This window comes from Methylococcus mesophilus (assembly GCF_026247885.1).
Lineage (GTDB): Bacteria > Pseudomonadota > Gammaproteobacteria > Methylococcales > Methylococcaceae > Methylococcus > Methylococcus mesophilus.
Window position 1 is genome coordinate 2840644 of sequence record NZ_CP110921.1, and the last position, 52849, is coordinate 2893492.

64 protein-coding genes, 2 tRNA genes, 2 pseudogenes and 1 other annotated feature (2 of these 69 running past the window's edge) are annotated in these 52849 nt (G+C 61.7%); of the genes and pseudogenes, 36 read left to right on the forward strand and 32 right to left on the reverse strand.

Annotation, left to right across the window (positions count from 1 at the left end; genetic code table 11):
- Both OOT43_RS13425 and OOT43_RS13430 read left to right on the forward strand, forming a co-directional pair.
- Nucleotides 1-404, forward strand: the end of a protein-coding gene (locus tag OOT43_RS13425) for a hypothetical protein (protein WP_266021087.1). It extends 631 nt beyond the left edge of the window; 404 of the gene's 1035 nt are visible here — the last part of the coding sequence; its start codon lies beyond the left edge, outside the window; its stop codon occupies nt 402-404.
- A 65-nt stretch (nt 405-469) separates the two neighbouring features.
- The gene (locus OOT43_RS13430) at nt 470-1831 is read left to right on the forward strand and encodes a hypothetical protein (RefSeq protein ID WP_266021088.1); all 1362 of its coding nucleotides are present in this window, start codon (nt 470-472) and stop codon (nt 1829-1831) included.
- 21 nt (nt 1832-1852) lie between these two features.
- Here OOT43_RS13430 and yrfG read toward each other — a convergent pair whose 3' ends face one another.
- Entirely contained in the window at nt 1853-2530 is a 678-nt protein-coding gene (gene yrfG, locus OOT43_RS13435; protein WP_266021089.1) for a GMP/IMP nucleotidase, read from the reverse strand.
- Between the two features lie 65 nt (nt 2531-2595).
- On the opposite strand from yrfG, the gene cysQ reads away from it, so the two are divergent.
- Nucleotides 2596-3414, forward strand: a complete 819-nt coding sequence (gene cysQ, locus OOT43_RS13440; RefSeq protein WP_266021090.1) for a 3'(2'),5'-bisphosphate nucleotidase CysQ — start codon at nt 2596-2598, stop codon at nt 3412-3414.
- Here the strand turns inward: cysQ and OOT43_RS13445 are convergent.
- Both OOT43_RS13445 and OOT43_RS13450 read right to left on the reverse strand, forming a co-directional pair.
- The gene (locus OOT43_RS13445; RefSeq protein WP_266021091.1) at nt 3411-4475 is read right to left on the reverse strand and encodes an MJ1255/VC2487 family glycosyltransferase; all 1065 of its coding nucleotides are present in this window, start codon (nt 4473-4475) and stop codon (nt 3411-3413) included. The two genes, cysQ and OOT43_RS13445, sit on opposite strands and share 4 nt — an antisense overlap.
- A complete protein-coding gene (locus OOT43_RS13450; RefSeq protein ID WP_266021092.1) occupies nt 4472-4999 on the reverse strand; it encodes a phosphatase PAP2 family protein in 528 nt (175 codons plus the stop codon). The genes OOT43_RS13445 and OOT43_RS13450 overlap by 4 nt, the downstream gene beginning before the upstream one ends.
- A gap of 81 nt (nt 5000-5080) precedes the next feature.
- Here OOT43_RS13450 and OOT43_RS13455 point away from each other — a divergent pair, with 81 nt between their 5' ends.
- Nucleotides 5081-5836 carry a pteridine reductase gene (locus OOT43_RS13455; RefSeq protein WP_266024918.1) on the forward strand — a complete coding sequence of 252 codons (756 nt, stop codon included), beginning with the start codon at nt 5081-5083 and terminating at the stop codon, nt 5834-5836.
- On the opposite strand, the gene folK is transcribed toward OOT43_RS13455, so the two are convergent.
- Together folK and folB are read right to left on the reverse strand one after the other, a co-directional pair.
- On the reverse strand, nt 5833-6327 hold the full coding sequence (gene folK / locus OOT43_RS13460; RefSeq protein ID WP_266021093.1) for a 2-amino-4-hydroxy-6-hydroxymethyldihydropteridine diphosphokinase: 495 nt from the start codon (nt 6325-6327) through the stop codon (nt 5833-5835). The two genes, OOT43_RS13455 and folK, sit on opposite strands and share 4 nt — an antisense overlap.
- Complete coding sequence (folB, locus tag OOT43_RS13465; protein ID WP_266021094.1) at nt 6320-6685, reverse strand: dihydroneopterin aldolase; 366 nt, start codon at nt 6683-6685, stop codon at nt 6320-6322. Before folB ends, folK begins: the two co-directional genes overlap by 8 nt.
- A gap of 78 nt (nt 6686-6763) precedes the next feature.
- Here folB and plsY point away from each other — a divergent pair, with 78 nt between their 5' ends.
- Entirely contained in the window at nt 6764-7360 is a 597-nt protein-coding gene (plsY, locus tag OOT43_RS13470) for a glycerol-3-phosphate 1-O-acyltransferase PlsY (protein ID WP_266021095.1), read from the forward strand.
- Here plsY and tsaD read toward each other — a convergent pair.
- The gene (gene tsaD, locus OOT43_RS13475; protein ID WP_266021096.1) at nt 7347-8360 is read right to left on the reverse strand and encodes a tRNA (adenosine(37)-N6)-threonylcarbamoyltransferase complex transferase subunit TsaD; all 1014 of its coding nucleotides are present in this window, start codon (nt 8358-8360) and stop codon (nt 7347-7349) included. The two genes, plsY and tsaD, sit on opposite strands and share 14 nt — an antisense overlap.
- A 109-nt stretch (nt 8361-8469) precedes the next feature.
- Between tsaD and rpsU the strand changes: the two genes are divergently transcribed.
- The 5 genes from rpsU to OOT43_RS13500 all read left to right on the forward strand — a co-directional run bounded on the left by rpsU (nt 8470) and on the right by OOT43_RS13500 (nt 12927).
- Complete coding sequence (gene rpsU, locus OOT43_RS13480) at nt 8470-8703, forward strand: 30S ribosomal protein S21 (RefSeq protein WP_010962181.1); 234 nt, start codon at nt 8470-8472, stop codon at nt 8701-8703.
- A gap of 21 nt (nt 8704-8724) precedes the next feature.
- A complete protein-coding gene (locus tag OOT43_RS13485; RefSeq protein ID WP_266021097.1) occupies nt 8725-9183 on the forward strand; it encodes a GatB/YqeY domain-containing protein in 459 nt (152 codons plus the stop codon).
- Nucleotides 9184-9241: 58 nt separating this feature from the next.
- Complete coding sequence (gene dnaG, locus OOT43_RS13490; RefSeq protein ID WP_266021098.1) at nt 9242-10957, forward strand: DNA primase; 1716 nt, start codon at nt 9242-9244, stop codon at nt 10955-10957.
- A gap of 78 nt (nt 10958-11035) precedes the next feature.
- On the forward strand, nt 11036-12835 hold the full coding sequence (gene rpoD / locus OOT43_RS13495) for an RNA polymerase sigma factor RpoD (protein WP_266021099.1): 1800 nt from the start codon (nt 11036-11038) through the stop codon (nt 12833-12835).
- Nucleotides 12836-12850: 15 nt separating this feature from the next.
- Nucleotides 12851-12927: transfer RNA gene (locus tag OOT43_RS13500), tRNA-Ile, on the forward strand.
- 133 nt (nt 12928-13060) lie between these two features.
- Here the strand turns inward: OOT43_RS13500 and OOT43_RS13505 are convergent.
- Nucleotides 13061-13771 (reverse strand): DUF4410 domain-containing protein, encoded by a 711-nt coding sequence (locus tag OOT43_RS13505; RefSeq protein WP_266021100.1) that lies wholly within the window; start codon nt 13769-13771, stop codon nt 13061-13063.
- 246 nt (nt 13772-14017) lie between these two features.
- On the reverse strand, nt 14018-14182 hold the full coding sequence (locus OOT43_RS13510; RefSeq protein WP_266021101.1) for a hypothetical protein: 165 nt from the start codon (nt 14180-14182) through the stop codon (nt 14018-14020).
- Nucleotides 14183-14310: 128 nt separating this feature from the next.
- On the opposite strand from OOT43_RS13510, the gene OOT43_RS20625 reads away from it, so the two are divergent.
- The 3 genes from OOT43_RS20625 (at nt 14311) to OOT43_RS20630 (ending at nt 15503) form a co-directional block, all read left to right on the forward strand.
- Nucleotides 14311-14496, forward strand: coding sequence for a helix-turn-helix domain-containing protein (locus OOT43_RS20625; RefSeq protein WP_394358014.1), 186 nt, complete (start codon nt 14311-14313; stop codon nt 14494-14496).
- 101 nt (nt 14497-14597) lie between these two features.
- A complete protein-coding gene (locus OOT43_RS13515) occupies nt 14598-15059 on the forward strand; it encodes a site-specific integrase (RefSeq protein ID WP_266021102.1) in 462 nt (153 codons plus the stop codon).
- Nucleotides 15060-15503: a tyrosine-type recombinase/integrase gene (locus OOT43_RS20630; protein ID WP_394358059.1), complete on the forward strand. Its 444-nt coding sequence runs from the start codon at nt 15060-15062 to the stop codon at nt 15501-15503.
- A gap of 23 nt (nt 15504-15526) precedes the next feature.
- On the opposite strand, the gene OOT43_RS13520 is transcribed toward OOT43_RS20630, so the two are convergent.
- The 3 genes from OOT43_RS13520 to OOT43_RS13530 all read right to left on the reverse strand — a co-directional run bounded on the left by OOT43_RS13520 (nt 15527) and on the right by OOT43_RS13530 (nt 17957).
- Nucleotides 15527-15603 (reverse strand) — tRNA-Pro (locus OOT43_RS13520).
- 22 nt (nt 15604-15625) lie between these two features.
- Nucleotides 15626-16648 (reverse strand): polyprenyl synthetase family protein, encoded by a 1023-nt coding sequence (locus OOT43_RS13525; protein ID WP_266024923.1) that lies wholly within the window; start codon nt 16646-16648, stop codon nt 15626-15628.
- 136 nt (nt 16649-16784) lie between these two features.
- Nucleotides 16785-17957: an aminotransferase-like domain-containing protein gene (locus tag OOT43_RS13530; RefSeq protein WP_266021103.1), complete on the reverse strand. Its 1173-nt coding sequence runs from the start codon at nt 17955-17957 to the stop codon at nt 16785-16787.
- Between the two features lie 452 nt (nt 17958-18409).
- Between OOT43_RS13530 and OOT43_RS13535 the strand changes: the two genes are divergently transcribed.
- Entirely contained in the window at nt 18410-18778 is a 369-nt protein-coding gene (locus tag OOT43_RS13535; RefSeq protein WP_266021104.1) for a hypothetical protein, read from the forward strand.
- A 108-nt stretch (nt 18779-18886) separates the two neighbouring features.
- On the opposite strand, the gene OOT43_RS13540 is transcribed toward OOT43_RS13535, so the two are convergent.
- Nucleotides 18887-19243, reverse strand: coding sequence for a hypothetical protein (locus OOT43_RS13540; RefSeq protein WP_266021105.1), 357 nt, complete (start codon nt 19241-19243; stop codon nt 18887-18889).
- A 131-nt stretch (nt 19244-19374) separates the two neighbouring features.
- Between OOT43_RS13540 and thiE the strand changes: the two genes are divergently transcribed.
- The 12 genes and pseudogenes from thiE (at nt 19375) to OOT43_RS13600 (ending at nt 33916) form a co-directional block, all read left to right on the forward strand.
- Entirely contained in the window at nt 19375-20037 is a 663-nt protein-coding gene (thiE, locus tag OOT43_RS13545) for a thiamine phosphate synthase (protein ID WP_266021106.1), read from the forward strand.
- Between the two features lie 94 nt (nt 20038-20131).
- The gene (gene aceE, locus OOT43_RS13550) at nt 20132-22819 is read left to right on the forward strand and encodes a pyruvate dehydrogenase (acetyl-transferring), homodimeric type (RefSeq protein WP_266021107.1); all 2688 of its coding nucleotides are present in this window, start codon (nt 20132-20134) and stop codon (nt 22817-22819) included.
- A gap of 15 nt (nt 22820-22834) precedes the next feature.
- Nucleotides 22835-24139 carry a dihydrolipoyllysine-residue acetyltransferase gene (aceF, locus tag OOT43_RS13555; protein ID WP_266021108.1) on the forward strand — a complete coding sequence of 435 codons (1305 nt, stop codon included), beginning with the start codon at nt 22835-22837 and terminating at the stop codon, nt 24137-24139.
- A 19-nt stretch (nt 24140-24158) separates the two neighbouring features.
- Nucleotides 24159-25580 (forward strand): dihydrolipoyl dehydrogenase, encoded by a 1422-nt coding sequence (lpdA, locus tag OOT43_RS13560; RefSeq protein WP_266021109.1) that lies wholly within the window; start codon nt 24159-24161, stop codon nt 25578-25580.
- A 147-nt stretch (nt 25581-25727) separates the two neighbouring features.
- Nucleotides 25728-26240 carry an EF-hand domain-containing protein gene (locus OOT43_RS13565; protein WP_266021110.1) on the forward strand — a complete coding sequence of 171 codons (513 nt, stop codon included), beginning with the start codon at nt 25728-25730 and terminating at the stop codon, nt 26238-26240.
- A 117-nt stretch (nt 26241-26357) separates the two neighbouring features.
- Entirely contained in the window at nt 26358-27827 is a 1470-nt protein-coding gene (locus OOT43_RS13570; RefSeq protein ID WP_266021111.1) for an ATP-binding protein, read from the forward strand.
- A gap of 17 nt (nt 27828-27844) precedes the next feature.
- A complete protein-coding gene (locus OOT43_RS13575) occupies nt 27845-28525 on the forward strand; it encodes a response regulator (RefSeq protein ID WP_266021112.1) in 681 nt (226 codons plus the stop codon).
- A 59-nt stretch (nt 28526-28584) separates the two neighbouring features.
- Nucleotides 28585-29100, forward strand: coding sequence for a hypothetical protein (locus OOT43_RS13580; protein ID WP_266021113.1), 516 nt, complete (start codon nt 28585-28587; stop codon nt 29098-29100).
- Nucleotides 29101-29310: 210 nt separating this feature from the next.
- Nucleotides 29311-29862: an SH3 domain-containing protein gene (locus OOT43_RS13585; protein WP_266021114.1), complete on the forward strand. Its 552-nt coding sequence runs from the start codon at nt 29311-29313 to the stop codon at nt 29860-29862.
- A 149-nt stretch (nt 29863-30011) separates the two neighbouring features.
- On the forward strand, nt 30012-31154 hold the full coding sequence (locus tag OOT43_RS13590) for a cation:proton antiporter (RefSeq protein WP_394358060.1): 1143 nt from the start codon (nt 30012-30014) through the stop codon (nt 31152-31154).
- 387 nt (nt 31155-31541) lie between these two features.
- Nucleotides 31542-32636, forward strand: a pseudogene (locus OOT43_RS13595) (IS3 family transposase).
- Nucleotides 31820-31936 (forward strand) — a sequence feature (AL1L pseudoknot). (Overlaps the previous pseudogene by 117 nt.)
- A 174-nt stretch (nt 32637-32810) precedes the next feature.
- Nucleotides 32811-33916, forward strand: a protein-coding gene (locus tag OOT43_RS13600; protein WP_394358008.1) for an IS3 family transposase whose coding sequence is annotated in 2 segments (ribosomal slippage) — nt 32811-33069 and nt 33069-33916 — 1107 coding nt in all. Because the reading frame shifts where the segments join, the coding sequence is not laid out codon by codon here.
- An 83-nt stretch (nt 33917-33999) separates the two neighbouring features.
- On the opposite strand, the gene OOT43_RS13605 is transcribed toward OOT43_RS13600, so the two are convergent.
- Nucleotides 34000-34575 (reverse strand): class I SAM-dependent methyltransferase, encoded by a 576-nt coding sequence (locus OOT43_RS13605; protein ID WP_266021116.1) that lies wholly within the window; start codon nt 34573-34575, stop codon nt 34000-34002.
- Nucleotides 34576-34908: 333 nt separating this feature from the next.
- On the opposite strand from OOT43_RS13605, the pseudogene OOT43_RS13610 reads away from it, so the two are divergent.
- From OOT43_RS13610 to OOT43_RS13625, 4 genes and pseudogenes are all read left to right on the forward strand, one after another.
- Nucleotides 34909-35196 (forward strand): annotated as a pseudogene (locus OOT43_RS13610) (response regulator); the annotation flags it as partial.
- A 121-nt stretch (nt 35197-35317) separates the two neighbouring features.
- A complete protein-coding gene (locus OOT43_RS13615) occupies nt 35318-35629 on the forward strand; it encodes a winged helix-turn-helix domain-containing protein (protein WP_266021117.1) in 312 nt (103 codons plus the stop codon).
- Between the two features lie 5 nt (nt 35630-35634).
- Nucleotides 35635-36177, forward strand: a complete 543-nt coding sequence (locus OOT43_RS13620; RefSeq protein ID WP_266021118.1) for a hypothetical protein — start codon at nt 35635-35637, stop codon at nt 36175-36177.
- The gene (locus OOT43_RS13625) at nt 36143-36358 is read left to right on the forward strand and encodes a hypothetical protein (protein ID WP_266021119.1); all 216 of its coding nucleotides are present in this window, start codon (nt 36143-36145) and stop codon (nt 36356-36358) included. Before OOT43_RS13620 ends, OOT43_RS13625 begins: the two co-directional genes overlap by 35 nt.
- A 169-nt stretch (nt 36359-36527) precedes the next feature.
- Here OOT43_RS13625 and OOT43_RS13630 read toward each other — a convergent pair whose 3' ends face one another.
- Both OOT43_RS13630 and OOT43_RS13635 read right to left on the reverse strand, forming a co-directional pair.
- Entirely contained in the window at nt 36528-37169 is a 642-nt protein-coding gene (locus tag OOT43_RS13630) for a Vat family streptogramin A O-acetyltransferase (RefSeq protein WP_394358061.1), read from the reverse strand.
- 150 nt (nt 37170-37319) lie between these two features.
- Nucleotides 37320-37949, reverse strand: coding sequence for a DUF2239 family protein (locus OOT43_RS13635; RefSeq protein WP_266021121.1), 630 nt, complete (start codon nt 37947-37949; stop codon nt 37320-37322).
- A 371-nt stretch (nt 37950-38320) separates the two neighbouring features.
- On the opposite strand from OOT43_RS13635, the gene OOT43_RS13640 reads away from it, so the two are divergent.
- Nucleotides 38321-38488, forward strand: a complete 168-nt coding sequence (locus OOT43_RS13640) for a hypothetical protein (RefSeq protein WP_266021122.1) — start codon at nt 38321-38323, stop codon at nt 38486-38488.
- A gap of 54 nt (nt 38489-38542) precedes the next feature.
- On the opposite strand, the gene OOT43_RS13645 is transcribed toward OOT43_RS13640, so the two are convergent.
- Nucleotides 38543-39295 carry a helix-turn-helix domain-containing protein gene (locus OOT43_RS13645; RefSeq protein WP_266021123.1) on the reverse strand — a complete coding sequence of 251 codons (753 nt, stop codon included), beginning with the start codon at nt 39293-39295 and terminating at the stop codon, nt 38543-38545.
- A 209-nt stretch (nt 39296-39504) separates the two neighbouring features.
- On the opposite strand from OOT43_RS13645, the gene OOT43_RS13650 reads away from it, so the two are divergent.
- Entirely contained in the window at nt 39505-40161 is a 657-nt protein-coding gene (locus OOT43_RS13650; RefSeq protein ID WP_266021124.1) for a pyridoxamine 5'-phosphate oxidase family protein, read from the forward strand.
- 160 nt (nt 40162-40321) lie between these two features.
- Here the strand turns inward: OOT43_RS13650 and OOT43_RS13655 are convergent, their stop codons facing one another.
- The 5 genes from OOT43_RS13655 to OOT43_RS13675 all read right to left on the reverse strand — a co-directional run bounded on the left by OOT43_RS13655 (nt 40322) and on the right by OOT43_RS13675 (nt 43205).
- The gene (locus OOT43_RS13655; RefSeq protein ID WP_266021125.1) at nt 40322-40834 is read right to left on the reverse strand and encodes a hypothetical protein; all 513 of its coding nucleotides are present in this window, start codon (nt 40832-40834) and stop codon (nt 40322-40324) included.
- Nucleotides 40835-40860: 26 nt separating this feature from the next.
- Complete coding sequence (locus OOT43_RS13660) at nt 40861-41253, reverse strand: YybH family protein (protein ID WP_266021126.1); 393 nt, start codon at nt 41251-41253, stop codon at nt 40861-40863.
- A 28-nt stretch (nt 41254-41281) separates the two neighbouring features.
- On the reverse strand, nt 41282-41698 hold the full coding sequence (locus OOT43_RS13665) for a VOC family protein (protein ID WP_266021127.1): 417 nt from the start codon (nt 41696-41698) through the stop codon (nt 41282-41284).
- 40 nt (nt 41699-41738) lie between these two features.
- Nucleotides 41739-42485 carry a haloalkane dehalogenase gene (locus tag OOT43_RS13670; protein ID WP_266021128.1) on the reverse strand — a complete coding sequence of 249 codons (747 nt, stop codon included), beginning with the start codon at nt 42483-42485 and terminating at the stop codon, nt 41739-41741.
- A gap of 264 nt (nt 42486-42749) precedes the next feature.
- Nucleotides 42750-43205, reverse strand: a complete 456-nt coding sequence (locus tag OOT43_RS13675) for a 2,4'-dihydroxyacetophenone dioxygenase family protein (protein WP_266021129.1) — start codon at nt 43203-43205, stop codon at nt 42750-42752.
- A gap of 89 nt (nt 43206-43294) precedes the next feature.
- Here OOT43_RS13675 and pdxR point away from each other — a divergent pair, with 89 nt between their 5' ends.
- Nucleotides 43295-44743 carry a MocR-like pyridoxine biosynthesis transcription factor PdxR gene (gene pdxR, locus OOT43_RS13680; RefSeq protein ID WP_266021130.1) on the forward strand — a complete coding sequence of 483 codons (1449 nt, stop codon included), beginning with the start codon at nt 43295-43297 and terminating at the stop codon, nt 44741-44743.
- A 76-nt stretch (nt 44744-44819) separates the two neighbouring features.
- Here the strand turns inward: pdxR and OOT43_RS13685 are convergent, their stop codons facing one another.
- From OOT43_RS13685 to OOT43_RS13705, 5 genes are read right to left on the reverse strand one after another with little or no spacing between them, the layout of a single operon-like run.
- Nucleotides 44820-45740, reverse strand: coding sequence for an EamA family transporter (locus tag OOT43_RS13685; RefSeq protein WP_266021131.1), 921 nt, complete (start codon nt 45738-45740; stop codon nt 44820-44822).
- Complete coding sequence (locus OOT43_RS13690; RefSeq protein WP_266021132.1) at nt 45737-45985, reverse strand: glutathione S-transferase family protein; 249 nt, start codon at nt 45983-45985, stop codon at nt 45737-45739. The genes OOT43_RS13685 and OOT43_RS13690 overlap by 4 nt, the downstream gene beginning before the upstream one ends.
- A 28-nt stretch (nt 45986-46013) precedes the next feature.
- On the reverse strand, nt 46014-46868 hold the full coding sequence (locus OOT43_RS13695; protein WP_317134076.1) for an aminotransferase-like domain-containing protein: 855 nt from the start codon (nt 46866-46868) through the stop codon (nt 46014-46016).
- 44 nt (nt 46869-46912) lie between these two features.
- A complete protein-coding gene (locus OOT43_RS13700) occupies nt 46913-47215 on the reverse strand; it encodes an aminotransferase-like domain-containing protein (protein WP_266021133.1) in 303 nt (100 codons plus the stop codon).
- A 2-nt stretch (nt 47216-47217) separates the two neighbouring features.
- The gene (locus tag OOT43_RS13705) at nt 47218-47811 is read right to left on the reverse strand and encodes a glutathione S-transferase family protein (RefSeq protein ID WP_266021134.1); all 594 of its coding nucleotides are present in this window, start codon (nt 47809-47811) and stop codon (nt 47218-47220) included.
- A gap of 454 nt (nt 47812-48265) precedes the next feature.
- Here OOT43_RS13705 and OOT43_RS13710 point away from each other — a divergent pair, with 454 nt between their 5' ends.
- Nucleotides 48266-48664: a TCP-1/cpn60 chaperonin family protein gene (locus OOT43_RS13710; protein ID WP_266021135.1), complete on the forward strand. Its 399-nt coding sequence runs from the start codon at nt 48266-48268 to the stop codon at nt 48662-48664.
- A gap of 102 nt (nt 48665-48766) precedes the next feature.
- Here OOT43_RS13710 and OOT43_RS13715 read toward each other — a convergent pair whose 3' ends face one another.
- The 6 genes from OOT43_RS13715 to OOT43_RS13740 all read right to left on the reverse strand — a co-directional run bounded on the left by OOT43_RS13715 (nt 48767) and on the right by OOT43_RS13740 (nt 51852).
- Entirely contained in the window at nt 48767-49144 is a 378-nt protein-coding gene (locus OOT43_RS13715; RefSeq protein ID WP_266021136.1) for a BP74-related protein, read from the reverse strand.
- 265 nt (nt 49145-49409) lie between these two features.
- A complete protein-coding gene (locus OOT43_RS13720; RefSeq protein ID WP_266021137.1) occupies nt 49410-49655 on the reverse strand; it encodes a hypothetical protein in 246 nt (81 codons plus the stop codon).
- A gap of 6 nt (nt 49656-49661) precedes the next feature.
- Nucleotides 49662-49997, reverse strand: coding sequence for a hypothetical protein (locus OOT43_RS13725; protein WP_266021138.1), 336 nt, complete (start codon nt 49995-49997; stop codon nt 49662-49664).
- Between the two features lie 73 nt (nt 49998-50070).
- Nucleotides 50071-51039 carry an alpha/beta fold hydrolase gene (locus tag OOT43_RS13730; protein ID WP_266021139.1) on the reverse strand — a complete coding sequence of 323 codons (969 nt, stop codon included), beginning with the start codon at nt 51037-51039 and terminating at the stop codon, nt 50071-50073.
- A gap of 130 nt (nt 51040-51169) precedes the next feature.
- Nucleotides 51170-51586 carry a hypothetical protein gene (locus OOT43_RS13735; protein ID WP_266021140.1) on the reverse strand — a complete coding sequence of 139 codons (417 nt, stop codon included), beginning with the start codon at nt 51584-51586 and terminating at the stop codon, nt 51170-51172.
- Nucleotides 51587-51594: 8 nt separating this feature from the next.
- Entirely contained in the window at nt 51595-51852 is a 258-nt protein-coding gene (locus OOT43_RS13740; protein WP_266021141.1) for a hypothetical protein, read from the reverse strand.
- A gap of 220 nt (nt 51853-52072) precedes the next feature.
- Between OOT43_RS13740 and OOT43_RS13745 the strand changes: the two genes are divergently transcribed.
- A complete protein-coding gene (locus OOT43_RS13745; protein WP_317133993.1) occupies nt 52073-52792 on the forward strand; it encodes a response regulator in 720 nt (239 codons plus the stop codon).
- On the forward strand, nt 52789-52849 hold the start of the coding sequence (locus tag OOT43_RS13750) for an ATP-binding protein (RefSeq protein ID WP_266021143.1). Its footprint extends 1355 nt past the window's final position; only the first 61 of its 1416 coding nucleotides appear in the window; it begins with the start codon at nt 52789-52791; its stop codon lies off the right edge, out of view. The genes OOT43_RS13745 and OOT43_RS13750 overlap by 4 nt, the downstream gene beginning before the upstream one ends.

A 52849-nucleotide genomic window follows, 5' to 3' on the forward strand; every position in this document is an offset into this window, starting at 1 on the left:
GCACGATGGGCGCCATGGTCGTCGTCATGATGATTCCCGACCATGTCCTGATCTTCATGCCCGTCTTCACCACGGCCAATCTGCTGATCCTGATCTGGTTCACCTATCTCTTCTACAAGGAGGGCGTGGCGGCGGGCAAATGCCAGCTTCGCGGACCGCTGACCCTGGCTCAGCTCAGTTCCTTCAGCCTGGTAACGATCGGCCTCCTGTCGGCGCTCATGGTGCTGGGGCCGAAGGGGCCGATGGTCTGGAAAGGGCACAAGCGCGCCACCGTGGGGGCCAACGCCGCCGAAAACCCGCTCCAGCCCAAGGAGATCGCAAAGGACGGTTCGTCCGCCGAGAAGCCTGAACTGGAAATGGCATGTGGAGCCATGATGATGGAAGGAGGCAGCAGTCAGAAATAGCCGGTCCCGCCCCGTTCGAATGCCGCCCTCCCGTAACTTCATGATGCTCAAAGAAGGATGATGCCATGGAAACGAAACGTGTCTTCAAGCTCAACTGCTGTTTTACCGCCGTACTAACGGCCGTCGCGACGATACCCGCCGTCGCAGCAGCCAAGAGCAATAGCACGCAGGCCCGCGTCCACACACTCGAAGATGAAAACGCCGAACTCCGGCGGCAGGTCGAAGAATTACAGGCGAAACTGCGCGATGCCCAGGAAAATACAGCGAAACAGGGCGTTGTTCCGGCGGCGGCCAATCCGTTTGCAGCGAAAGAAGTAGCCAGGACGGCGGCAGCCGGCGGAGCCAAGGACAAGGCTGCCGGTGAAATGGCCTGCGGTGCACAAATGGCGGGCGGTGGCAGCGGCATGAAAATGGAACCGGGATCGCAGTTCTACTTCAACCCCGTGTTCGGCGGCCTGGACATGTTCCACACCCATCCGAAGGGAATGTGGATGGCCAACGTCAAGTGGATGCATTCGCAGGACAACGGCCTCATGGCGGGCACCTCGCCGGTGAATCCGCAGAACGTCTACACCGGGACGAAGAACGGCGTGCCGTCGAAGTACCCTTACATGATGCCTGCTACCGGCCAGACCATGGACATGTTCATGTTCATGCCCATGTACGGCGTGACGGACGACCTGACGCTCATGGCCATGATCAACTACCAGTACATGTCGATGCCCATGGTGATGAACATGGGTATGAGGATGGGGTACATGACCGAGGGCATGGCGCCGATGGATTCGGGCGGACTGGGTGACACTCAGGTCGACGCGATCTACAAGATCGGCCACTGGGGTCAGCACAACCTGACCGGCACGATGGGGTTGAATATTCCAACCGGCAGTACTTCCCAGCAGACCGCCAACATGATGGGCGGAGATAACCAGCCGGCGCAGATCCTTTCGCCCTACGACATGCAGAACGGCCAGGGGACCGTGAACCTCATGCCGGCGCTGACTTACCAATGGCTATCGGACGACGCCCTGTGGAATCTCGGCGGCCAGGCTTCCGGCGTGTACCACATCGGCACCAACAACGGCTACAGCATGGGCGACAGCGTGACGCTGTCCGCCTGGGGACAGCGCGCCTTCGGCGATGCGACCACTTGGCTCCGGGCGAAATACATCAATACGGCCCAGATCTACGGCTCCAATCCCAACATGACCAAGTCGACCTATATGGGTAACGGAGCCTGGCTGATGCCCGATTATAACCCCCAGAATTACGGCGGCGACGTTCTCAACATGCTCGTCGGCGGCAGTTACCAGTATCACGGCTACAGCATCGGCCTCGAAGGCGGCATACCCGTGTACCAGGATCTGAACGGCATCCAGTTGCGCAATAGCTGGTATCTGAACGCCGGCTTTCAAGCCATGTTTTGATGCCGGAACGCATCCCTCCGTTCACGGCGGGTTTCCGGCAGCCGCCCCCACCGGCGCAAGCGCCCGGAAATCGTCTATCGCCGGAAACTCGGTGATATCCGCCGCCGCCCTCTTGCTGTCGGCCTTGCGCACAGCCACGAGATGCCGGGGCCCCGATTGCCGCGCCGAGCGCAACACCGGCAGGCTGTCGTCGACCAGCAGGGTGGCTTCGGGATCGTAGGGCTCGACCTCGTGCAGCCGCCGCCAGAACAGAGGGTCTTCTTTCGGCAGGCCGACGGAATGCGAGCTGATGATGGCGTCGAAGAACACGTTGAGGGCGGTTTTCTCGAGCTTGAGCCCCAGGCTCTTGGGATGGGCATTGGTCACCAGGACCAGCCGTAGCCCCGCCGACCGTACAGCCTCGAGAAACTCGGTCGCATGGGGCAGCACTGCGATCAATCCGGCGATTTCGGCTTTCATCGCCGGAATGTCCAGTCCCAGCGCCTGGCTCCAATAGTCCAGGCAGTACCACTCCAGCCGGCCTTCCATCGCCCTGAATTTTGGCATCAGCTCGGCTTTGGCTTCCGCCAGGCTCAGGCCATTGCGCTCTGCGTAGCGCCGGGGCACGAATTCGAGCCAGAAGTGATTATCGAAATTGAGATCCAGCAGCGTGCCGTCCATGTCGAGAAACACGCTGCGCATGCGTTTCCAGGGAATCATCGGTTACCATGTCCCGCTTGATTTGTCGAAAGCCCAGCCCCGTGAGTAGCCAAGGAAATCAGTCCATGCCCATGATGAAGGAGCCTTCCCGCCTGCTCGAATCCGTGGTCGCGCTGGCCAGGGAGGCCGGCCGGGCCATCCTTGCGATCTACGGCTCGGAGTTCGGCGTGGCGCAGAAATCGGACCAGTCGCCGCTGACGGCGGCGGACTTGGCGTCGCACGAGTTGATTGTAGCCGGACTCGGCCAGCTCAAGCCTAAGTTTCCGGTGCTCTCGGAGGAGTCCGCAGCCACCGCTTTCGAAGATCGGAAGAAGTGGATCTCGTTCTGGCTGGTCGACCCGTTGGATGGCACCAAGGAATTCGTGAAAAGAAACGGGGAGTTCACGGTAAATATCGCCCTGGTGCATGAACACACCCCGGTCCTGGGCGTAGTTCATGCCCCGGCGCTGGGACTGACGTATTTCGCCGCCGAAGGTTGCGGCGCCTTTCGCCAGCACGGCGAGGAGACGCCCCAGCGCATCCGGGCGCGGCCCAGGGCGCCGCTGGTCCCTGTTGTCGTCGGCAGCCGGTCGCACGTGAACGCCGAGATGGAGACTTACCTGAGCCGGCTGGGAGAATGCGAGTTGCGGCCCGTGGGCAGCTCGCTCAAGCTCTGTCTGGTGGCGGAGGGAGCCGCCGATCTGTATCCGCGGATCGGCCTGACTTCCGAATGGGATACGGCGGCGGCGCATTGCGTCGTGACCGAGGCCGGTGGCGCGGTGACCGATCTCAGGGGCGGCCCGCTCGTGTACAACGCGCGGGACGGCCTGTTGAATCCCTACTTCCTGGTCTACGGCGACAAGAGCCGTCCCTGGCTCGACTACGCGCAAGGAATCGAAGGCTAGGCGGCGTTCGCCCGGCGCTCGGGGGCGGAGCCGTAATCGTAGCGGACCTCGTCCCATACGCTGCGGACCCAGGCATGGTCGATATGCCGGTCTCCGCTTTTCAGCCAGCCGACGATGTGGGAAGCCACGTCGGGGTAGACGACCCGGACGGCGTGGCCGTTCTTGAGCCAATGCGTCACCGACGCCCGGTCCAGCTCCGGCATCACCGCACCGAGCTGCGTCTGCTCCAGCCCCAGGGCATTGGAAAGCTGTTCCATTTGCGCTCTCAGGGGCTTAACCAGCAGCTTCTTGCCCATTTGCAAAGCTTCGCTCGCGAGCTCGAAGCCGGCATTGCAGATCACGGAGCCGCAATCGCGCAGATCCTGCTGGAACCCGGCGCGGGACAGTTGCTTGATATGGATGTGCTCGGGCCGGTCCCGGCTTACCGCGGGGCTGTAGACGTGGAATTCGTAGTCGCGCAAGGGCTCCAGCAGCGCCACGATCTCGCGGATGTCCTCGAAAGGGAGGTAGACCAGAATCTTCTGTTCGAGCACGGTCTCCGGTTCCGGCGGCGTTTCGATGATCGGCGGCAGGATCGGCTGGTCGAAATGGTGCCAATGCAGGCCCAGCCCGACGCTGGCCGGGGCGAAATATTTGAGCACGGTACGCGCGAGAATGTCGTCCCCTGTCTTGGGGATGGGATAGCCGAACGCGTACTGATGGCCGATGCCGATGACTTCGCGCTTCTGCATCCTGGCCGCCCACGCCGTAACCGGCTCGAAATCGGTGATGATCAGGTCGTAATGGGAAAGATCCAGCGCCTTGACGTCGCGGACGAAGCGGAGGACGTCATTGTGAACCGAGGTCTTCAGGTAGGATACCCGCCCGGCCTTGGTCGAAAACGTCAGCCCCTTGCGCCACAGGTAGTCGCCGAAAACCTCCATTTCGAACAAATGATCCCAGGGGCGGCCGGTAAACAGATAGGTCACCTCGAACCCGGCCGCCTTGAGCGCGGGCGCCATGACCCGCGCCCGTGTGATGTGTCCGTTGCCCGTGGCCTGGACGCCGTAAAAGATTCTCACGTCAGAAAGACTCCCAAACTGAGGAAAGCGACGGTCGTGCCCATGGCCAGCCCGACGAGCACGTCGGTGGGAAAGTGGACGCCCAGGAAAATGCGTGACAATCCCACCGCGGCGGCCCAGCCGTATAATGCCGGCGACCAGGCGGGATGAGCGTTGGCGACGACCGTCGCCATCAGGAACGCGCCGGAGGTGTGCCCGGAAGGAAAGCTGAACCGGTCGGACGGAATGATGAAGCTGCGGTAATCCCGAATCGCTGCGGCAGGCCGGTCGCGGCGCAGGCCGTTCTTGACGATGAAATACAGCGGCCGCTCGACCGCGAATGCCAGCAGAGCGGATTTCAGCAAAGCCAGATTGAGGTCGTCGCCGCTGGCGAACCAGTACAGGCCGAGCAAAGCATAGAGAAAACCATCTCCGGTGCGCGAAATCCAACGGCTGCACTGCGCGCAGAGCTCAAGGTGCTTGCGGTTCATGAACCAGATGAACATGAATACGTCGCATCGGTGAATCGCGTGGATCAGTTTCATGGCAACGCTCCGGGGAAACGAACGCTTTACCCATGATAGAGGACGAGCATGACAGAAAGCGGTCGCGACGGTGACGATTCGATGAATGCGTCAGCCGATCCGGCGGAGGAGAAGGTGGCGCTGATCACGGGCGCGGCCCGAAGAGTCGGCGCGGCCATTGCCGCGCACCTGCACGATCAGGGTTACCGTGTCATCGTGCATTACCACAGCTCGGAACGGGATGCCTTGATGCTTTGCGAGGAGCTCAATCGCTGCCGAAACGATTCTGCCACGGCCATCGGAGCCAATCTGCTGGAACTCGGAGCCCTGGGCGCGCTGGTCGACGCCGCAGCCGGACGCTGGGGCCGGCTCGACGCCCTGGTCAACAACGCCTCAGCCTTCTATCCGACACCGATGGGATCGGTGACCGGACAGCAGTGGGACGAGTTGCTGGGCAGCAATCTACGCGCACCGTTTTTCCTGGCTCAGCACGCCATGCCCTGGCTGTCGGCCAGCCGCGGCTGCGTGGTGAACCTCGCGGACATCCATGCCGACAGGCCGCTCAAAAACCATCCGGCGTACGCCGTCGCCAAGGCGGGGCTGGTGGCGCTGACGAAGTCGCTCGCCAAAGAACTGGCGCCGGCCATACGCGTGAACGCTGTCGCGCCGGGCGCGATCCTGTGGCCCGAACAGGGCGCCGATACGGAAATGCAGGCCGAAATCCTGAACCGCATCCCGCTGGGAAGGCCAGGTACCCCGCTGGACATCGCAAAGGCCGTTGCCTATTTCCTGGACCAAGCTCCCTATGTCACGGGGCAGGTACTTGCAGTGGATGGAGGACGCAGCCTGTTCGGCTAGGAATGCCACGGCGGGCGAATACGCGCCTGCTGCAGACCGGTCTTCTCGTAACGCTCCCAAATCTCCCGAAAACTCAATCCCAGTACCGGATGGTTCAGATCCGGCGCGATTTCCGCCAGCGGTTCGAGCATGAAGGCATATTCGATCAGTTCCTTGCGCGGAAGCTTCAGTTTGCCTTCGCTGACGACCGCATCGCCGTAAAGCAGCAGGTCGAGGTCCAGGGTCCTGGCGCTGAACTTCTTGGATTCCCGCGTACGCCCATGATCCGCTTCGATCCGGGCCAGTTCGTTTGCGACCTCGGCGAGCGGCAGATCCGTTTCGAACCCGACCACCAGATTGTAGAAGGGGTCGCCTTCGAACCCCACGGCGGCCGTTTCGTAGACGCTGGAAACGCGCAGAGGCCCGAAAGAATCCCCCAGTGCCGCGAGCGCGGACGGAATATGCCGATCCCGGTCGACATTGCTGCCGACGCTGACGAAGACCTCAGGCATCGGCCGGCTTTGCCCCACGCTCGATCAGGACGCCGACATCGCTGGCGCCGCGGATGGCGCCGCGCTTGTTCAGGGTAATGCGCACCCACGGGATCGAGAATTCGTTCAGCAGAATGGCCGCGACCTTCTCAGCCAAGGTTTCCACCAGAAAGAACTGGCTGCCCTCGACGAATTCGATAAGGCGTTTCGACACTGCCTTGTAGTCGAGAGCATGCACGATGTCGTCGGTAGCTGCCGCCCTGCGGATATCGGTCGCCATTTCGAGATCGAACACCACGGTCTGTCTGATTTCCCGTTCCCAGTCGTAGATGCCTATGATCGTCTCGATCTGCAGGCCCCGCAGAAATATAATGTCCATTCCGGCCTCTGTCGGTCACGCGTTCAAGACGGCCATTCGTAACATAGAATTCAAATTCATGACAACTGCGGAGCGTTCATGCTGATCGAATGGCTGCTGATTCCCTTTGCCTATCTGCTCGGCTCGGTTTCGAGCGCCGTCATCGTCAGCCGCGCGCTGGGATTGCCCGATCCGCGCCAGGAAGGCTCGAAAAATCCCGGCGCCACCAACGTGCTGCGCCTGGGAGGCAAACAGGCCGCAATCCTGACCTTGCTGGGTGACGCCTCCAAGGGGCTGATTCCCTTGCTCATCGCCAAAAGCATGGCGGTTTCTCCGCCGTTGATCGCCGCGGTCGGTTTCGCGGCGTTCGTCGGGCATCTCTACCCGGTCTTTTTCCAGTTCAAGGGGGGGAAAGGCGTGGCAACCGCCCTGGGTGTGCTGCTGGGGTTCGCCTGGCCGGTGGGCGTCATGGCGCTTTTGACCTGGCTCGGCGTGGCCGCACTGTTCCGGTTCTCGTCCCTGTCCGCGCTGGCGGCGGCAGTCCTGGCCCCGGTTTACGTCTGGTTCTGGCTGGGCTCCGCCGAGCTGGTGGTCGCGACGATGTTCATGTCGACACTGCTCGTCTATCGCCACAAGGGCAATATCGAACGTCTGCTCAAAGCCGAAGAAACCCGGCTCGGCGCTAAGCGCCGGTGAGCGTATCCATCGGCCAGCGCGCCCTGGCTTCGATCGCGGACGCTTCGAACTGCCCCGCCAGCAGGCGCCGGCAACCGGCGAAGGCGATCATCGCCCCGTTGTCGGTGCAGAATTCCGGCCGCGGGAAGTAAACCCGGCAGCGCTCGCTTTCGGCCATCGCCTGGAGTTTCTTTCGCATGGTCCGGTTGGCGCTCACGCCCCCCGCCACCACCAGGCGCCCCAGCCCCGTTTCCCGCAGTGCCCTGCGGCATTTCAACACCAGCGTATCGACGACCGCTTCCTGAAATGCACAGGCTATGTCCGCCTTGTCCTGCGGCGTGCCCTCCAGGGCGGCAAGCGCGTTCAATGCGTGGGTCTTGAGACCGCTGAAACTGAAATCCAGGCCCGGCCTGTCCGTCATCGGACGGGGAAAGTGGAATCGCCCCGCATCTCCTTCCTCCGCCAGCCGGGCCAAAGCCGGCCCGCCCGGATAGCCCAGCCCCAGCAGCTTAGCGGTTTTGTCGAAAGCTTCTCCAGCCGCATCGTCCAGCGACTCGCCCAGCACCTGGTAGGACCCGACTCCGCGCACATCGACCAGGAGTGTGTGGCCGCCCGAGACGAGCAGGGCGACAAAGGGGAATTCAGGGGGCTCCGGCTCGAGCAGGGGAGCAAGCAGATGGCCTTCCATGTGATGGACCGCGACCGACGGAATGTTCCAGGCCCAGGCGAGGCTGCGCGCCACGGCGGCACCGACGAGGAGCGCCCCGATCAGACCCGGTCCCGCCGTGTAGGCGATCCCGCCGATCGCGGTCCGCTTAAGGCCTTCAGCATCGAGTACTTCCCGGATCAGCGGCAGGAGCTTGCGCAGATGATCGCGTGACGCGATCTCGGGCACCACGCCGCCGTATTCCGCATGCACGTCGACCTGGCTGTAAAGCCGGTGCGCCAGCAGCCCCTTGCTCGAGTCGTAAAGCGCGACGGCGGTTTCGTCGCAGGAAGTTTCGATGCCTAAGACCAACACGGCTCTTTTTGCGTTACCCGGTGGTCCGGGTATAATGCGCCATTTATTCACGAGGCGGCCGGACTCCGGCCATTTTTCCAAGAATCCATTTGAACTGTTGGGATGCTACATGCCGTCAATCAAGATCCGCGAGAACGAACCGTTTGAAATTGCCATCCGCCGCTTCAAGCGCGCCTGCGAAAAAGCCGGCGTCCTGTCGGAAGTGCGCCGCCGCGAATATTACGAAAAGCCCACCGAAGAACGCAAACGTAAGGCGGCAGCGGCCATCAAACGGCATTTGAAAAAGCTCTCGCGCGAACGGTTCGCCCTTCAGAATCTGCGCAAGGGCCGTCCCCAGCAGTAACCCGTCGGCTGGAGCGCGCCCATGGTTGAGCAAAACGCGAGCCTGAAAGAACGCCTGCAGGGCGACATGAAGGCGGCGCTCAAGGCGGGCGAGAAAGATCGCCTGAGCACGATCCGCCTGATCCTCGCCGCGGTCAAGCAAAAGGAAGTTGACGAGCGCATCATGCTCGACGATGCGCAAGTCGTGGTGGTGCTCGACAAAATGGTGAAGCAGCGGCGCGAATCCATCGCCCAGTACGAAGCCGCCGGACGCAACGATCTGGCGGGCATCGAGCAGGCAGAACTTGCGATCATCCAGGAATACCTTCCGCAGGCCCTGAGCGAAGAGGAGGTCGCGGCCATACTGCAGGCGGCCATCCAGGAATCCGGAGCGAAGAGCATCGGGGACATGGGAAAGGTCATGGCCCTGGCCAGACCGCGGCTGCAGGGGCGGACAGACATGTCCGCAGCCAGCGCACGAGTCAAATCACTGTTGACCTGAGTTCGCGCTTCCCGCCGATCGGGCAAGGACAAGCCGGTGGGAACCCACTTTCCCCCAAATGGCCGGCCGACTCCCTCGCGAATTCATTGACGACCTCATAGCGCGCATCGATATCGTCGATCTCATCGACGCGCGCGTTCCCTTGAAGAAGTCGGGCTCCAGCTTCATGGCCCGATGTCCCTTCCATTCCGAAAAGACTCCCAGCTTTTCCGTCAGCCGGGAAAAGCAGTTTTACCATTGCTTCGGGTGCGGCGCGCATGGCAACGCCGTCAGCTTTCTGATGGATTACGAGCACCAGAGCTTCCCGGAAGCCCTGGAAACACTGGCCGCTCTGGCGGGAATCGACCTGCCGAACGTCACATCCACCTCGGGAGCGAATCCGGCAGCGTCGCTCCAGCCGGTCTACGACATCCTGGAACGAGCGGCAGCCTTCTATACCCAGCAGCTCCGCGATCATCCCAGCGCGGAGCAGGCCAAAGCCTACCTGCTCAAACGCGGCTTGACTGGCGAGGTTGCCCGTCGATACCGGATCGGCTACGCCCCGCCTGGCTGGAATAGCCTCCCGACGGACTGGCCCAGAGCGCCTTTGATCCAGAGTGGTCTGGTCATCGAAAAAGACCGCTCCTGCTACGACCGCTTCCGCCAGCGCATCATGTTCCCTATCCGGGACCGGCGCGGCCGCGTCATCGGCTTTGGAGGTCGCACCTTGGGTGATGAAACTCCGAAATACCTGAACTCGCCGGAAACGGAGGCCTTCAAAAAAGGTAAGGAGCTTTACGGTCTGCATGAGCTGCTCGAATCCAATGCCAGGCCCCGGCGCATCCTTGTGGTCGAAGGGTATCTGGATGTCATAGCACTGGCTCAGCACGGAATCAACGACGCTGTCGCGACGCTGGGGACTTCCACATCGACCGACCATGTCCACCAACTGTTCCGCTTCACGAGGGAGATCGTTTTTTGTTTCGACGGCGATACCGCCGGCTATAAGGCAGCCTGGCGCGCCCTCGAAGCCAGTCTTCCGCTCCTGCTGGAGGGGCGGGAAATACGCTTCATGCACCTGCCGGCAGGCGAAGATCCGGATTCTCTGATCCGCAAGGAAGGGCGCGAGGCATTCGAGCGCCGCATCGGCCAAGCCTCCCCGTTCTCGGATTACCTGTTTCGAACCCTGCAAGCGGACCTGGATCTACGCAGCGTCGAAGGGCGCGCAGCGTTGCAGAAGCAGGCCCGCGAACTTCTGGACCGTCTGCCGGTCGGCGTATTCAAGGAGTTGATGGAGCAGCGGCTGAGCGATCTCACCGGATTGGTGAATACAACGTCCGTATCGAAACACCCCGAAAGCCGGGCGCGCAGCTCATCCGGGCAGGCGCGCGCGCCTTCCGCATGGCGCGATCTGGTCACCCTCCTACTGCATCGCCCGCAACTCGCAGAGCTAATCTCGTCGGAAATCCGAGCCCGGCTTACGGAAAACCCTCGCGCCGGCCCGCTCATTGCGCGCATTCTGGAATATACCGATCTGCGAGCCACGCCGACGCCGGGCATGTTGTTCGAATATCTGCGGGAAACGCCGGAAGGCGACGTGGCCCGAAACCTCATGAGACGGGGGGTGCTGACGCCAGAGGAGGGCATGGAAAAGGAATTCGTCGATGCGCTCGATCGAGTGTGTGCGCTGGTTCGCGATGAGCGGTTGAACCAGCTGATCGATAAGTCGAAGCGTGCCCAACTCACTGATAGCGAACGGGAAGAACTGCGAAAATTGACAGGAGGAAAATCTTGAAACTCGACTAATGGCACCCCATCTTCTACAATGAAAAGTTCTTCAGTACCACTCCACCCCTCCAGCGCGAGTTCGTTAATGACGCCAGAACAGCAGCAGCACCAGCTTAAGGAACTTATTGCTAAGGGCAAGATGCAGGGCTACCTCACCTTTTCCGAGGTTAACGATCATCTCCCCAGCGACATCGTCGATCCCGAGCAGATGGAAGACATCATCTGCATGATCAACGACATGGGAATCGAGGTTCACGAAGACGCGCCTGACAACGAAGACTTGATTCAGGACACGGCGGTCGTGGCCGAATCCGACGAGGATGAAGCCGCAGAGGTCGCAGCGGCCCTTGCCTCGTCAGTCGATACCGAACTCGGGCGTACCACCGATCCCGTACGCATGTATATGCGCGAAATGGGAACCGTCGAGCTGCTGACCCGGGAAGGCGAGCTGAGCATCGCCAAGCGCATTGAGGAAGGGATCAATGTCGCCGCCAACGAACTCGTGCGGTTTCCAGCGGCCATGGAACACTTCCTCAAGGCCTTCGAAACTGTCGATAGTGGGGAACTCAGGCTATCCGACCTGATTTCCGATTTCTTCGATCCGGCTGCGGCCGACGCCGTCGCGGTCGAGGACGACGCCGAAGCGGAAATCATCGATGAGGGCGATAGCGGCCCCGATCCCGAACTGGTGAGGGAAAAGCTGGTAGCTTTCCGTAAACTGCACAAGGCAGCCGTTACTGCCCACCACAAGCATGGGTACGGCCACGAAAAGACCCAGAAGTCTTTCGATGCTCTGGCCGCAGCCTTCATGGAGTTCAAGAAAACCCCGCAGTTCTTCAAGGAACTGACCGATACGCTGCGCGACACGGTAGCGAAAATCCGCGAACAGGAACGCGCGCTCATGGACATCTGCGTCACCAAGGGGAAGATGCCTAAGACGGAGTTCATCGCGACGTTCAGCGGCAACGAAACCGATGCGGAGTGGTTGGAACGGGTTTGTGAGCCGACAAAGCCTTATGCTGCAGCGATCAAGGCCCAGGCGGAGGAAATTCGCCGGATCCAGGCCAAACTCGCTCAAATCGAGAAGGACAACCGGCTCGACATCGCGCTCGTCAAGGACATACACCGTCGGGTTTCGGTAGGCGAGAATCAGGCGCGGTTGGCCAAGCGGGAAATGATCGAAGCGAACCTTCGTCTAGTCATCTCCATTGCCAAAAAATACACGAACCGAGGGCTGCAGTTCCTGGATCTGATCCAGGAAGGCAATATCGGCCTGATGAAAGCGGTGGACAAGTTCGAATATCGGCGGGGCTACAAGTTTTCGACTTACGCCACTTGGTGGATCCGACAAGCGATCACGCGGTCGATCGCCGATCAGGCGCGTACGATCCGCATCCCCGTGCACATGATCGAAACGATCAACAAACTCAACCGCATTTCACGGCAAATGCTGCAAGAAATGGGTCGCGAGCCGACGCCGGACGAACTTGCCTCGCGCATGGACATGCCGGAAGACAAGGTTCGCAAGGTTATGAAGATCGCCAAGGAGCCCATTTCCATGGAAACTCCTATCGGCGACGACGACGATTCGCATCTTGGGGACTTCATTGAGGACTCCCGCGTCCTCTCGCCGGTCGAGCATGCGACCGTGGCCAGCCTGCGCGAAACCACCCAGCAGGTGCTCGCCGGTCTGACCGCACGGGAAGCGAAGGTGCTCAGGATGCGTTTCGGCATCGACATGAACACCGATCACACACTGGAAGAGGTCGGAAAGCAGTTTGACGTTACCCGTGAACGTATCCGCCAAATCGAAGCCAAAGCTCTGCGCAAACTGCGCCATCCGTCGCGGTCAGAGCAATTGCGCAGCTTTCTGGACATCGAGTGATGGACATCGAGTCTTGGGCCCTTAGCTCAGTTGGTTAGAGCGAGCGACTCATAATCGCCAGGTCGTAGGTTCAAGTCCTACAGGGCCCACCATTTAACACCGAACACATTGATAGATAAAGGCCTTTTCAAGGCTTCGTGTCGCAACCCGCCCGGTGGTCCATCAACCGGGCACAGCGACGTGAGCTAACGCAACCGGAAATCGAAGACGCAGGGGGCTGTACGATCAGATCCAACCTTGTTTTTTGAATGCTGTACGCATTTCCTCCGCGATGGCGTGCGCGGTCTCCGTTGCCCGACCATCGACAGTGGACGAACCCTTCGCCTCTCCCGCCAGTTTAGACGCACCGCTCACGATCAGTCCGATCGGATTTCCAGTGGCCGCCAGGGTAGCAACTCCTACAAGCGCACCCGGCGTCTTGCTGCCACCCGATTCCATTTCGCCACCTCCTACTCGGCGTAGCCCCTGATTTGTCATGAGGTAGCCCTCGACAGCGGTTTTCAGCTCTGCAGAACCGGAACCAAAACCGACCAACACTCGTTTACCCGCGCTGCCCTCGCTGACCGAAACGAAATACCCCCGGATTACCAGGTCACCGACTCTCGGCGGCGGCTGCCCCTCCGCTCGTACTGCCGGAAGCCCCATCGTTTTAATCTCTGCAACTAATTCACTGGCGACTTCCATTCCTAATTTGCGGCCCAGTTCGATCTGTTGGGGCGTCTGTTGCTGCCCGTCCCCAGTCGCCTGGCTAGCCAAGGGAGATTCCCGCGGAATGTCCGACGGGGTTGCACCGAAATCATAGACGATGATCCGGTCCGGCCGGGCGACCTTCGCGGTTCCCGTGTACGCTTGGCGCGAATTCACATGGGTAGACGAGCACCCCGCCAGAGTAATCAGGGCAAAGATGGAACATGCGGCACGGCTTAGCAGCTTCATTGCAGGTTTCCCTCATTCATTAAATGGCACGACGACTTCGCAACTCATGCTGGCACAGGGGCGGGCGGCGGCCTGCCCTCAGGTGAGCCAGTTTCACCTTGATGCCGGGCACGCAAATGCGTGCAAACACAGCTCCGGCCCACCTAGCCAAACTAGGCCAATCATTATCAGTCGCGCTCGATTTAACACGCAACACCGTCATGCTTGCCCCCAGCGACCAATCCTGAGGTCGCTTCGCTTTCCGGTCTAGCTTGTTCTGGTTTCGAGCAATGGCTTCTTCATCCAATTCTTCAAGATGTGCACCCTGATGTTCAGCTCTTCCGCAACGGCCTGAACCATCCGGTCTCGACGGCTGAACACCTTCGACAGGGCTTGATCTTTTAAGCCCTCAGCATACGTCGCTTTCTTCACGCTCTCGGTATCCCCTAAATCTCGTCTGCTTTGAAAATTGGAGGAGACAACTATTCTGACGCGGGGAGGGGGGGGCAGGCCAAGGACCAGGTGAAGCAGGATCTGAAGGACTTTATCCGAGAAGGGATATGGATGCGGCGAAAGCTCGGGAAGGCGGTGTGACAGTAGTCCTTCTTCTCAATCTGGAAGAAGTTGCACAACGCCTTGGCGGTGTCTCAGCGCGCACCGTCTGGCGAATGATCGCAGCCGGAGACTTGAAAGCGGCACGTGTGCCGCGGCTGATCCGGGGTACCCGTCGAAAGTTTGTAGGCTGAAGTGGCCAAGGCCGTCCGCGCGCAATGGATTGTCGATGCCGCCGAGGAACGCCAGGCCGCGCCCGAATCGGAGCCGGTAACGTCAGAAGTGCTGACATTCAATGTCCTGCTATCTGGAAGGGCCTAGCCGGGACAAGCGAAACCATCAGCGGGATCTGTTCAGTGCGAAACAGCTTTACCCGTACTTTACCGGGAAAGACCTGGCTGAAACCGCCGGTGCAGACGTGTGGAGCAATATCGCCAAACGTCAGGATGATGGGGTCAGCGCGGCGACGATTAACAAGGAAATGGGCCTGGTTCGAGCGGCCATCAATTGGGCACGGAAGGAACACGAATGGGATATTCCGAACCCATTTGAATGCCGCAAGCTGAAGGAACCCGCCGGTCGTTCCCGGTGGTTGAGCCAAACGGAAGCGGCCATGCTGATCCGGGCGGCCAAACAGGTGCCGAAGGCTGCTCACTTGGCTGACTTCATCCGGTTGGGGCTTTATAGCGGGATGCGGCCGGGCGAAATGCTGGGGCTGGAATGGAGTCGGGTAGACCTTTCGCGAAACCTGGTCTAGCTGGGATCTGAAGACCAGAAGAACGGCAGGGAAGGGAGCGTACCGCTGAATAAACAGGCACGTGAAACGATCATTTCACGCGCAAGATTCCGGGCCACCTACTGTCCGGGTTTGCCCTGGGTGTTCAGCAATCGGGAAGGCGAGAGGATCGCCAGAGTTCACAAGAGCTTTGCCTCGGCGGTCCGGGCTGCTGGATTGGGTGACGTTCATCCGCATGGCCTGCGGCGTACGTTTGGGAGCAGGTTGATGCAAGTCGGGGCGCCGATTCAGACGGTAAGCGCTTCACTGCGGCATTCCGACATTCGAGTGACTGACCGGGTCTACGCACATCTTTCGCCGGCAACCTTAAGGGATGCGGTGGATGTGCTAAATGGAGTCGAGGTTTCACACTCCGGTTTCACGTTGGCGGAAAAGCCTGGAACCTGGAAAGACGTGAATTTGTAAGGGATTGGATTTACGGGAATTTTTGGTCGGGGTGAGAGGATTCGAACCTCCGGCCACTGCCTCCCGAAAGCAGTGCTCTACCAGGCTGAGCTACACCCCGAAATCCGGCTGGACAGATTTTCTTAATAACCGCGATCAACCGCGAACCGTGCAAGAGCGATCAAGGCCTCCTTGTAATCACTCTCGGGAAGATGGGTAACCTGCTCGATAGCTTTGTTCGCAGCATCCCTGGCACGCCGCTCAGTATACGGGATTGCGTCGGTCGACTCAATCACTGCGTAAACTTTTTTGAACTGCTCCCGTTCGCCTTGCTCTATCGCTTGCCGCAAGATGTTTGCATCCGCACCTGAGGACTGAGACAGCGCGTAGATCAACGGCAAGGTCGGCTTGCCTTCGGCGAGGTCATCCCCGAGATTCTTGCCCCACTCTTCAGGATCGGCCTTGTAGTCCAATACATCGTCTTTGAGCTGAAAGGCCATGCCGAGATATGTCCCATAATCCTTCAGGGACTCTTCGATTTCGGGAGATGACCCGGTAAGCACGGCGGCAAGTTGGGCAGCTGCGCTGAACAATATCGCCGTCTTGCGGGAGATTACATCCAGGTACTGTCCTTCATCGGTCGCCGGATTATTGCAATTGAGCAACTGCAACACTTCGCCCTCGGCGATGGCTGTGGTGGTGCGCGAGAGGATGTCCATCACTCGCATGTTCTGGACCCGCACCATAAGCTCGAACGAGCGCGAATAAAGATAATCCCCTACCAATACGCTCGCGGAGTTGCCCCACAGCGCGTTGGCCGAATCCTGGCCCCGGCGTAACACGGATTCGTCAACGACGTCGTCGTGAAGCAGCGTTGCGGTGTGGATGAACTCGATGACTGCGGCCAGGGTGATATGGTGGTCGCCCGGATAGCCCAATGCCTTAGCCGAGAGCAGATGGAGCATCGGGCGCAGGCGCTTGCCTCCGCTGCCGACGATGTACTGCCCGATCTGATTGATGAGCACGACGTCGGAGTGCAGTTCGCGCAGGATCAAGCGATCGACTGCCGCCGCCTCGCCGTCGACGAGGCGGCGGATACTGGCAAAAACTTCGCGGGAATTGCGAAGATCAGCGGACCCTGGATCGGAGACAGCCTGACTATTCATCGAGTTGTTATGACGCGCCCGCCAACAAAAAAACCCATCCATGCTAGGTGCTTAGCCCTTGTGTGTCAAGGACTGGGCTGGCGCGCTTCTCTTGAGGCTTTGTTCTGCCAAGGCTGCATGGACAATCGCATGCGGATCACCCGATGGCAGTGGCGGGGCAGTCGCCCAGAACTTTCGACAATAGGGCAATGCCAAGCTCGATCTTTTCCGGGCTCGCATGGCTGAAATTCAGCCGCAAGGCCGGATAGCTTTGATCCGCAACCGGGAAAAACGGCTCTCCCGGCATGAATGCCACGTCATGGTCCAGCGCAACTTTGAGCGCTGCCAGGGTGTCGATGTTCTCGATCAGTCGCAGCCAGAAGAACAGACCGCCGGCCGGTGCCGACCATTCCGCCAAGCCGCTGAAATGTCGTTCCAGGGCGGCCTGCATCGTATCCCGGCGCTCGGCGTAGACGTCGTTCATGTACGCCAGGTGCTTCCCGAAGTCGCTGGAGGCGAGGAAGCGCGCCAGCCAGGCCTGGCCGGTTCGGCCGGTGTGAAGGTCGCTCGATTGCTTGAGGCGGACGAGCCAGGGAAATAAGGCGGGGGACGATGCGAGGTAGCCGACGCGCAATCCCGGAGCCGTAATCTTGGAAAAGCTGCCCAGATATATCCAGGGCGCCCGCTCGAGATATGCGCAGACCGGCGTTCTGTCGCATGACGTATAGACCAGATCCCTATAGGGATCGTCTTCCACCAGAGGCGTGCCGGTTTCATCCAGTACCGCCGCGACGGCGCGGCGTGCCGCATCGTTGTAGCAGCATCCCGACGGGTTCTGGAAGCTGGGGATGAGATAGACGAAAGCGGGCCGGTGGCGGTCGATGGCCGTTTTCAGCGCATCCGGATCGATGCCTTCGGCTTGCAAGGGCAGGCCATGGAACTCCGCGCCGTAGACCCGGAAGCATTGGAGCGCGGCCAGGTAGGTCGGCGATTCCAGCAGCACCGGTGTTCCTTCGTCGATGAACAGTTTGCCGACCAGGTCGATACCCTGCTGGGAGCCGGTCGTTACCAGCACCTGTTCGGCTTGGCACCGAAGCCCGAGGTCCGAAAGCCCCTGGGCAATCAGCTTCCGTAACGCCGGCTCCCCTTCGCTGGGGCCGTATTGGCGGGAATTCGCGGCACAGGGGCTGAAATCCAGCTCCGGCATCAGTTCTTCCGCCGGCAGACCGCCGGCGAAAGAGATGACCCCGGGCCGCTGAGTGATCTGCAGAATGTCCCGGATGAGGGAGCTGGTAAGGCGTTCGGTTCGGCGGGAAAGTCGATGCGTCATGGGAATCCGGCTTGGTTGATTGAGCCAATTCGGCTGCATGGTTTCAAAAAATTTGAGCAAAGTTCGCCGCCGCTCCGGCCATAAAGACGAGAGGCCATTGGCGTGGCGCCGTTCGCAAGCTTTTGACTATACAACATCATGGCCGTGTGCCCCCGTGCTGTGTGGACAAGCAAACCTGAGGCGCCTTCCCCCCTCCATCTGCGTGGTGGTGGGCATACGGCGAGAAGATTTGCAACGACTTGCAAACTAAACATGGTCTTGACCGCAGAATTTGGTTAGTATTTCGGCCCGATTACGGAAGACGAGGCCGCTTGGCGTCGACTTCCGTCAGCGCCGCGTTGTAGCCGGGCAGGTACCGGCGGGTCGACGGGCAGAGGGATGCGACAGCAGTCACCCGGCTCCAGACTCAAAATTACAACGATAACTACGATACCCGAGGAGACTCAGTCGATATGAAAATTCAGAATGCCCTGTCCAAATTCGCTGCTTTGCTGGTAGCCGGTTCCTTGAGCTTCGGCGCCTTCGCCGCGGAAGACGCTCACGGCGTGAAGAGAGCTACCGAAGAAGCCTTGAAGGCGTCTCAGGATGCCCTGGAACAGGCGAAAGCCGGTCAGACGGACGCTGCAATTGCAAGCTCCAAGCTGTACCGTCAGAAAGCGAAGGAAATCACCGGCGCTGCTGCCGGCATTTCGCTGCAGAAGGCCATGGGCTCTGCCAAGGGCGCTGCTACCGATCTCGAAGCCGGCAACAATGCAGCGGCCATTGAGAAACTGACCGATGTTGTGACCCGTATGACGGACATCAACGCTAACACGAAGTAACTTCACTTCGTCGATCGTCTGCCGGCCGAACCGCCGACAGGTGATGAAAGGGCGGGGCGCGATGCGCCCCGCTTTTTTTCATGCTAGCCGCGGCCGTATCCGAGGTGCTTACGGCGCGTGCCGCACGCCGGCACCGGCAATGTATTCAGGCGTGCTTGGTTCGGGGTTTGCCTCCATGTAGGCACGGAAACCGGCGAATACCGGCCAGGTGACCGTCTCCATGCCGCTCGCGGCCAATAAGCCGATACCTGCAAAGGCGCGCTCCACCCAGTTCGGACGGGTTTTCATCCGGAAATCCCGCTGCAGGGTCTCCTCATCATCAGTCATCAACGCATAAGTCAGCCGCGTATTGTGGAACGCCATGGGCTGAGCCGGCCGGTCCGGCGTCGCGGGCTCCGCGCCGCAGCCAGCCAGAAGGCACATCAGTGCTGAAATCGCCAATTTTGAAGGCTTTTCCGCGATCATCTTCTGATTAAAACATTCACAATATCCGGAAGCCTACCATGAATGGCATGGTACGAGGCAGGCGCCCGCCGGCTTCCGACGATCGATAACACTCTGGCGCTTTCGGCAAACACTCAGTGGTGGAAGATTCGATGCACCTGCCGTTTCCCTCGAAGGGACTCTATGCGATCACGCCCGATCGGCTGCGAGGCGATGCGCTGCTTGCCGCAGTGGAACTCGCCCTCCTCGGGGGCGCGGCGGTACTGCAATACCGGCCCAAGTCGGGATCGGCGAAAGATCACCTGGCCGAAGGGAGCCGGCTACTCGGTGTTTGTCGCGCCGCCGGCGTTCCCCTCATCATCAACGACAGTCCGCGGCTGGTGGCTGAGATAGGTGCGGACGGAGTACACCTGGGCAGGGACGATGGCGGGGTGGCGGCAGCGCGGAGCTTAATCGGCGCCCAGGCGATCGTCGGCGTTTCCTGTTATGACTCGCTGGATCGGGCGCTCCGAGCGGAAGCCGAGGGAGCCGCGTACGTAGCCTTCGGGGCGTTTTTCCCGTCCGCCACCAAGCCCGGCGCACCGCGGGCCCGGCTGGAGACTTTACGGGAGGCGAAAATCCGCTTGAGCGTTCCCATCGTCGCCATCGGCGGCCTGGACGCCGCCAACGCCAGTCAAGTCGTCGATGCCGGCGCGGACCTGGTCGCGGTCGTCGAGGCGGTATTCGGGGCGTCGGATGTCGCGCGTGCAGCATCCGAACTGCGCGGCCTTGTTCACTCTCCGCCGAGCCGGCGACCGCTCCTTGACGGCGGCTGAAACAACCGTTTGGTATGATCCCATTGTCCTCGCGATGGAACGGCGGCATCATATTCGGTTAACGCTTTAATCAACCGAAGGGTCGAGAATCGCCATGATCGCAAGCAATCCATCCCTGAACTCCCAGTCCGCGGCCAACACGGATACCGATCCGGAGGAAACCAGGGAGTGGCTGGACGCGCTTGCAGCCGTCATCGAAGCGGAAGGCGTCGAGCGCGCGCATTTCCTGATAGAAAAGCTTGTCGACAAGGCACGCCGCTCCGGTGCGAACCTGCCTTACAAGGCACACACCGCCTACATCAATACGATTCCGCCACACGCCGAGGCGCGCAGCCCAGGCGATGCCGGCTTCGAACACCGCATCCGCTGCTATCTGCGCTGGAACGCCATGGCGATGGTGGTGCGCGCGAATCAGAAATCCACCGAGTACGGCGGACACATTTCCAGCTTCGCCTCCTCGGCCACACTCTACGACGTCGGCTTCAACCATTTCTTCCACGCCCCTGATCGCGACCACGGCGGCGACCTGGTGTTTTTCCAGGGCCATTCCGCGCCCGGCATCTATGCCCGGGCCTTCCTGGAGGGGCGGCTGACGGAAGAGCATCTGGACCGGTTCCGCGCCGAAGTCGGCGGCGGCGGGCTTTCGTCCTACCCCCACCCCTGGCTGATGCCGGATTTCTGGCAGTTCCCGACTGTCTCCATGGGCCTCGGGCCGCTGATGGCGATCTATCAGGCCCGGTTCATGAAATACCTGGTCGACCGCAAGATCCTGCCGAACACCGAAGACCGCAAGGTCTGGTGCTTCTGCGGCGACGGCGAGATGGACGAACCGGAATCCATGGGCGCCATCGGCCTCGCCGGCCGGGAAAGACTGGACAACCTGATCTTCGTGGTCAACTGCAATCTGCAGCGCCTGGATGGGCCGGTGCGGGGCGACGGCAAGATCATCCAGGACCTGGAGGCGGAATTCCGCGGCGCCGGCTGGAACGTCATCAAGGTGATCTGGGGCTCGCATTGGGACGCACTGCTGGCGCGCGATACCAAGGGACTGTTGCAGCAGCGCATGGAAGAGGTGGTCGACGGCGAATACCAGACCTACAAGGCCAAGGACGGCGCCTATGTCCGGAAGCATTTCTTCGGCAAATATCCCGAACTGCTGGAAATGGTCGCCAACATGTCCGACGAGGATATCTGGCACCTGAACCGGGGCGGCCACGACCCGCACAAGGTGTACGCTGCCTACGCGGCCGCAGTGGCGCACAAAGGGCAGCCCACGGTGATCCTGGCCAAAACCATCAAGGGCTACGGCATGGGCCGGGCCGGCGAAGGCCAGATGGGCGCGCATCAGCAGAAGAAGCTGGATGCCGAAGCGCTCAAGGCATTCCGCGACCGTTTCAGCATTCCGATCCCGGACGACAAGGTGCACGAGGCGCCGTTCTACAAGCCGGCCGAAGACAGCCCCGAAATGATCTATCTGCAGGAGCGCCGCAAGGCTCTGGGCGGCTACCTGCCGCAAAGGCGGAAGGAGGCGCCCCATCTGCAGGTGCCCGAGCTGAGCATCTTCGAGACGATGCTGAAGAGCTCGGAAGACCGTGAAATGTCCACGACGATGGCCTTCGTCCGGCTGCTCTCCTCCCTGCTGCGCGACAAGGCGCTGGGCCGCTACGTGGTGCCGATCGTGCCCGACGAAGCTCGCACCTTCGGCATGGAAGGCCTGTTCCGGCAATACGGCATCTATTCCTCGGTCGGCCAGCTCTACGAGCCCCAGGACGCCGACACCGTGATGTTCTACCGCGAGGATAAATCCGGCCAAATCCTGGAAGAAGGGATCTGCGAAGCGGGCGGCATGTGCGATTGGATCGCAGCCGGCACGGCGTTCAGCAATCACAACGTGCAGATGATCCCGTTCTACATCTACTACTCCATGTTCGGCTTCCAGCGCGTCGGCGACCTGATGTGGGCGGCGGGTGACATGCAGGCCCGCGGTTTCCTCATGGGCGGCACCGCGGGACGCACCACCCTGGCCGGTGAAGGCCTGCAGCACCAGGACGGCCACAGCCACCTGATCATGGGCGCGATTCCCAACTGCATCACCTACGACCCGACCTTCGCCTACGAACTGGCGATCATCGTGCACGACGGCCTGCGCCGGATGTACCAGGAAGATGAGAGCGTCTTCTACTACATCACGGTGATGAACGAGAACTACTGCCATCCCGCCCTGCCGGAGGGCGCGGAGGAAGGCATCGTCAAGGGGCTGTACAAGTTCCGCGATGCCGGTAAGGACGAGGCCGTGCAGTTGATAGGCAGCGGCACGATCCTGCGCGAAGTGCTGAAGGCGGCCGATTTGCTCGAAGCGGATTACGGCATCGAGGCCGGCGTCTGGAGCGCCACCAGCTTCAACCAGTTGCGCCGCGATGGCTCGGAGGTTTCGCGCTGGAACCTGCTGCATCCGGAACAGCCAAATAAGATCAGCTATGTCGAACAGTGCCTGGCGGCGAGCAAAGGTCCGATCATCGCGGCGTCGGACTATGTCAAGGCCTATCCGGACCTGATCCGGGAATTCGTGCCCCGGAGCTACACCGTGCTCGGGACCGACGGCTTCGGCCGCAGCGACCGCCGTTCGGCGCTGCGCCAGTTTTTCGAGGTCGATAGCTACCACATTGCGTTCGCGGCCCTGAAGTCCCTGGCCGACGAAGGCGGAATCGAAAAATCCAAGCTGGCGGATGCGATGGCCCGCTGGAACATCGACCCGGACAAGGCCAACCCGGTCGGCTGCTGAGGAGGATAAAAAGAAATGGCACAAGAGCAAACCGTCGTCGTCCCCGATATCGGCGACTTCAAGGACGTCGAGATCATCGAGGTGCTGGTCAAGCCGGGCGACAAGATCGCGGCGAACGACTCGCTGATCACCCTGGAGAGCGACAAGGCGGCGATGGAGATCCCCTCGCCCTATGCCGGCATCGTGGCCGAACTCCATGTCGGCGTGGGCACCAAGGTCAGCATGGGGACGCCGATCCTGCTGCTGCGGGCGGACGAGAGTGCGGAAACGCCCGTAGCGGTCGCCGCTCCTGCCGAACCGGCACCAGCCGCTGCGCCGACGCCGATCGAGCCTGCCCCGGTTCTACGGGCCGAAGCGCCGGCCGCTCCCGTCTCTCCGCCCGCTCCCCCTACGCCGACTCCGGTTGCCGAGGAAGGTTCGGGGCCGGCCCATGCCAGCCCCGCCGTCCGCCGCTTCGCCCGCGAACTCGGCGTCAACGTGGCGAAAGTCCGCGGCACCGGCCCCAAGGGCCGCATCCTGAAAACGGACATCCAGACCTTCGTGAAGGACGCCGTAGCGAAGGCGGAACGGCCCGCCGGCGGTTTCGCCTTGCCGGAGCTGCCGGAAATCGATTTCGCCCAGTTCGGCCCGATCGAGCGCCAGCCGCTGTCGCGGATCCAGAAGCTTTCGGCGGCCAATCTCCACCGGACTTGGATCACGGTCCCGCATGTTACCCAGCACGACGAGGCCGACATCACCGAGCTGGAAGCTTTCCGCAACGCACTCAAGGCCGAATCCGCCAAGCGCGGCGTCAAGCTGACCCCGCTGCCGTTCATCATCAAGGCCGTGGTCGCCGCCCTGAAAGCCTTCCCGCGCTTCAATGCATCGCTTGCGCCCAACGGCGAAGAACTGATCCTGAAGAGCTACTGCCACATCGGGTTCGCGGTGGACACGCCGGACGGCCTGGTGGTGCCGGTGATCCGCGATGCCGACAGCAAGGGGATCTGGGACATCGCCGCCGAACTCGCCGCCATCGGCGACAAGGCCCGCGGCAAGAAGCTGCGCACGGCCGACCTGCAGGGCGGCACCTTCACCGTTTCCAGCTTAGGGGGAATCGGCGGCACGGCCTTTACGCCGATCATCAACGCCCCCGAGGTCGCCATCCTGGGCGTCTCCAAGGCGCAGATGCGGCCGGTGTTCCAAGACGGCCAGTTCGTCCCGCGGCTGATGCTGCCCTTGTCGCTGTCCTACGACCACCGCGTGATCGACGGCGCCGACGGCGTCCGCTTCGTCACCTATGTCAGCGGCCTGCTCGCCGACATGCGGCGCGTCCTGCTCTAATTGAAGAAGGATATTCCCGATGGCTGAACCCAAGACGATTCACGCCGAGGTCCTGGTGCTGGGCGGGGGCCCCGGCGGTTACACCGCCGCTTTCCGCGCGGCGGACCTGGGCAAGCAGGTGGTCCTGGTCGAACGCTACCCGACCCTGGGCGGCGTCTGCCTTAACGTGGGCTGCATCCCGTCCAAGGCTTTGCTGCACACCGCGCAGATCATCCACGAAGCCAAGGAAGCCAGCGAGTTCGGCGTCCGCTTTGGCGCACCGGAAATCGATCTGGACCAGATCCGCGGCTTCAAGGACAAGGTGGTCAAGACCCTGACCGGCGGGCTCGAGGCCCTCGCCAAGCAGCGCAAGGTGACGGTGGTGCAGGGCACCGGCCAGTTCGCCGGCGATCACAGTTTGAACGTGGAAACGGCCGATGGCCCGGTCACGGTGAGTTTCGACCAGGCCATCATCGCCGCCGGTTCGCGGGCGGTGAAGATTCCGGGCTTCCCCAACGACGATCCGCGCCTGATGGATTCGACCGACGCCCTGGCGCTGCAGGAAGTGCCCAAGCGCCTCCTGATCGTCGGCGGCGGCATCATCGGCCTGGAAATGGCCACGGTGTATCACGCCCTGGGCGCCGGCATCACCGTGGTGGAACTGATGGACCAGCTGATCCCCGGCTGCGATGCCGATCTGGTGCGCCCGCTCCACCAGCACATCAAGAAGCAGTACGAGAACATCTATCTCAAGACCCGCGTTGCCCGGATCGAACCCGAAGCGGCCGGTCTCAAGGTGTTCTTCGAAGGGGAAGGTGCGCCCGAGTCCGATGTGTTCGACCGGGTGCTGGTCGCGGTGGGGCGCGCCCCGAACGGCGCCCTGATCGGTGCGGAAAACGCAGGTGTCCACGTCGATGCCAAGGGCTTCATTCCGGTCGACGAGCGCCAGCGCACCAATGTCCCGCATATCTATGCCATCGGCGACATCGTCGGCAACCCCATGCTGGCCCACAAGGCCACCCACGAGGCCAAGGTCGCCGCCGAAGTCATCGCCGGCCATCCTTCGGCGTTCCAGGCCCTGACCATTCCGTCGGTGGCTTACACCGATCCGGAAGTCGCCTGGATGGGCGTCACCGAAACTCAGGCGAAAGCCCAGGGCATCGAATACGAAAAAGCCGTGTTCCCCTGGGCCGCGAGCGGACGCGCCTTGGGCATCGGCCGCAAGGAAGGCGCCACCAAACTGTTGTGCGACAAGGCTACCAAGCGGGTGATCGGCGCCGGCATCGTCGGTCCCCACGCGGGTGAACTCATCGCCGAAGCCGTGCTGGCGCTGGAAATGGGCGCCGACGCCGAGGACATCGGCCTCACCGTCCATGCCCACCCGACCTTGTCGGAGACCTTCGCCTTCGCCGCGGAAATGATCGAAGGCACGATCACTGATCTCTATATCCGCAAGCGCTGACCGAGCCGGACCGCACTCGAAGAGACGGCGAATTCCATATTTTCTCCACATTTCCATCAAAGTTGGGGACCAAGCTATGGGCAGGTATCCGATCAGGGTGCCTGCTTCCCTCAACCTTGAACTCGACTCGATCGAAGGAGAAACGCCATGTTCGTTCGCAACTTGATGACCGCCGGCTTGCTGCTGGCATTGTCGGCCCCCGCGGTTCTTGCCAAGCCCGACAAAGGGCCGCATTTCCCGCCGGAATACGATCTCAACGGCGATGGAACCGTCACGTCCGATGAGGTGACGACCGCACGCACCGCCGAGTTCACCGCCATGGATACCGATGCCAGCGGATACGCCAGCATCGCCGAAATCGAGGCTTGGCTGACGGCCAAGCAAACGGAACGCTTTACGGCGCTGGATAGCGACGAGAGCAGCGCCCTGAGCCAGGCCGAATTCGTCGGCAGCGCTACGGGCAGGCAGGCGCGGCGGGCGGCCAAGGCCTTCAAGATAGGCGATACCGATCAGAACGGCGAGCTTTCCTCGGCCGAGTTCGCAGCGCTCCGTCCCGTCAGCCAGGACCTCATCAGATTGCTCACCGCCGTGGATACTGATGACGATGATCAGATCTCCCTGGCCGAATACCTCGCCGAGCCTGCGAAACCCGGCCGCTGAAGCCGTCTCTCCGTCCCGTGGCGGCGGCCGGTTCCTGAGGCCGCCGGCCGCCGGGAGAGGCCAGCCCGGAATCATCCCGTCCCGCCGAAGGCGTGGCATCGGCAGCCGGCGGGCGCGATGAAATTCAATATCTTCGGGAAGTTGTTTCTCGGTGCCTTCCTGAGCACGCTGATCCTCACGGTTACCGTCATGGCTTCGGTCCGCTGGAGTTTTCTGCGCGGTTTCGAGGAGTATCTGTTCCAGGTCCAGGAAGAACGCCTGGACCGCTTTGCAGCGTTGCTGGCGCAGCAGCACCGGCAGTATGGCGGCTGGGATTTCCTGAGGGGCAACGAGGGCTATTGGCGTGAACTCTTGCAGCAAGGCGCCGGTTTCGATCCCGAGGACCTCCTGCCGCCGCCGGACGCCGGCTTCGATGCGGGGCCGGACGCTTTGTCTCCACCGCCGGAGCACCTCCGCCCGCCGCCACCGGAAGGGCTGCTGCGGGAGGGGCACGTCTGGGTACTGGACGCGGATCGCCAGCAGGTCAGCGGTCCGCCGTTCCCGCTGAGGGACGCGAGCGAGGGAAATCTTCGCCCCATCGTTTGGGGCGGCGCCACCGTTGGATGGCTCGGCTTCAAGCCGCACCCCCACGCCCTGCCGTTCAGGGACGATCGCCTTCAGGCGGCCTTCATCGAGCAGCAGGCCCGGACCGGCTATGTCATCATGGCCCTTGCCTTGCTGATTTCCCTGGTGGGATCGCTGATCCTTGCGCGCCAGTTCCTGCTGCCGATCAAGCGCCTGGCCGTAGGCGCGAATGCCCTCAGATCGGGCCGTTATGAGACGGAGATAACGGTGACGGGCGACGACGAGCTCGGCCGTCTGGCGGCCGATTTCAACTTGCTGGCCCGCACCCTGGCCCACAACGAACAATGCCGCCGGCAATGGGTCGCCGATACTTCCCACGAACTGCGGACGCCGCTGGCGGTCCTGCGGTCGGAGGTCGAGGCGCTATTGGACGGGGTCCGCGAGCCTACGCCTGAACGCCTGCGTTCGCTGCACGGGGAGATCATGGCCTTGAGCAAGCTGGTGGACGATCTCTTCGAGCTGTCACTCTATGATCTCGGAAACCTCAAGTACCGCATGGAGCCGCTGAACCCGGTGGGCATCCTGGTTGAAGTGGTTTCCAGTTTCCGGAGCCGGTTCGAAGCGAAAAATATCGCTTTGAAGCCGTTTAACCAGCACATTGCCAAGATCACCGTCCTGGGCGATGCGCAAAGGCTGCGTCAGTTGTTCGGGAATCTGCTCGAAAACAGTCTTCGCTATACCGATGCCGGCGGCGCCTGCGAAATCGCCGTGCGTCAGGCCGAGACCATGGCAATACTGGAGGTTTCGGATTCCGCTCCGACCGTTCCCGAGGACGCCTGTACGCGGTTGTTCGAACGGTTTTACCGGGTCGATGCATCGCGCAGCCGGAGTCTGGGCGGCGCGGGTTTGGGCCTTGCGATCTGCCGAAACATCGTGGAAGCCCACGGCGGCGGGATCCGGGCGCAAGGCTCGCATCTCGGCGGGCTCAGCGTGCGCGTGGAACTGCCCTTGCTTCCGTCCTGAACCGAAGGCTTACGCCGATGCCGGATTCAAAGTCGATATTGCTTGTGGAAGACGAACCCAAGCTCGCGGAAGTACTCAAGGAATACTTGGAGCGCGCGGGCTTTTCGGTCCACTGGCTGGCGGAGGGGATGCCGGCGGCGTCCTGGGTAAGGCAGCACGAACCGGATCTGGTTCTGCTGGACCTGATGCTGCCCGGCCGGGACGGCATGGATGTCTGCCGCGATATCCGAAAGTTTTCCAACGTGCCGGTCTTCATGATCACCGCCAGGGTCGAAGAAATCGACCGTTTGCTGGGTCTGGAACTCGGCGCCGACGACTATATCTGCAAGCCCTACAGTCCCAGGGAGGTCGTTGCCAGGGTGCGGGCCGTGTTCCGCCGGATCGAATATTGCGGTTCCGGGCGTCCGCCGGAAGCGGAATTCAGGGTGGATCACGAGCGTATGACCATCGAGTTCCAGAGCCGCGCGCTGGACTTGACTGGGGTGGAGTTCAGGCTGCTTGCCGCCTTGATGGAGAAACCCGGCAGGATTTTGTCGCGGGAGCGATTGCTCGGCCGTCTGTACGAAGACAACCGGATCGTCACCGACCGCACGGTGGACAGCCACGTCAAGAACATCCGGAAGAAACTGGCCGCGGTGCTGCCGGAACGCGAGGTGCTGGTGTCGGTTTACGGGGTGGGGTACAAATTTGAATGGTGACTCCCTTGGAATCCAGTCGGGGCACAGAGCCGCCCGTGATGCCTAGGCATGAGCGGAAAATGGCGCAGCGTCCGGCCTTTGCCTTCCTCGCCACGCTGATCGCGTCAGTCGTTGTGGCTCCGGCCGTGGCGGCGGCCGGGTTTCCGGATTTTCCCGGCGAACCGCTGTTCCAGGGAGCGCCAGTGAAACCGCGGCTGAGCACACCGAAGGCTCGTCTTTACCGGTCGGCGCTGCGCCGAGAGAGCGCCCAAGGGCCGAACTTCAATGGCCATTATCGGCTTGCCACCTGGGGCTGCGGCTCAAGTTGTCTCGAGCTGGCCGTGGTCGACCTGACCAATGGCAGAGTCTGGTTCGCAGCCACCGAATATTGCGCCGCCGCGCGCAGCGAGGGCCAGGGAAAACCCGTTTGGATCGACGCCCGCATCGACAGCAGGCTTTTCTACCGGTACGACTGCCAGATGACCAAGGAAACCGCCTGTCCGGACGACGCACCGAACCGCCGCCACGCCTACGTCTGGACACGCGAAGGGGTCAAATCCCTGGGAGCCGAATGTGTCCCCGAAACAGGCCCGTGAAGAAAGCCAGAGCGCGCCATTCCGCAGACAAGGACCGTTGCAAGTGAAGCGGGGCGGTTGCCCGGAGACCATGGCGGCTGTTCCGCACGACGAACCGGCCGGGCATGGCGGTCGGCTCAACGCTCGGTTGACAAGGCCTGGCGGCGAGGGCATTGTTCGGCGGAAAATCTTTGACCTTAGGCCCCATTTTGTCAGTTTGTCGGAAGTGGCATGACGACATTACGTATCGCCCTCGCTTTCGCCATCGCCACGGTCGTCGGTGGCTGTTCCGGCCCCCACCGGGGCCTTTCCGACTGGTTCGGCGGATCTTCGCCCTCGGCCGTGCCCGAAACCGGCCAGACCTATTATTCCGGGGTTGCAAACCTGGTGGTACATGCCGGCGCCTCCGGCAGCTCGGCAATCGTCGGACGGTTGCCGCTGCACGAAAAAGTTGCCCGCACGCGGACCGAACACGGCTATGCCTACATCCTCGCGTCCCGGACCGGGCTTGAGGGATGGGTAGACAACGCAAAGCTCATCTGGCGGCTGCCTGCGCAAGGCGGCGGTCCTGTTCAACATCCGCAACCCGCAGAGGAAATGCCCCCGGTCGAACCGCCGAAGCCGGATGACGCGACAGCGGCACGGCCCGCGCAGCCAGCCGTCGAACTTGCAGACCTGCCGGCCTCACCCGTCCAGCCGTCCGAACCGGCGGCGCCGGCGGTTCCTGCTCCCGAGCCGTCGAGTACGCCGCGTCCGATTCCCAAGGCCTTCGATCCATTCTGAACGGGCGAACCCGCCTCGTTCCCGAGCTTTGGGGGCCGGGTCCGACGGCGCCCTGACAAAGTTATCGGTACGACCCACCACTTCCGGAAATCATTCAGATGCCCGCCGCCCATCCACACGCGCTTCTTGTCATCCTGTTCGTTGCAGCCATGGCGCCGCTGTTCAACGAACTGCCCATTCGGTTGCGCCTGCCGCTGGTCGTGCTGGAGATATTGTTCGGCATCGTCGTCGGGCCGCAGGTCCTTGACCTGATTTCCGTCGAGGGCGCTATCAGGACATTGTCTGCCCTGGGCATGTCGTTCCTTTTCTTCCTGGCCGGGATGGAGATCGATTTCGCCTCGCTGCGCGGTCCTCCGCTCAATTTGGGTGCCATCGGATGGCTGTTCTCCATCATGTTGGCATTGCTGTTGACGTTTTCGCTTCATGCGGCCGGGATCGTTTCCGATCCGCTGTTGGTCGCGGTTGCCCTCAGCACCACGGCAATCGGCACCTTGCTCCCCATCCTGCGGGATGCCGGCGAACTCGACACCGAATTCGGCCGATTTCTGCTGGGCGCTGGAGCGATCGGAGAGTTCGGGCCGATCATCCTGTTTTCGCTGATTTTGACCGGGGAGCAGAGCGTCGCTCTGCGCTCCGGCATGCTGGTTTCCTTCGTGCTCATTGCTATCGCCTGCGCCGCGTTGGCGTTGCAACTGCGTCCGCCGCGAGTTGTCGCGCTGCTCTCGCGCAGCCTGCACAGCACGAGCCAGTTGCCCGTGCGTCTCTCGATGTTCCTATTGGGCGGTTCGGTCGTACTCGCCGACAGCTTCGGCCTCGACTTGTTGCTGGGCGCGTTTGCCGCAGGGAGCCTGGTCGGCCTGGTCGCCCGCTCGCCCGAAGCCGAGCCCTTCCGCCACAAGCTCGACGCTCTCGGGTTCGGCTTTCTGATTCCCATCTTCTTCGTCACCAGCGGTGCCCAAATGGATGTCGTCGGCCTGTTCTCCAACCCCAATGCCCTGATGCGGGTGCCGTTGTTTCTCCTGCTCCTTCTGGTCATTCGCGGGCTCCCCGCGTGGCTTTACCGGCGGAGTCTTCCAACCGCCGAGCGATACGCCCTGGCGTTTTATTCGGCCACTGGTTTGCCTTTGATCGTCGTCATCACGGAGATTGGAAAAGCTACCGGCCGCATGCTTCCCGAAAACGCCACGGCGCTGGTCGGAGCTGGAATTCTTTCTGTACTGGTTTTTCCGCTTGCGGCCATGACACTGAGGCAGCGAAAGCGGGAGCGGTCTGAAAGTTTGCTGTCGAGCTGAAGGAAAATCGGCCGGGAAAAACACGGGATCAGGAGTCGGGCGCCTGGAATTTAAACTGAAAGGCGCTCAACTTTGCTCGCGCCTCCCTTTGGGAGAGAGTCATGATCGTGAGTGGAGATGGTGCGGAGGGGCGCGGCTTGAGCAGAATTCTCGGGGGGCTATGTCAAGAGCCTGTACCGTCGCCTCATGAAGGCGGTAGCGAACACAGATGGGGTCCGGCGAGCCGAAGGCGAGGGGGGGAAGTGAAATCAATCCTTGACCTAATGGAGCTGGTGACAGGATTCGAACCCGCGACCGGCTGATCACAAAAACTAAGCCATGGGATTTGGGGCTGTTTTGAACCGCCCCGGGTTTGGTGGAGGCTCCACCCGTTGAGAATATGGAGCCATGAAAAAGTCTACGAAGTTTTCCCCCGAGGTGCGCGAGCGCGCCGTTCGTCCGGTGTTGGAGCGCCGCAACGAGCACCCCTCGCAATGGGCCGCCGTTGAATCCATTGCCGGCAAGATGGGCTGCACGCCCCAGACGCTGCTGGAGTGGGTGCGACGGCATGAACGCGACGCCGGGCAACGAGAGGGTGCGACCTCCGCTGAGCAGCAACGCCTCAAGGAGCTGGAGCGCGAGGCGAAGGCACTGCGCAAGGCCAATGAGATCCTCAAGCTCGCCAGCGCTTTTTTCGCCCAAACGGAGCTCGACCGCCGATTCAAATCCTAAGGGCCTTTGTCGATCGGTATCGCGACCGGCACGGGGTCGAGCCGATCTGCAAGGTGTTGCAGATCGCCCCGTCGGGCTACAGGCGCGATGCGGCACAGCAGCGCAACCCTGACCTGCGCTGTGCACGTGCCCACCGCAACGCGGCCCTGACCCCGCAGATCGAATGCGTCTGGCAAGCCAACCTGCAGGTCTATGGTGCCGACAAGGTTTGGCGGCAGCTGAACCGAGAAGGTATCGCGGTGGCTCGCTGTACGGTTGAGCGGCTCAGGCGACGTCAGGGTCTACGCGGCGTCATCCGTGGCAAGTCGGTGCGCACTACGATCAGCGCCCCTGAGGCGCTCTGCCCGCTGGACCGGGTCAACCGGCAGTTCAAGGCCGACCATCCTAACCGGCTTTGGGTGGCGGACTACACCCATGTCTCGACCTGGCAAGGTTGGCTGTACGTGGCGTTCGTCGTCGACGTGTTTGCCCGGCGCATCGTCGGCTGGCGGGTGAGCGCTTCCATGCACACCGATTTCGTGCTGGATGCACTGGAGCAAGCGCTGTACGCCCGCCAACCAGGCCGAGACGATCAACGGACGGTACAAGGCCGAGTTGATCCACCGGCGGGCGCCTTGGAAGACCCGGGAATCCGTCGAACTGGCCACGCTCGAATGGGTGTCCTGGTTCAACCACTCCAGGCTGCTTGAACCCATCGGGTATATCCCGCCCGCAGACGCTGAGGCAAACTACTACCGGCAACTCGCCACTCAGGCCGCCATTCCAGCCTGACTTAAACCAACCCGCCTCCACGATTCCCGGGGCGGTTCACCCCCCATATTTCAAGATATTTAATCGCCCGGTCTATAACTTTCTCGAAAGTAGCGTCACATAGTGATGTATTGGTGACCTGCTCCCCGAGATTAGTCCGGTCGTGATGTAGAGTCTGCCTCGATAGGAGGCAGCATGAAGAAGCGTTTCACCGAAGAACAGATCATTGGCATCCTGAAGGAAGCCGAAGCCGGCCTAAAAGTAGCGGAGCTGTGCCGCAAGCACGGGCTCAGCGAGGCGACGTACTACAACTGGAAAGCGAAATACGGCGGCCTGACAGTGTCGGATGCGCAGCGGCTCAAGGCACTGGAGACCGAGAATGCCCGGCTCAAGCGCCTGCTGGCGGAGGCGATGCTGGACAATGCTGCGTTGAAAGAGGTTGTAGGCCGAAAGTGGTAAGCCCACAAGCCAAGAGGGTGGCGGTCTCCCATCTGATGACAAAGCACCAGATGGGCGTCACGCGGGCTTGTGGGCTGATCGGTATTTCTCGGTCGCTGTATCGCTACGAAGCTAAGCGGCCAGTAGACCAGGAGCTCAAGGAACGACTGTGCGAATTGGCAGCGCAGAAGCGGCGCTATGGGTATCGCCGGCTGCACGTGCTACTTTGCCGAGAGGGTTGGGAAATCAACCGAAAGCGCACCTATCGCGTGTATCACGAGGCCGGCCTGATGGTCCGCAAACGAAAGCGGAAGCGCATTGCCGGCGTGGAGCGCCAAATCAAGGTCGCGCCATCGGCGCCTAACGAGAGTTGGTCTATGGACTATGTTTCGGACGGTTTGGCCGATGGTCGGCGGCTGCGGTGCCTGAATATCGTCGATGACTTCACGAAGCAGTGCTTGGCCATCGAAGTCGATACTTCGCTGCCTGGCAGACGTGTAGTCGGTGTGCTGCAACGGCTGGCAGAGATCCGCGGATTGCCCAAATCAGTCACCGTCGACAACGGCCCCGAGTTTGCCGGCAAGGCTTTGGATGAATGGGCCGATAGCCAAGGACTGTGCTTGAGCTTCATCCAGCCAGGTAAGCCACAGCAGAACGCCTACATCGAAAGCTTCAACGGCAAATTCCGGGATGAATGCCTGAACGAGCATTGGTTCGTCTCGATGCGCCATGCTCGCCAAGTCATTGAGGAGTGGCGTCGGGAATACAATGAGCAACGCCCCCACAGTTCGTTGGCTTACCTGACGCCAGATCAGTTTGCAGACACATTTTTAACCGCAGACTCTATGTCCGTTTCGGACTAAATCGGGGAGCAGGTCATTGGCATTCAGGCTGCCGGAAAAGTGACTTCACCAACTCGGGTAATCTTTGAATGCGGCGTATAGGGTCATGGTTTGACAGCCAAAGTGCAGAAGCCCGGTTCCGCCACCACCACGCGCGACTCCACAAAGCCGGCTAACGTCAGCATTTCCGACAATCCGCGGTTCACCTGACCCGAATAGGGCGTAAACGCCACGGCAATCTTGCCGCCCGGCTTGAGGGTGCGCCGCATTTCCGCAAGTCCAGCCGTAACATCGGGCCAAACCTGCAAGGTATTGATCGCCAGTGCCTTATCGAAGCGGCTGTCTTCGAATGGGAGACGCTCCACAAAGCCGTGCCGCAAGTCGACTCGGCCGATTGCGACATTTGTCCAATTTCGAGCGATGGCCTGCGCGACCATTTCCCCGGAAGAGTCCAGTCCCGCTATATAGCCTTCCGGAGCCAACCGGGCCAGAAGCTGAATGCCGACGCCGGGACCGAATCCCACTTCAAGGGCGCTGTCATTAGGTTGGATGTCCAGGAGTTCGACCACCCAGGCAGCGGCGTTCCGGTTCGTGCGCGCCATGATGGAGCCGCCCATCCGCCCCATAAACCCTTGGGGTCGCCCAAACAGGCGCATCAAGATGCTGTTTTCTTGGCTCATCGCGGCCTCTCTCCATAGTACGCAAAAAAATAGGTCGCCAGAGAGTTGAGAGCGGGGCTGCGGGTCGTCAAGAGACGGTGCAGAAGGAGCCGGGCAAGCCAGGCCCTAGGCATCAGCCATCTTGGCAGGAGACTGAGCGGGTCCAATATGAGCATCGCGGTCATGGTTTTCGCTTTTTCCGTTATCGATGCAGCGGATGGTCGTCCTCGCGGGTAACCGAACGATTTCACCGCGAACCGGTTTTGGTAACGCACGGTTTCCGTATTCGCCTTTGCAATCTTCCGTTACAAAACTCACCCTTAAGCAGGGCGGACTATTCAGCATAATGCCTTCATGACGCGATCTCCCCACATCCTCATCGTCGACGACGACCGCGGACTTCGACAACTCTTGACCGGCTTCCTCGCCCGGCACGGCTTTCGGGTGGATGCGGCCACGGATGGCAAGGGCATGGCCAAATTGTTGGAAACGGGCCGTTTCGACCTCATCGTCCTCTATGTGATGCTGCCCGGCGAAGGTGGCCTCGCGCTGTGCTGGAGCCTACGGGCGGCTTCGAGTCTTCCGGTCATCATGCTGAGGGCGCTGGCCGATGAGACCGAACGTCTCGTGGGTCTGGACATGGGTGCCGACGACTATGTCGTGAAGCCCTTCAACCCGCGTGGACTGTTGGCCCGCATCAAGGCGGTGTTGCGGCGCAGCGACAGCGTTCCGGGCAGCCGGGAGGAGACGGGGGGCGACCTTGGTGTTCGACGGCTGGCGGCTCGATCTCGCCAAGCGCGAACTGCATTCCCCCGAAGGCGTGCTGATGCCGCTGACCGGTGGCGAGTTCGACCTGCTGGCGGCCTTTGCGCAGCATGCCCAGCGCGTCTTGAACCGCGATCAGTTGCTGGACTTGACGCGGGGACGCGCGGCCTCCGCCTATGACCGCAGCGTGGACGTCCAACTCAGCCAATTGCGCCCCAAAGTCGAGGCCGATCCCAACGGTCCAGCGCTGATCAAGACCGTGCGCGGCGGCGGCTATTTGTTCACACCGCGCGTCGAACGCGAACGGTGATCGCTATGAGATCCTGGCCCGACAGCATTGCCGGCCGAACCGTCGGGCTGCTCTTTGCGGGCCTGGTGTTCACGGCGACGGTCAGCCTCTCCGTGTTCCAATTGGATTTTTTTCACGGCAAAGGCTGGGACGAGACTTGTCGGAACCTGCACCGCGTCGCCATCATCGCTTCGATCATGAATCGGGTGCTGCCGGATACCCGTCCCGTGCTGCTTCCCGCATTGAACGAGCGTGGTCTTGCGGTAGTCTGGGAGCCTCGCGCCACGCCCCCGCCGCTGCGCCAGGACGGCATGACCCATCATCTGGCGCGAGACATTCGCGTCCTCGTCGAAGCGCACGGGCTGGAGCGCGTTGCGGCGGGCTATCCGTCCGGTGTTTCCGGAGCCGCTGGATGGCTGACGCCGGAGCCGGGACCGGCGGAGGTCTGGATCGCGCTTTCGGACGATCCTTGGCTCCGATTCGTCATCGCCAGCGAAGAGGAAGGCCGGAGCCGACCTGGACGACATGCAGGCCATGTTGCAGTCGACCCTGTCCTTCGCTGGCGATGATGTGGGAGCGGAAGCCACCAATCCGGTCGATCTAGCCATGCTGCTACAAAGCCTGTGCGACAATCTTCACGATGCCGGAAAAGAGGCTTCTTATTCGGGGCCTTTGCACCTGACCTATGAGGGGCGGCCGGTTTCGCTGCGCCGAGCCTTCACCAATCTCGTCGACAACGCCCTGAAATAAGGCCTCGATTTTTTCTTCTTCGAAATAGACCATACATAAATATTTCATGGTTTCCAAAAACCTCAATATTTATATGGTATGGTATCAGGTAGTCGAACTGGTCAATCCCGTCTCAACACTTTGTGGCACATTGAAACGTAAAACTCTCTGGCGACATTCGCGGAAATAACTACTCATTGTCTACACAAGACTGCAATGCTTTGACGTCTCCCGATACGATCTTATCCAAGTGATGCGTAATCTTTTCGATCGACCAGTTCCACCAAGCAATCGATTCCAATATATCGATTTCACTCGGCGGAAAGCGTTGTTTCAAAGGCTTTGCGGGATTGCCACCAACGATGGTATAGGCTGGTACGTCGCAGACCACTACGGCACGAGCGGCCACGACCGCACCATTCCCGATTTTTACTCCTGGCATAATCATCGCCTCATAGCCAATCCAGACATCGTTGGCAATCACGGTGTCGCCCCTGTACGGCAGATCGCACGGGCCAGGCATAACCTTTTCCCAGCCGTTTCCGAAAATCTGGAATGGATATGTCGATATCCCTGACAGTTTGTGGTTGGCGCCGTTCATGACAAATTTCACTCCACGGGCAATCGCACAGAATTTGCCGATAATCAGTTTATCTCCGATAAACGGAAAGTGGTAAAGTACATTTCTCTCGAACCCCTCGGAATCTTCCGGGTCATCGAAATAGGTATAATCGCCTATCACGATATTTGGATTTTTGACGACATTCTTGATGAAACAAACTTGAGGGAAGCCTGCCATCGGATGCTTTTCCTGTGAGCTTGGGCCGTTCAAAATCAGCTCCTTGTAATATAACCAGGCCCGACTTTCCGTATGCCAGATCGGCAACGGCCCGGGCTTCACGGACATGGTCTGTACGCTCAAAATAGGACAGGATCAATAGCCAGTGTCGGAAATCCACAAAGCCATACGCTCGAACGTCGATCAAGGGGCGTGTTCGAGCTCTTGTTTCCCAACGACGGACGCCTTCGCCAAGTCGATAGCGTGCTCTCTTACATCGGTAGACCAGCTCGCCACTGTCTGGCTTAATCGGTCGTAATCGCCAGCAAATAAGGCTCGTGTGGCCTCTTCAAAACCCGGTTCGTTTCCTGCCATAGCATGCATAAATCTATAAGCGGCCTCTCGGGCCTGGCGTACCCGGTCGTCTTCTTTATTGGCGCGCATGGCATGCTCGACGAGTTTTCGCAGGGCTACAGAAGCCCCGCTAGGCTGAGACGCGAGCCAATCCCAATGTCTGGGGAGCAATGTGACTTCACGAGCCGTGACCCCCAACTTCGGACGCCCGGCTGATCGCCGCACATTCAGCGGTGGGTATGGCGCCTGCCCCTCTTCTGGCGGGGCGATGGCCAGTAGTCGATCCAGGACCACTGACATCGAACCGCGAAAATCGAGTTCTACAGGATGGCTCGTAACCGCATCAAAAATCAGGATCGAATCCTGACTTTCCGAGTCAATAAAAGACTTCACTGTTCGAGCCACATCTCGTGGTCTGCCGAAGGCAATGCGCTTGGTATCTGCGAAGGCAATCCAGGTGGGTTGTGTGTCAGTATTCATGGTGGTTGGACTCAAATCAACGGGAGGCTCTTATTTTACCCGGATGAAATAAAGGATCAATATCACCCGGGTAAAATTTAGACATCCGTCCCCGGCCCATCTGGCTCGGCGGGGTCTGGTAGAGGCAATGTCCACTAATTAGCGGGGGAGGGCGTTGCCCAGATCGCCTTTACATCTAGCGTTGGCAGGTTGTCCAACAATCTTGAGGCCAGGCGCGGACTAAACCGGCCAATCATAGCGGAGCTGCGGCACCGGCTGCGTGCGATACAGCTCAAGCACCTGGGTCGGGACACGATGACGTATCGGGAGTTGAAAGTGGTGGGCGCTGCGGAAACGGCCGCCTGCCAGGTGGCCGCGAGCAGTCGCGGCTGGTGGCGCAATGGCCACCGAACTCCGGCACGGACATCGACGAGAGACTGCTGCCGCTCCCTTTATCTCTGGGCTGGGAACTCATCAATCTGGCCGGCGACTACATCTGGCGGCAGAGCAAGTCCATCGAACAAGGCAAATTCCGACCGCTTCGCACGATCGAGGCCTAGCCTACGATTTTTCCGTTTCACGAGCGAACCCCGGAAGCGGCGCGGCGCCAGAATCTAGCCAAGTTGTCGATATTGCCGCCGGTAGCCATTCGGCGAACAGCCGAAGCGCAGTTTGAACGCCCGACTGAAATGCGACAAGTCGTTGAATCCCCAGCGGAATGCGATCTCGGATAGACTGCAGCCTGAGCGGACAGGATCCATCAGGTCGCGGCGACATTGCTCCAGTCGGCGCTGCCAAACATGGCGCATCAGGGACGTCCCTTCCGCCTGGAACAACTCGTTGACGTAACGGGAAGACAAGCCCACGCCGCTGGCCACGGCGCCGATACCTTGTCTCCCCGAAATAGGCCGCGCCGTACAGTGTTCCATACCGGCGATCCGCTCTCGCAGCGTCATCCGCGGAATGGAGACAATCAGCTTCGAAAAACGTCCTGGGCAGTGGATACGATGGGGACGCGTGGCATCGTAGAACGTGATATCACCGGGCTTGAGAAAAACCTCCCGTCCCTGCTGTTCCAGCGCGTATCGGCCCGAGAGCAGGATAACCGCGAAGTAGGCATCCTGGCTGGCCTGGTATGGTTCACCGGCGAGCCGTTCGATGGCGATGGCACTCGATCGGATGACGGGCAACCGCAGGTTCTCCCAGGGGGGGATCGTCATTTCGCTGAAGAGGTTCCCCTCAGAGGGCGGGCTGATTTCGACCTTGACATACTCCCGGGCGATCACCTCGCGCAGCCAACCGAGCCTTTCCCGCTTGGGCACCCCGGTTGTCGACAGCGTGACTGCCGTCGGAGTCGGTAGGCCCATTGATCATAGCTCCCCATCGCCGTAAAAATCGGTCCCCGATAGTAGAAGTGCAACGGCTGGATGTAAACGAAGAAGCCGCCGTTCCAGTCAAGTTTTCGTTCCGTCTCAGGCCAGCGGACAGAAACGGAACCGCGCATACTGTTCCGCATCGATCCATTACGGAAATCGCGCTGGTTTAGCGCAGCCTTTTTACTCGTCCCGGAGTTACCATGAGCGAAATTTACGGCAGCCAGCATCTTGCCCTGCAACAGTCCTTCGATACCGCCAGCATGGCAGGCAGGGTCAAAGACATCATCGTCCAGCCGGAAATCAGCGCAGAGCACCGGGGCTTCATCGAAAGTCGGGATATGTTTTTCCTTACCACCGTAGACCATCGCGGCTACCCCACCTGCTCTTACAAGGGCGGCTTGCCGGGTTTTGTGCGCGTGGTGGACGGCAAGACCATTGCGTTCCCGAGCTACGACGGCAACGGCATGTTCCTGTCCACGGGTAACATTACCGCCAACAGCAAGGTCGGCATGCTGTTCATCGACTTTGAGATTCCGCACCGCATACGCGTACACGGCGAAGCAAACATAGACCGCAACGACCCGCTGCTCCAGGCGTTCCACGAGGCCGAGATGGTGGTGCGGGTGAAAGTTACCGAGGTTTTCATCAATTGCCCGCGCTATATACACTCATACCGGCGTGTGGCGACTTCCAAATACGCGCCGCAAGCCGGATGCGAAACACCGGGGCCGCAATGGAAGCGTATCGATGCCTTGCAGGATACCTTGCCGGCACGTGACAGGGGTATTGCTGAAAAGCTGGGCGGAACGATTACACCGGAAGAATACGGCGTAATGGTGATGCGCGGCGAAGGCTAAGATGGTATCAAATCACCCTGATTCATTTGGGCGCCGGATTCAACGATGTAGAAATGGATGCACATCACTCGCCCACGGGCAGATGCTCAACGATATCGAAGTCTATGGCTCGGTAAACACGAGCGGTTCACGGTGACGCTGAAGCACCGGAAGCAATCTATCAACGGCGGCGCTTTGCAAACATCTCTTGTTCAAGCCGCCACGTCTTTCCTCCATCCGTTGACGTAATTGCGCGCCAGTAGAATGAGTCCGGCTCAATCTTGCTGAATATCCACCGGCTAAGGCTTTCATCTTCTCGGGTCCGATCCAGGACCATCTCTTCACCGACCTGACGCGCGATGAAGGGCCAAACGATGCCGTTCACAGGGCCGTGCCAAGTTGACCGCCAAGCATCAATCCGAGGGTCGTAGAATCTCAATGTAACACCGTACTCCCCAGAAGCCTGACCTTCAGACGGTCGCAGCGAGCGTGGTGGGACTATCCAGACATCCTCGATAACCCGGCCTTCAAGTGCCCAGCCGAAGTGCCACTCTCCTGGTGTTCGGCGCTGTACCTTCCCCGATTCGTCGTAGTAAATCACATCGAGGTCCCAACTGCCGACCAGGCGGCCGAACTGCATGAGCTTATCTCGATACTCGACATTCGGGCCCTTCGCATGAAGCGCTTCGGTCATCGGGCTTGCGGTCGATGGGTTGGACATCACGTTACCACGGCCAATAGGTTGACATCGCGAACCACCAGCCACGAACCATCGGTCTGCTTACGGAGAATGGATACGGCACTGCCTGACCGAACTACCGGACGACCGCCAACCTTTGGTATGACCCGAACGTTGAGCACGCTCCAGCAATAGGCCAGATGTCCCGAGACTTCTATTTCCTGGATTTCACTCGTGGTTTCAATGCGGTTCAAAGCCAGCAACCCGCGCAGCCCTTGTTCGAAAGCGCTGCGACCTTTCATTGGCGGGTGACCCGCAACAAGAAACACAACATCCTCGTCCATAAGGCGCAGGACTGCTTCTACATCCCCTGCCTCGGAAGCACTGTGCCAGCGGGCAACGAGATTTCGGATGGCTAGTTCATCCGCGTTCATGATTCCTCCTCACATGAAAAGCGACGCTTCACGCTGCCACAACTACCATCCACAGCACGCCGAAGCGATCGACGACCATCCCGAAGAGGGGGGAAAAGAAAGTCTTGCCCAACGGCATCTGTACCTGTCCGCCCTCCGTTAAGGCGTTGAACGTCTGCTCGGCCGAAGCCTCATCGGGGACCGAAAGTAACAAACCAAAGCCCTGGAAGCTCGGCTGCCCTTGACAGCGGCCGTCGGAAGCCCGCACTGCGGTCTCGCCGATGCGGAACTCACAATGCATGATCTTGTCCTCGGAACCGGACGTAGGTGCGCCATATTCCTCGGAGGCATCGGGCTTTTCCTTGAAACGTTTCAGCATGGTTACTTCGGCATCCAGCGCCTTGCGGTAGAAGTCCAGCGCTTCTTCGCAGCGGCCGTCGAAAAATAGATAGGACTTAACTTGCATGTACCTCTCCTGGTTTGGATTGGGAAATTCGTTTCAGGCGTTACACCCTGAGAGTGGTCGATCGCTTCGTCTCTGGTCCAGCGGTCTCCGCTGGTGGCCGGACCGCCGACGCGCGGAGCCGGGCGACGAACCGCGCCAGCGCCGTGCCGATTTCGCGGGGCGAATCTTCCTGCAGGTAATGGATGCCCGGCACGGTGATTTCGGTCTGATTCGGCCATTGCCGGCAGAATCGGCGTGCGCGCGGTCCCAGCAACGCGCCCGGCTCGGCGTTGAGGAACAGCTTCGGGATGTCGCAGGCCGCAAGCCAGGCGCCGTAGGCTTCGACCACTTCGGCGACGTCCCGCGGCTCCCCGTCGATGGGCAGTTCGCGGGCCCAGGCCAGCGTCGGCAGTCGGGATTCCGGCGTACGGAACGGGTGCCGGTAGGCGTCCATTTCTTCCTCCGTCAAACTCCGCAGGATGCTCTTCGGCAGCACGGTCTCGACGAAAAAGTTGTCCTCCGCGATCATCCTGACGCCTTCCTCCGCGCGGAGGCGGCGGAAGATCTGCTCCCGTGGCGGGGGAAAATCGGACCATAGTCTCGGTTGCACCAGGGCTTCCATATAGGCGATGCCCTGCACCCGTTCCGGATGGCGGCGGGCCCAATGGAAGCCCAGGGCCGAGCCCCAGTCGTGGACCACCAGGATCACCTCACCGCCGATGCCCACCGCCTCGAACCAGGCATCGAGATACCGGGCGTGATCGAAGTATCGATAAGCCGACGCGGGCGCACCGCCCGACTGGCCCATCCCCACCAGATCCGGCGCCAGGCAGCGGCCGAGGGCTGGACATGGGGATGATGTTGCGCCACAGGTAGGACCAGGTCGGGTTGCCGTGCAGGAACACGATGGGTGCGCCTTCGCCGACATCGACGTAGCTCATCTCGGCATCCAGGACCGGCACGCGCGTCCTGGGGTGGTGATCGACAGCGGAAATCCCGGATGGGAACATGATCGGCACTCCTGATCTTGTATGCGCCAGCCCCCGCGGCTTCCGACGCCGGGGCAACCTGATCAGCGACGCAGGTCGAGTTGGAGGAAGCCCTGCTCGGCGCAGGCGCGGCGGTATTCCTCGGCGTTGGTATCGGCCGTTTCCCGGCGCAGGAGGGAGCCGTCCGAAGCCAGGTACTCCACCGCGCCGCGCACGAAGAACAGGCTCACCAAGGGTTCATCGCCCCCGGCGGTCCAGGTGTCGACGTGGCCGGCCGGCTCGTACTCGTAAGCGCCGGGACCCAGCAGCCGTCCCTCCGGCTCGAGGCGCCGGTATCCGCTGAGGACGTAGCCGTGAACTTCGCCCTGGTGCCGATGCAGGGGGACGCATGCTCCCGGCTCCAGCCGCAGCAGTGTGACCCATTCCCCGCGCTCGGGAAACAAGGCCAGCAGCTTCTTGGAAATGCCGGGGCCCATGGAAATCCACGGCAGCTGAGGGTTGCCCGAGTCTGCGGGGATGAATGGTTCGGTAGCCAACATGAGATGCTCCTTTGCCGGATAGTGAGGGAAGGTGCCGGCACAATAGGGCGGCGAGCGACCGCGAAAAAGGACCACAAATCGCAAAAATCATGGAGCCACTTTTCGAACTGCCCATCGTCCTGCCGCCCAAAGGCTCCCGGGCGCTGCTGCGTTCCGTGTACGGACAGCTGCGGGATGCGATCCTCGACGGCCGGCTCCAGCCCGATACGCGGCTGCCTTCGACACGGGCCTTCGCCGCCGCCGTCGGTGTGTCCCGCAACACCGCGATGGCGGCGTACGAGCTGTTGTTGAGCGAGGGCTATCTGGCCGTTCGGCCGGGTTCCGGAACCTACGTGGCCGCCATCTCACCGCGCCCGGCTCGCCGACCGCCCGGCGAGCCGGGCTCGGACAGCCGTTTGAATGAGGCCTGGCGCCGGCTGCCGGCGCTTCCCGGGGTGGACGATGAGTGCTTTCCCTTCGACTTCCGGCTCGGCCTCCCTGACAAATCGGCGTTTCCCTTTCCGGTCTGGCGGCGCCTCTCCGCCAGGGCCCTCAGAGCCTGGTCGAAAACACCGGCAGTCTACGGCCAGCCACAGGGGCGGCCGGCGCTGCGGGCGGCGATCGCCAAGCACGTCTCCTTTGCCCGGGCGGTTTCCTGTTCGCCGGAACACATCGTGGTCACGGCGGGCGCCCAGCAGGCTTTCGACCTGCTGGCCCGCATCCTGGTCACGCGGGGCCGAACGGTGGTCGCGGTCGAAGACCCCGGTTATCCGCCACTCCGGGATGCCTTCACCGCCGCCGGCGCGAGACTCGCCGCCATCCCGGTCGATGACGAAGGCCTGAGGGTCGATCGCCTGCCCGACGAGGCCCGGGTGATCTGCGTCACTCCCTCTCACCAGTTTCCCCTGGGCGTCACTCTTTCCGCGAAGCGCCGGGTCGCCCTGCTCGAATTCGCGCAGGAACGGGGGGCCGTGGTGGTGGAAGACGATTACGACGGCGAGTTCCGCCTCGGAGGCCGCCCCTTGGACGCGCTGCAGACGCTGGATCGGACCGGCTCGGTCTGCTACGTCGGAACCTTCTCCAAGAGCCTGTTCCCGGAGCTGCGTCTGGGCTTCGTGGTGGCGCCGCCCTGGGCGCTGGAGGCACTTGTCGCCGCCAAGGCGTGCGCCGACTGGCACTGCCAGACGCCGTCCCAGGACACCCTGGCCGCCTTCATCGGCGAGGGCCATCTGGCCCGCCACGTGCGCAAGATGGGCAGGGTGTACGCCGGGCGGCGCGCGGCCCTGCTCCGGGCGGTGTCGCGGCATGGCGGCGATTGGATGCATCCCGTGGGGGACGCGGTGGGCCTCCACCTGGCGGCGGTGCTGAGCCCGGAGATTCCGGCTGGGGAGTTGGGGTCGGCGGCGGCGGTAGATGGCATTCGCCTTCATGCCCTAGAGCGATACTCCGCCGAAAAGCCGGCGCCCAACGGCGTGGTTCTGGGTTACGGAATGATCCGCTCGGACCGGATCGATGCCGCAATCGAGCGACTGGCAAAGATTATCAGCCGCTTTGAATGAGCACTTGGTCATGTCATCCCTGCTTTTAGCCGGATCCCGTCCAAAGACAGTTAGGCTCTTCTGGTGTCCTGGCCCATCACTCGCTCTCGGCCGGCGCCGCAGCTCTTTGGACCCGAGATCGGTGCGCCGAGTTGATGAATACCACCGCCCCGATGATGATCGCCGACGCGGCCAGGATGCGCGGCGTCAGCGGCTCCTGTGCGAACCAGTTGCCCAGAAACACCGCCACCAGCGGATTCACATAGGCGTAGGTCGCGACCAGGGGGATGGGCGCATTCTGCAACAGCCAGATGTAGCAGGCGAAGCCCACCATGGAGCCGAAGGCGATGAGATACGCCAATGCCAGCCAGGAGTGAGTGGAGACCTGGGCAAAGCTGAATCCCGTCCATTCATCGCTGAGACCGCTGGCGAGCATCAGGGACAAACCGCCGGCAAGCATTTCCGCCCCCGTGGTCATCAAGGCAGACTTCGGCAGATCTGCAGTCTTGCTGTAGACCGAGCCGATGGCCCAAAGCATACCGGCAAGCAGAAGTGCCGCTACGCCGAATACGTTCAACAGCAATCCGTCGGAAAACTCCGAAGGGCTGACCAGCAGGTAAATCCCACAGAAACCGACGGCCAAGCCGGCGAGCACGCGGCCCGTCGGTTTGACGCCATTGGGCCTGAGGGTATCGGCTAAAACCAAGAACATCGGCACCGCGCCGATCATCAGCGCCGCTACCCCCGAAGGAACGGTCTGCTCGGCCCAGCAGACCAAGCCGTTGCCGCCGAGCAACAGCAGGGTACCGACGATCGCGGCCGACCGCCATTGACTCAGTGTCGGCAGCGCATCGCCGGCTGGGTATCGCCACGCCAGCAGGAGCAGACCCGAAACGAGGAAGCGAAGTCCCGCCGACAGGAATGGCGGTAGGGTCTCCACCGCAAAGCGGATCACCAGGTAGGTCGAACCCCAAACCAGATAAACCGCCAGCAACGCAATCCAGATCCTCGTCTTCATTTCTCGAATGCCTGAATAACCGCGGCTTGCGCCTTGCCTGCCGCAATCCATTCTGCTACGGCCGGATGGCCGAGCACCGTGTCCACGTATTCCCGCACCGCAGGCTCCGCCTCGATCTGATAAGTATGAAAGCGCAAAGCCACCGGCGGGTACATTGCGTCAAGGATGCCGAACTGGCCGAACAGCCAGGGCCGCAGAGCACGGGACGAGTAGTTCTTGTGGCCGAGGATCGAGGTCGGAGTCATGGGAGGCATCCAGCGTGCGGAAATAGGTTCAAACGGATACCGCGGCTCGGCTGTGCCGGCTTGGAACGCCTTCGGCGAGCCCGCTCAAGAGTTCGCCGAGCACGGCGATCCCCTGTTCGATCGGTTCCGGCGCCGCGTGGCTGAAATTCAGCCGGACGGCAGGGTAGGGGAGGCTCCATAAGGGAAAGAACGGCTCTCCCGGCATGAACGCCACATCCCGCGCCAAGGCCGCCTGGAGCGCGGCCAGCGTATCGCAGTCTGCGCTCAGGCGCAGCCAGAAGAACAGCCCTCCGACAGGCACCTGCCATTCGGCGAGTTCTGCGAAATGATGCAGCAGCGCGGTCTGCATCGCATCACGCCGCTCCCGGTAGACGCCGATCATGCGCGCCCTGTGCGCTTCGAACTCATCCGAGTTCAGAAACCGTGCGAGCCAGACTTGACCGAGCCGGTTGGTGTGCAGATCGCTGGCTTGCTTCAGCCGCACCAGCCCTCGAAACAGCGTGGGCGATGCAGCAAGATAGCCGACTCGAAGGCCTGGCGCAGTGATCTTGGAGAAGCTCCCCAGATACACCCAGGGCGCCCGACGCAGATAGGCGCAGATCGGCGTCCGGTCTGCGGGCTGATAGACCAGGTCGCGGTAGGGATCGTCTTGGATCAAAGGCACCCCGGTTTCGTCGAGAGCCCCGGCCACGGCACGCCGGACTTCGCCCGTATAGCAACAGGCGGAGGGGTTCTGGAAGGTCGGTATGAGATAGACGAACGCAGGGCGGTTGTGGGCGATGGCCCTGCGCAGCGCGTCCGGGTCGATGCACTCGGCAGATAAAGGAAGCCCCCCCGGAATTCCGCCCCGTACACGTCCAGCGCCTGAATCGTGGCTAGGCAGGTGGGCGCTTCCAGCAACACCGGGGAGCCTTCATCGACGAAAAGCTAACCCAGCAGGTCGATGCCCTGCTGGGAGCCGGAAGTCACCAGAAGCTGATCGGCACCGCAAGTCAGACCCAGCGAGGAGAGGTTTAGCGCAGTCAGGCTGCGCAAGGCGGGTTCGCCTTCGCTGGGGCCATATTGCCGGCAGTCTTCAGTCAGGCCGGTGAAATCCGGGGCCGGCATCAGTTCCTGCGCGGGCAACCCGCCTGCGAAGGAGATCACCCCCGGCCGTTGAGTCACTTGCAAGATGTCGCGTATCAGGGAACTGGTAAGCCGCGCGGCGCGGCGGGATAGTCGCGGGTTCATGGTCACAGTCCCGGCATGCCCACGTAGCCGGGCAAGGCTTGCACCCGTGCGATCCACTGTCCGACGGAGGGAAAACCGTCCAGGGTCACGCCGCCTTCCGGCGCCAGCGCCACATAGGGATAACAGGCGATATCGGCGAGGGTCGGATGGTCGGCGGCCAGCCAGGGCTTGTGCCGCAAATGATCTTCCAGGACGGCCAAACCGCTTCTACCCAACGCCTGGCAGGCCGCCAAGTCCCAGGGACGGTTGAATCTGGCCACTGCCCGCGCCCGTGCCAGTCCATAGAGGATCTCGTTTTCGGATACCGCAAGCCATTGCATGACGCGGGCCAAGGGCTCGGGCTCCGTTGGAAGCCACTGTTCGTTTCCATATTTTCTCGCCAGGTACACCAGTATGGCCATGGAGTCCCACACGATGCTGCCGGCATCGTCCAGCACCGGCACCTGCCCACGCGGATTCATGGCGAGAAAGGACGCCGTCTTATGTTCCCCCTTCAACAGGTCCACGGGGACGGTTTCATAGCTCAGTTCCAGCAACGCACAAAACAGCCTGATTTTGTAGCAGTTGCCGGAAAATTCCATGTCGTACAGCTTCATTAGCGCTCCTCATTGGCCAGGTGTTGATCCATCCCGTCAGCCGTACAATAAGGCGCCGGACCCAGGCAATACAGATACAACTGGCTCTCTCTCCGGCCGACCTGTACCGGTCGCGGAGGCAATACAGTCACGAATTCTCTCGATATTGAACGATACAACGCTCTAGGTGACGCGTTCTTGAACTGCGATAGCCGGCAGCAGACGACGCCGATCATCGCGATAGTCGTCCAGGGCCGTAAGCGGCCTATTGAAGTTGCGGAGGTTTATGCGGCGCACGCCATGATCTCGCAACTGCGCATGGAAAGCGGTCGCGCAACTGGCACGCGTCTCCGCCTTCGTCTTTCGCAATCAACTCGAACTCCGCGCTGTCCATTAAGACGTCTATGGAGTCCCCACGTTGGCACCGATTTCCGTGTGTCCTTGCCGTAAGTATTTACGTCAAATTACGCCAAAGATGGCGAAATTTTGCGCCGCCCTACGATTGGCCGAACTCGGGGCGCGCAGCGCGGACGAAGCGCGCGGCATCGGCATCGTCCGCTCCGCGCTGGCGGAGCCGCTGCGGGTCATCGGGGAAAACTCGGGGCTGTCGGGGGAGGCCGTCGTCGCCAAGGTCATGGACCACCCGAATCCCGGCTGGGGCTGCGACCAGGAAAGCGGAAGTTTCGGCGACCTGCACGCCAAGGGCATCTGGGATGCCGCCAAGGTGCTCAGGCTGGCCCTGGAGAAAGCCGCATCGGTCGCCGGCACCTTCCTCACCACCGAAGCGGTGGTGCTGGAAGTCCCCGACGCGGATGCGTTCGCCGGCTTCAGTGCGGAATGGGCCGCCGCGACCCGGGAAGATCCGAGGGTCTGAATCCGCTTACCGGACCGGTGCCGGCGGCCTGCAGGCCTTTCGAGCTGGCACCGCGTCGCCGATCCGGCGAGCGGTGCGAGGCGACGGCCTCCACCCTTGTCATCAAGGCACGATCTCGCGGGAAAGCCTGGAAGACCACGGACACCAAAAGCCTCCGGGCAGTAGGCTGCCGCCGACCTCGCTGAGATGCTCTTCCACGTAGACGGCATTGGCGTCACAGACTTCCGCCTGCATCTGGAAAAAGCTCACCGAGTCCGGGACGAGGTGGTACGACCATCCGGGGTTGTACCCTGCCGGCTTCGGGACGATCTTGCCGGACACGTGATTCCCGCGCGAAGCCGGGTCGGCCAAAAGGGCTCGGGCCTGGGCGATCCGGATTTCGTCGTAAAGCCCGAAGACGATTTCGAGCGGCCGTCCGCTCGGACTCGTCTGCTCGAAGGCGAAGTACGCGGCCATCGGCTCGTTTTTGGGAATCTGCATCCGGGCACGCTTCCAGTATCCGATGAGGCTGAAGGGCAACGGCTTGCGGTTCGCCGTTGACCAGGACCGCGTAAGGATCGCTGGCGACGAATACGCTGCCCTTCGCCGCTTGAGATGGCGTGGAGCAAGCGCAGAGGCAGGAACCTATCCGGACGACGGTCCGCTAAATCGGCGGCAAGGTTCGTAGTCTTTGCATCAGAATTTTCCCGAACCATGAACAGGCGTGGCGATGCCCTAGCCTATATCGCCCGGATAAAGATATACATCAATGGCACGCGTTGAATCCTTTTCCGTACGCAACGGCATAGGGCTGTTCGAAGTACTCGATCAAGCGGTCGACCGCATCCAGGTTTGGCACGACACCCTGAAGCATCGGTCCGCGGGCGATCTCCTCACGGAGCTCGCTCAGCTTGCTCCGGTCCCGCTCCGGGAAGGCTATGGTCGCGCGGACGTAGGCGTTCCACCAAACCGGCGAGTCGGGGGGCTCCCGCTCGTAAAGGGCCGACTTCAAACGCGCCTAGGCCACGTCCTTTTCCCCCGCCGCGGAATGGAGCTGGCCGGCATGGAACCGCAAGCTCATCCGCTGCCACGTTTCCAGCGCCGCCGATTCCGTTTCGTAGCGGTCGATGAGCCGGGCTGCGGTACCGCGCCGTCCCGCATCGGCGAGTTTCCGCCAGCCGCCTGCGGGGATCTGGTCAAAGGCCTGGTAATCGAGCATCAACTCCGCGGGCCGATCCTGGCCGAAGCCAGCCCAAGGCCACAGCGTGGCGGTGAGCAGCACCGCCAGGCAGACGCACTGCTGTCTCGCAGGCCTCCCATCCTGGTTGGTACCGGCAGGACTGTGAGGCGTCATAGCGAGTCCCCTAGTTCGCTCACCACCGTGGGTCCGCCGTCGCGCTCCTTCGGCCGGCCGCCGTCGCCGGGCCCTAAGGGATCGGACGACGGCGGAGCCTTTCCGCCACCTCTTCGTCCAGGCTCGCCAGGAAAGACTCGACCTGCCGGGTGTAGCGCCGGTCGGCGCCCAGCCGCTCGTTGACCTCGAGGTGGGAATAGTCTTTCTTCTTCAGCGCCGCCGAGCGCACGCCCAGGTCATCGCCTTTGCCGGAAAACTGCCGGGCTTGCTTGCAGAAATAGCCGATCTGGCCGGAACACACGGCGAGGATGGGGCGAGCCGCCTCCGTCAGCGCGTGGTAGGGGGAGATCGATTTCCAGTAATCCGGGTCGCTCCCGAAAGCCTCGTCGAACAGTTGGGGATGGCGGTTTTCCATGGTGCCGACCACATCGAAGGCCGCGCTGTCCAGGGCCACGGTTCCCAGCCACGGGGTTACGCCCATGTCCGCGGCGATCCCTTGCGCCGTGGCCAGCAGTGAAACCAGATGGCCGCCCGCCGAATGTCCCATGAGGATGAACTTGCGGCGGTCTCCGCCCCAGGATTCCGCCTGTTCCTGGGCGGCGGCCAGGGCGCGGGCGACATCCTTGGCCTGTTCTAGGGGATCGGCTTCGGGCAGTACGCGGTAGTCGGCCGAGATCACGATGAAGCCCATCGGCACCCAGCGGGTCACCTTGTTTTCATAGGTGCCGCGATGGGCCTTGGTGCCCCTCCGCCAGCCACCGCCGTGGACCAGGAATATCACCGGCGCGTCGTGAGCGTGTTCGGGGCTGTAGACATCGAAGCGCTGCCGCCGGTCGGTGCCGTAAGGGACATCCCTCAGGATGTGGATGCCCGCCGGCAAGGGAACTGGAACGGCACTGTCGGACGGGGTCGCCGCCTTGGCAAGCGGGCCGGACCGGGCCGGGTCCGCCAGCGCCGTGGCGCAGGCGGACTGCGCCATGGCCACGAGGAGCAGGGCATGTGAAAGAGTAGGGGTCGACCAAAGCTTTCTTAACCGGATCATGATGAGTGTCTCCATTAAGGATCATAGGTTTTCGGATGGTTGTGCTACCAGCGCTGCGGAACCGGGACGGTGCGCAGGGCGGATGCAGTCGTGATATCCCGGGCGGATAGGGCCGGGAGCCTCGACCGGGTCAGGGCCCATCCGCCACGCCCTCGAGGTCGTTGAGAATCTGCCCTCCCTCGCCGTTGCCGAGAACGTTAGGATGGACATTCTTCGGCAGGTGGACGATCGTGCCGGTCCCGGACAGCCGTACGGCATGCACCGAGGCACCGGCCGCCACGGTGATCTCGTGGTTAGCGCCGGTGACCCGGAGCATGCGCACGCTGCTGGAGGCCGGTACGCGGACCGCGTTGCCGTCGCCCGAGACCTGCAGGTCGAACCAGCCGGAATGGGAGGCCAAGACCTGTTGGCCGGTTCCCGATACCTGGACGGTCTCGACCCCGCCCGCTCCCGGCCCACCGGGCCGGCGGCCCCGACCGGCACAGCCGGAAGCCAGCGCAATCAGCGCCGCCGCGGCCAGCAGGGTAGTGAGAGTTCGCTGATTCATGGTGCCTCCTAGAACAAAGGGGTGGGGATGTCACCCCACGGTACGTGGGCCGGCGGCGTTTCGAGGTTGGTAACCATGCCCGCAGCCAGGTCCACCCTGGCCGGCAGGAAGAAACGGGGCACCCAGGAGGTCGCCGGGCTGATCACAAATAGGACCTCCAGGCCGATGGCCGGATAAAACAGCCAGACCGCACGTCTCAGCCATTTCGCCGACGTCTCGCCCGGCGTGTTATCCGGGCCGGTTTCCGGCAGGGTGGAGGAAGCCATGGGGGTCTTCAGTTGCCGGGAGATCGGCAGCTAGGATGGGGGCAGGGTATTCATCGCTTAGGTCCTCCGTTTTGCGGTGGAGAAACGATAGCGTCCGCCGATTGCGCAAGGATTTCGCGAGGTGTCGCTTTTGGTAACGGAGGATTTCCGTCCCCGGCGCTGTAACGGACTGTTACAAAATCGCCACAAGCGGTTTTGGACGATGAGGCATAATGCCGCCATGAGCGCGACTCCCCATCTCCTCATCGTCGACGACGACCGCGAACTGCGGCAACTGCTGCCACAGTACCTAAGCGGGCACGGCTTCCGGGTCGATGCGGTGGCCGACGGCAAGGCCATGAGCCGGATTCTGGAAACCGGCCGCTTCGACCTGATCGTGCTGGACCTGATGCTGCCCGGCGAGGATGGCCTGGCCCTGTGCCGGCGGCTGCGGGCGAGTTCCCGGCTGCCGGTCATCATGCTCACAGCGTTGGCGGAGGAGACCGACCGCATCGTGGGACTGGAGATGGGCGCCGACGACTATGTGGCGAAACCGTTCAGCCCCCGCGAGCTGTTGGCGCGCATCAAGGCGGTGCTGCGCCGCACGACGGATCTGACGGACCGACCGGAAGGGGATGGGCATACCCTGGTCTTCGAAGGCTGGAGGCTCGATCTGGCGCGGCGGGAGCTCCATTCCCCCGAGGGCGTGCTGATGCCCCTGACGGGGGGCGAATTCGACCTGCTGGCGGCCTTCGCCGAGCATCCCCGCCGGGTACTGAGCCGCGACCAGCTGCTGGACCTGACGCGGGGACGTTCGGCCTCCGCCTACGACCGCAGCGTCGACGTGCAGTTAAGCCGGCTGCGCCGCAAGATCGAGGCCGATCCCAACGACCCGGTGCTGATCAAGACCGTGCGCGGCGGTGGCTATCTGTTCGCGGCACAAGTGGACCGGCAGCGATGATCGCCATGCGACTGTGGCCCGACAGCATGGCCGGCCGGACCATGATCCTCTTGTTCG

What these genes read in the sequence shown, in the direction of transcription:
- OOT43_RS13590 (WP_394358060.1), top strand. Translation starts at nt 30,012, where the DNA reads ATGGCGCCGCTGTTCAACGAACTGCCCATTCGGTTGCGCCTGCCGCTG.
- folK (WP_266021093.1), bottom strand. Translation starts at nt 6,327, where the DNA reads ATGCCTGAGGTCTTCGTCAGCGTCGGCAGCAATGTCGACCGGGATCGG.
- OOT43_RS13685 (WP_266021131.1), bottom strand. Translation starts at nt 45,740, where the DNA reads ATGAAGACGAGGATCTGGATTGCGTTGCTGGCGGTTTATCTGGTTTGG.
- OOT43_RS13675 (WP_266021129.1), bottom strand. Translation starts at nt 43,205, where the DNA reads ATGTTGGCTACCGAACCATTCATCCCCGCAGACTCGGGCAACCCTCAG.
- OOT43_RS13485 (WP_266021097.1), top strand. Translation starts at nt 8,725, where the DNA reads ATGGTTGAGCAAAACGCGAGCCTGAAAGAACGCCTGCAGGGCGACATG.
- OOT43_RS13505 (WP_266021100.1), bottom strand. Translation starts at nt 13,771, where the DNA reads ATGAAGCTGCTAAGCCGTGCCGCATGTTCCATCTTTGCCCTGATTACT.
- OOT43_RS13700 (WP_266021133.1), bottom strand. Translation starts at nt 47,215, where the DNA reads ATGAACCCGCGACTATCCCGCCGCGCCGCGCGGCTTACCAGTTCCCTG.
- OOT43_RS13745 (WP_317133993.1), top strand. Translation starts at nt 52,073, where the DNA reads ATGAGCGCGACTCCCCATCTCCTCATCGTCGACGACGACCGCGAACTG.
- OOT43_RS13530 (WP_266021103.1), bottom strand. Translation starts at nt 17,957, where the DNA reads ATGACGCATCGACTTTCCCGCCGAACCGAACGCCTTACCAGCTCCCTC.
- OOT43_RS13635 (WP_266021121.1), bottom strand. Translation starts at nt 37,949, where the DNA reads ATGAATACTGACACACAACCCACCTGGATTGCCTTCGCAGATACCAAG.
- OOT43_RS13730 (WP_266021139.1), bottom strand. Translation starts at nt 51,039, where the DNA reads ATGATCCGGTTAAGAAAGCTTTGGTCGACCCCTACTCTTTCACATGCC.
- OOT43_RS13620 (WP_266021118.1), top strand. Translation starts at nt 35,635, where the DNA reads ATGAGATCCTGGCCCGACAGCATTGCCGGCCGAACCGTCGGGCTGCTC.
- OOT43_RS13570 (WP_266021111.1), top strand. Translation starts at nt 26,358, where the DNA reads ATGAAATTCAATATCTTCGGGAAGTTGTTTCTCGGTGCCTTCCTGAGC.
- cysQ (WP_266021090.1), top strand. Translation starts at nt 2,596, where the DNA reads ATGCCCATGATGAAGGAGCCTTCCCGCCTGCTCGAATCCGTGGTCGCG.
- OOT43_RS13455 (WP_266024918.1), top strand. Translation starts at nt 5,081, where the DNA reads ATGAATGCGTCAGCCGATCCGGCGGAGGAGAAGGTGGCGCTGATCACG.
- thiE (WP_266021106.1), top strand. Translation starts at nt 19,375, where the DNA reads ATGCACCTGCCGTTTCCCTCGAAGGGACTCTATGCGATCACGCCCGAT.
- aceE (WP_266021107.1), top strand. Translation starts at nt 20,132, where the DNA reads ATGATCGCAAGCAATCCATCCCTGAACTCCCAGTCCGCGGCCAACACG.
- OOT43_RS13665 (WP_266021127.1), bottom strand. Translation starts at nt 41,698, where the DNA reads ATGCAAGTTAAGTCCTATCTATTTTTCGACGGCCGCTGCGAAGAAGCG.
- OOT43_RS13580 (WP_266021113.1), top strand. Translation starts at nt 28,585, where the DNA reads ATGGCGCAGCGTCCGGCCTTTGCCTTCCTCGCCACGCTGATCGCGTCA.
- OOT43_RS13740 (WP_266021141.1), bottom strand. Translation starts at nt 51,852, where the DNA reads ATGGCTTCCTCCACCCTGCCGGAAACCGGCCCGGATAACACGCCGGGC.
- OOT43_RS13430 (WP_266021088.1), top strand. Translation starts at nt 470, where the DNA reads ATGGAAACGAAACGTGTCTTCAAGCTCAACTGCTGTTTTACCGCCGTA.
- folB (WP_266021094.1), bottom strand. Translation starts at nt 6,685, where the DNA reads ATGGACATTATATTTCTGCGGGGCCTGCAGATCGAGACGATCATAGGC.
- OOT43_RS13450 (WP_266021092.1), bottom strand. Translation starts at nt 4,999, where the DNA reads ATGAAACTGATCCACGCGATTCACCGATGCGACGTATTCATGTTCATC.
- OOT43_RS13575 (WP_266021112.1), top strand. Translation starts at nt 27,845, where the DNA reads ATGCCGGATTCAAAGTCGATATTGCTTGTGGAAGACGAACCCAAGCTC.
- OOT43_RS13725 (WP_266021138.1), bottom strand. Translation starts at nt 49,997, where the DNA reads ATGACGCCTCACAGTCCTGCCGGTACCAACCAGGATGGGAGGCCTGCG.
- OOT43_RS13585 (WP_266021114.1), top strand. Translation starts at nt 29,311, where the DNA reads ATGACGACATTACGTATCGCCCTCGCTTTCGCCATCGCCACGGTCGTC.
- OOT43_RS13655 (WP_266021125.1), bottom strand. Translation starts at nt 40,834, where the DNA reads ATGACCGAAGCGCTTCATGCGAAGGGCCCGAATGTCGAGTATCGAGAT.
- OOT43_RS13525 (WP_266024923.1), bottom strand. Translation starts at nt 16,648, where the DNA reads ATGAATAGTCAGGCTGTCTCCGATCCAGGGTCCGCTGATCTTCGCAAT.
- OOT43_RS13515 (WP_266021102.1), top strand. Translation starts at nt 14,598, where the DNA reads ATGTCCTGCTATCTGGAAGGGCCTAGCCGGGACAAGCGAAACCATCAG.
- OOT43_RS13670 (WP_266021128.1), bottom strand. Translation starts at nt 42,485, where the DNA reads ATGGGCCAGTCGGGCGGTGCGCCCGCGTCGGCTTATCGATACTTCGAT.
- rpoD (WP_266021099.1), top strand. Translation starts at nt 11,036, where the DNA reads ATGACGCCAGAACAGCAGCAGCACCAGCTTAAGGAACTTATTGCTAAG.
- OOT43_RS13710 (WP_266021135.1), top strand. Translation starts at nt 48,266, where the DNA reads ATGGCGAAATTTTGCGCCGCCCTACGATTGGCCGAACTCGGGGCGCGC.
- yrfG (WP_266021089.1), bottom strand. Translation starts at nt 2,530, where the DNA reads ATGATTCCCTGGAAACGCATGCGCAGCGTGTTTCTCGACATGGACGGC.
- plsY (WP_266021095.1), top strand. Translation starts at nt 6,764, where the DNA reads ATGCTGATCGAATGGCTGCTGATTCCCTTTGCCTATCTGCTCGGCTCG.
- OOT43_RS13540 (WP_266021105.1), bottom strand. Translation starts at nt 19,243, where the DNA reads ATGATCGCGGAAAAGCCTTCAAAATTGGCGATTTCAGCACTGATGTGC.
- OOT43_RS20625 (WP_394358014.1), top strand. Translation starts at nt 14,311, where the DNA reads ATGGATGCGGCGAAAGCTCGGGAAGGCGGTGTGACAGTAGTCCTTCTT.
- OOT43_RS13735 (WP_266021140.1), bottom strand. Translation starts at nt 51,586, where the DNA reads ATGAATCAGCGAACTCTCACTACCCTGCTGGCCGCGGCGGCGCTGATT.
- OOT43_RS13650 (WP_266021124.1), top strand. Translation starts at nt 39,505, where the DNA reads ATGAGCGAAATTTACGGCAGCCAGCATCTTGCCCTGCAACAGTCCTTC.
- OOT43_RS13645 (WP_266021123.1), bottom strand. Translation starts at nt 39,295, where the DNA reads ATGGGCCTACCGACTCCGACGGCAGTCACGCTGTCGACAACCGGGGTG.
- OOT43_RS13535 (WP_266021104.1), top strand. Translation starts at nt 18,410, where the DNA reads ATGAAAATTCAGAATGCCCTGTCCAAATTCGCTGCTTTGCTGGTAGCC.
- OOT43_RS13715 (WP_266021136.1), bottom strand. Translation starts at nt 49,144, where the DNA reads ATGCAGATTCCCAAAAACGAGCCGATGGCCGCGTACTTCGCCTTCGAG.
- OOT43_RS13660 (WP_266021126.1), bottom strand. Translation starts at nt 41,253, where the DNA reads ATGAACGCGGATGAACTAGCCATCCGAAATCTCGTTGCCCGCTGGCAC.
- OOT43_RS13565 (WP_266021110.1), top strand. Translation starts at nt 25,728, where the DNA reads ATGTTCGTTCGCAACTTGATGACCGCCGGCTTGCTGCTGGCATTGTCG.
- pdxR (WP_266021130.1), top strand. Translation starts at nt 43,295, where the DNA reads ATGGAGCCACTTTTCGAACTGCCCATCGTCCTGCCGCCCAAAGGCTCC.
- aceF (WP_266021108.1), top strand. Translation starts at nt 22,835, where the DNA reads ATGGCACAAGAGCAAACCGTCGTCGTCCCCGATATCGGCGACTTCAAG.
- rpsU (WP_010962181.1), top strand. Translation starts at nt 8,470, where the DNA reads ATGCCGTCAATCAAGATCCGCGAGAACGAACCGTTTGAAATTGCCATC.
- OOT43_RS13690 (WP_266021132.1), bottom strand. Translation starts at nt 45,985, where the DNA reads ATGACTCCGACCTCGATCCTCGGCCACAAGAACTACTCGTCCCGTGCT.
- OOT43_RS13705 (WP_266021134.1), bottom strand. Translation starts at nt 47,811, where the DNA reads ATGAAGCTGTACGACATGGAATTTTCCGGCAACTGCTACAAAATCAGG.
- dnaG (WP_266021098.1), top strand. Translation starts at nt 9,242, where the DNA reads ATGGCCGGCCGACTCCCTCGCGAATTCATTGACGACCTCATAGCGCGC.
- OOT43_RS13625 (WP_266021119.1), top strand. Translation starts at nt 36,143, where the DNA reads ATGTTGCAGTCGACCCTGTCCTTCGCTGGCGATGATGTGGGAGCGGAA.
- lpdA (WP_266021109.1), top strand. Translation starts at nt 24,159, where the DNA reads ATGGCTGAACCCAAGACGATTCACGCCGAGGTCCTGGTGCTGGGCGGG.
- OOT43_RS13605 (WP_266021116.1), bottom strand. Translation starts at nt 34,575, where the DNA reads ATGAGCCAAGAAAACAGCATCTTGATGCGCCTGTTTGGGCGACCCCAA.